This window comes from Rheinheimera sp. ATLC3 (assembly GCF_059429535.1).
Map to the genome: position 1 here is coordinate 2,076,012 of NZ_CM182103.1, position 57,671 is coordinate 2,133,682.

A 57,671-nucleotide genomic window follows, 5' to 3' on the forward strand; every position below is an offset into this window, starting at 1 on the left:
CTTCAGGTAAATATTGTTCTGTCGTTAATCCAACAGGTTTTACTGTGGTTAGCGCTACCTTAGGGGTGTATTGCCGCTTTTTCTCAATCTGCTGAGGTGTCATACCACTGGTCATGGCGGCAAAAGCATTTTTATCATACTGATTTATACTTTTTAAGCGCAGTAACAAGCTATTCGCAATCGCATCGGCCGTCTTATATTCCAACTCCACATTATGGGTAGTCAGGCCATTAAATATATCTTTTAACGCCAATCCTGTGGTTATTTTGTGGCGGATCACAACATCCCCCAGGTAACTGGCTTCGTGTAATGAAATTATTGGCGCAACCAATTTTGGTGCAGGGAAAGGTGTTTCGTCGCCAACAAAACGGCGCGAGTAGTCAACAAATATATCCAAATCAACTACATTCATATCTCTGTCAGATGCCAAAAGATTATTTTCTTTTAATAAACTTACAAACCTCGTTTGTACAATTCTTTCCAGTTGTTGTTGAGTAATATAGTTTCCGGTGAATTTTTCTACAGATTGCGTTACGTCGGCTTCAAAATGTCTAACTGAGTATTTTATATCAATATCACTATGCGGATAGGTCGGCATTTTTTCCGGCGCTTTGCTTTGCGCGCATGAGGCTAGCAACAACAGACTTAAACAAGCCGACAAAATCGGTTTTAAATAACGAACCATATCTCTCTCCCTTTCGCAGAACGTAATGCTTTAATCTCATATCTGGCTGATATAAATAAGAAGCTCCGGAATCCCAAGCTTGGTATTTTTACAATTTTAGTGTCGTATTAACGTGCCATCTATGCCGGTTACGCCATGCGATAGATGGAAAGAAAGGCTTATAAGTAGACATAACCAGATAACGGTGAGATTACCGCCATGCGAGACATTAAAGAAATGCGGCTAAGCTAATGCAACCACTGCCATCATTCACTTTGAGTAAAAGTTTTTAGACCAGCGGCTTTGCGTCCTGCCCTTTCGGAACAGTTTGCCCCTCTTAAAAACCAGCAATCACAATTAAAATAAATGCTGACTTAACAATTGAAAAGTTATACAAAATTTAACATTTTAACAAGCTTTTTATTCGTGAGCGTTTCTATCGAGCTATGTTAATCTCCAATGTCTTTTATGTTTTAACTTTATAGCCGGTATGGAAAATCCAGCAGATCACACCGATACACAGTGCCATAAACAATAAAATCATCGCCAGGCTCAGGCCTACGTTAACATCGGCCACGCCATAAAAGCTCCAGCGAAAACCGCTAATTAAATACACCACCGGGTTAAACAGCGTGATTTGCTGCCATAGTGGCGGCAGCATGCTGATCGAGTAAAAACTGCCGCCTAAAAATGTCAGCGGTGTAATCACCATCAGCGGTACTATCTGCAGTTGCTCAAAGCTGTTTGCCAGCACACCGATAATAAAGCCGAATAAACTAAAACTAATGGCAGTTAACACCAAAAATGCCAGCATCCATATCGGATGTTCAATACTGAAGTCGACGAAAAATCTTGCTGTCAGCAGAATAATTAATCCAAGCAAAATAGCTTTGCTGGCAGCTGCCCCGACATAACCAAGGATAATTTCGATGGCTGAAACCGGCGCCGACAAAATCTCATAGATAGTGCCAGAGAATTTTGGCATATAAATGCCAAAAGAAGCATTAGAGGTGCTTTCCGTCAGTACGGTCAACATGATAAGGCCGGGTACAATAAAGGCACCATAGCTGATACCGTCAATAGCGACCATTCTCGAACCAATCGCTGAGCCAAACACGATAAAGTACAACGATGTAGACAATACCGGCGAGGCAATGCTCTGCATCAGAGTACGCCAGGTACGCGCCAGCTCGAACAGGTAAATAGCTTTGATAGCGTAAAAGTTCATGCTGCATCTCCGATCAGGCCAATAAAGATATCTTCCAGTGAGCTTTCCCGGGTATTCAAATCGCTGAACTCTACACCTAAGCTATTGAGCTGACGCAATAAGGTAGTAATGGTGGCCTGCTCTTGCTGTGCGTCATAGGTGTAGATGAGTTGCCTGTTGTCGGCAGACAGTTGCAACTGGTACGCTGCCAGCGCAGGCGGAATTTCAGGTAGCGGTTCAACCAACTGTAGGAGCAGTTGTTTTTTACCCAGCTTTTGCATCAGGCTGCTTTTGTCATCGACCAGCACCAGCTTACCGGCCCGGATGACGCCGATGCGATCAGCCATGTCTTCTGCTTCTTCAATGTAATGCGTGGTCAGAATAATAGTCACGCCACTGTCACGCAGCCGGCGGATCATTTGCCACATATCCCGGCGCAATTCAACATCGACACCCGCAGTGGGTTCGTCCAGAAACAGGATCTGCGGCTGATGCGCCAACGCCTTGGCAATTAACACCCGCCGTTTCATGCCACCAGACAACGCCATAATTTTGCTGTCTTTTTTATCCCACAGCGACAAGTCCTTTAGCAGTTGCTGTAAATAGGCGGGGTCGGCCGGTTTACCAAATAAGCCCCGGCTGAAACTAACTGTATCCCAGACGGTTTCAAAAATACTGACCGACAACTCCTGCGGTACCAGCCCGATCCGCTGTCGGGCCTGCCGGTATTGTTTAACAATATCCAGACCATCAACCAACACAGTGCCAGTGCCCGGATTGACAATACCGCAGATGATGCTGATTAACGTGGTTTTACCGGCACCGTTTGGCCCTAAAAGCGCAAAAATTTCGCCGCGCCGGATCTCTAACTGCACATTCTGCAGCGCCTGAAAACCTGACGGATAGGTTTTGCTTAAATGATTAACCTGAATAACAGACTGCACTTGACCTCCTGCATCGCTGAATTTGCGTAACCAGTGTAGCGCAAACCGACGTAAAAGCCGGTTGCTATATGAACGCCGCACACCCTAATACCTCAGGTTAACCTGAGGTCAAGCAGCTAATTTTGATTGATTGCAGACTGAATTTACCGACTAACCTACAAAAAAAAAGCATGAACAACCATTTTGGTGCGACGAATTTTTTTCATGCCAGCCAGCACAATTTTGCGCCAGAAAGTACCTAATTTACGACCAAATGCAATTACTGTGGTAATAAAACAAGAAACTAGCTATAAAAATATAAAAAAGTTGATCTGTTTCAATAACTTACGATACTCTTTTCTGTAAATTTCAAACGAAAATCGTACTTGTGAATATTGAGCAAGATCTACGGTTTCGGGAACTATGTTGATTGGAGCAGGGAAGTACTATGCCACACAACAGATTTGCCGGTGAGAACAGCCAGAGCATGTTGGTTGAGGGGGTTTATTATGGCTTTATTGTGGCGCTGTTATGGGGTGGCTGGTTAGCGATGTCATTTCATGGTATCGCTGCGGGAATGTCCGCCTGGGATATCGCTTTTATCCGTTACAGTACTTCGGGCTTACTGCTCAGCCCGCTGCTGGTTATACACAAACCTGCCGTGCGTGTTGGCTGGCAAAAGCGCCTGGTTTTGTCTGTGCTGGCCGGGCCGCTGCTGTTATGGTTTGCACTGGGTGGTTACCATTATTCTCCTCTGGTACACGGCGCCTTTATTCAGTTAGTCACGCTGATTGTGTGCAGTATTATATTATCGGTACTTATTTTAAAAGAATGGTTTAGCTGGCAATGGGGGCTGGGCGTGGGCATTTTAATAGCTGGCCTGATGCTGGTGGTCGAACCCCGCTCTGACACTTTGGCGCACCAAGTAAACTCAGATCTGATGTTTGCTACGTCGGGCGCCATGCTGGCCGTATTTATTTTACTGCTGCGGCTGTGGCGTATCAGTGCGCTGACAGCACTTATTCTGGTGTCGGTATACTCCGCACTGTTTTATATACCGCTTTATTTATTCTTTAAAGGCCCATGGGCCTTAATGATGCTGGACTCTACCCTATTATGGCAACAAGTACTGGTACAAGGTGTGTTGTCTGGTGTAGTTGCCATCTTTGCTTTTTCTAAAGCAGCTCAGTACCTGGGCACCCGTCGTGCAGCGATGTTTCCGGCGCTGTCACCCGCCATAGCGCTAGGCGTCGGTCTGCCGTTTAACAGCCAGCTGCCAGGCCTGACGCAATACCTGGGTGTCGCGATATCACTGTTGGGGTTTACTGTCGCCTTGCTCAATACACACAAAGTAAAACGGCAGACCGTCGACACAAACCTGCTTTCGTATAAAAACAATGACAGATGAGGGATATATGATGATACGCCAGATAGGAATTCGTAACCGTTTGCTAAGTGGGTTTGCTCTGACAACCTTGCTGGTATTGATACTGGGGCTGTTTTCACTAAACAGTATGTCTTCAATGCGGCAGGTCGCCGGCGTGATTGAGGGCAATGTCATTCCCAGCCTGAATACCCTGTCGAACCTTAACCTGAACATGATGCGGATACGGGTATTTACCCTGCGTTTACTGGCAGCAGAGGATGCCCGGGCAGAAACGGACACGCTGGCCCGGTTAGAGCAGGTTAAACAAGACGTTAACCGCTACCAGCATGAATATGAGCAACTGATAAGCTCAGACCAGGAACAGCAGATATATAATGCATTTTTGCGAGCCAAAGCCAATTACGAAGGCGGCCAGCAGCAGGTAGTCAACTTCCTGCTACAGTCCGACAAACCCAGCGCTTTGCTGCAACTGGACAGCCTGAACAGCTTCTCCAACGAAATGACCCAAGAGCTGGTTAGTCTGGCCGAACTTAATCAGAAAATATCCGCCGATATCAGCGGGCGATCTTTTTCTACCTACCAAAGTGGTAAAGTGTGGGTGGTCGCTGTAATTGTTATTGTCGCTGCAACGAGTATCGGCATTGCTATGCTGCTTACAACCAGTATTACTGTGCCTATATCTGAGGCCGTTGCGCTGGCTGAAACGGTTGCCGGTGGCGATCTGACCCGCACTGTCAGCGTAACGGGTGCCGATGAAGCTGCGCGTTTATCCTCGGCTTTACTTAAGATGCAGCAAAGCCTGCGCGATGCGCTGAGTCATATCGCTAACTCTTCAACCCAGCTGGCGTCTGCCGCAGAAGAGTTAAACTCAGTAACAGAAGATGCGTCACGGGGCATTCAGCGACAGAATGATGAAATTCAGCAAGCCGCCACCGCAATAACAGAAATGAGCTCTGCAGTAGATGAAGTTGCTCATACGGCTTCATCAACCTCAGAGGCCTCTGCAGAATCAGCCAGAGTGACCCATGAAGGCAGACGCCAGGTTGAGAATACCGTAAGCTCTATTCACCGCATGAATGAACAGATAGCCACCACATCAGAGCTGGTGCAAAACCTGGCCAGCCAATCACAGCAAATTGGTACTGTACTGGATGTGATTCGCGCCATCGCTGAACAAACCAACCTGTTGGCATTAAATGCTGCTATTGAAGCTGCCAGAGCCGGCGAAGCCGGCAGAGGTTTTGCTGTCGTCGCCGACGAAGTAAGAGCGCTGGCACATCGCACTCAACTTTCCACCCGGGAAATTGAGCAAATCATTACACAGATACGCACCGAGACAGGGAATGCCGTTGATGCGATGCACCAAAGCACTATGACAGCAGAGGAAGCCCTAAAAGTCTCGACAGCGGCAGGCCAGGCACTGGCGACGATAAGCGATCAGATTAACCGCATCAGCGATAGTAATTTGGTTGTAGCCAGTGCGGCAGAGCAACAAGCAAAAGTAGCACGCGATATAGACCGCAACATAGTCAATATCAGCGATTTAGCAACGCAATCAGCTGCCGGTGCCAACCAAACCAGCGCCTCAGCACACGAACTGTCCAGACTGGCAGTTGATCTAAACGAGCTGTTGACCCGCTTTAAACTGTAACCTGCCAAAATAAACAAAAAGCCGGCATGCTGCCGGCTCTGCAAACTAAAACAGATATCTACTTCGTTTTTGGCTGTGCCACTTTTAAGATTTCCGTTAAACCGGCTACCGCACCGCCGATATTGGCCAGCTCTGCCGGCACTATCATGGTGTTATTGGTTTTTGCCAGGTTACCGAACTCTTTTACGTATTGCTCTGCAACCCGCAGGCTTACCGCCTCAGAGCCACCGGGTTGATTAATGGCCTCAGCAATTTTGCGTATGCCTTCTGCCGTGGCAATCGCGATAAGTTCAATCTCTCGGGCGCGGCCTTCGGCTTCGTTTATTTGACGCATCTTGTCACCTTCAGACAGGTTAATCACTTCCTGCTTCTGGCCTTCTGATACGTTAATCATCGACTGGCGCTCACCTTCTGATTTGGCGATAGCAGCCCGGCGTTCACGTTCGGCACGCATTTGCTGCTCTAAGGCATCTTTAATACTGATAGGCAGTTCAATGTCGGCAATCTCGTAGCGCAGTACTTTCACGCCCCAGGGGGCTGCGGCTTCATCCAATGCTTTTACCACTTCTTCATTAATTTTGGCGCGTTCTTCAAAGGTTTTATCCAGATCAGTCTGGCCGATAACAGACCGCATTGTCGTCTGGGCCAGCTGGGCAGAAGCGTAACGGTAGTCGTTAATGCCATAGCTGGCCTTGTGCGGATCTATTACCTGCAGATACAAAATGCCATCTATGCCTACCTGGATATTGTCCCGGGTAACACAGGTCTGGCGCTGCACATCGATCACTTCTTCTTTTAAGCTATGTACATAGGCTACTTTGTCGATAAAGGGGATCAGAATATGAAAACCCGAATCCAGCGTGCGCGAATATTTACCCAGCCGCTCTATTACATAATTACTTTTCTGCGGTACCACCCGGGCGGTTTTAACAATGGTAATGATGACCGCCAGCGCAAAGCCGGCCATTAAAATAGTATTAATATCAATTGGACCCATCAGATTTACTCCTTAAACAGATGGCAGGTTGGATAAAATTAGTCAGGCTTAACCGCTGATACCACCAGCTTAATGCCATGGTTGGCCACTACCCAGGCAACATCGCCGGCATGCAGATTATCAGCAGATTCAGCGTCCCATTGCACGCCGTTTAGTACGACGCGACCTGCGCCCTGGTTAAAATCGGTATGCACAGTGACACGGCGGCCGATGTCATCAGCAAAACGTGAGGGTTGCTCGTTGCTGTCGGCGGTGTAACCGACAAACCAGCGTTTAAAATGGCCGCGCACGGTAAACAGCAGCAGCAATGACAATACGCCAAACAATAAGAATTGCATGCTGTAGCTGTCGATCAGGCCAAAATTCAGCAATAACCCCACTGCTATCGCCGCAATACCAAAAAATACTGCCACAATACTGGTCGCCATTAACTCTGTCAGGATCAATACAATACCGGCAATGATCCACAGCGTCGCAATATTCACTTAATTTGCTCCTTAACAATTGTTATGCTGCACATTAACTTAAGGCATACAAAGTGGTCAATCTGAACCGGTAAATGGCTTTGTAACAAGCTATGTTAAGCAGCTGCTTGTCTATTGAGGTGTAAATGAAACTGTTATTGCGTGTGCTGTTTTATACCGCATTGGTGTACGCCAGTTATCAGCTGCTGGCGGGCCTGATGCAAAAGAAACCTCAGCTACCGAAGGTGCTGCAGGACTACGCCGACAATGCGATGCAGCAGTATCTGTGTAAAGCGCCGGTAAGCTGGCGTATAGGCCAGCTGGACCCGGCATTTGATTTAACGCTGGAGCAGGCAGAACAAGCCGCTCACAGTGCCGCTATGCAATGGAACCAGGCCTTTGGTATCGAACTGTTTCGTTACGACAGCCTTGATGGTTTTGCGATAAATTTTGCCTACGATGAACGTCAGCAGCAGGTGCTGCAGCACGCCTTACTGCAACGTAACCTTGACCGCTACGACACCAACATTAGCCAGCGCGTGGCCGGTTTGCAGCAGCAAAGTGCCCGGCTGCAACAGCAACAACAGCAATTTGAGGCACAAAACCAGCAATTTGCCGCCGATGTCGCCGCCTTTGAACGCAAAGTGCAGCAAGCCTCACCCGATCGCAGCGCCTTACAACGCGAGCAGCAGCAGCTGAACCAGCGTCAGCAACAATTGCAGCAGCAGGCCGACAATCTTAATGCCGAACAGCAAAGATTACTGCGTGAACAGCAATACATTAACGACACTGTGGCTGACCGCAATGCCCTGCTACCGCAGCAAACTACTGAAGTCGCCAAAACCGAAGTCGGCCTGATGGAAATACGCGGCAAGCAGCGTGTGATGACTATTTTCGCTTATAAAACGCTGACCGATTTACAACTGACTATAGCGCACGAATTTGGCCATGCGCTGGGTGTCGGCCATACCGACAACCCGGCGTCAGTAATGCATGCAGCACTGAATACCCAGCAAAGCCGGCTGACCGCTGACGATATTCAGGCACTTAAAGCACAATGCGGCCTTTAAACGCTGCTGAACAGTTTTTGCTCTAAGGTTTTACCTTTAGTCAGGTTGCGATAACGCCAGCCATTGGCAGCCAGACACTGCAATACCGCCAGATCGAAATCAGCGTTTTGCTGGGCCTGATAGCAGAGTAACAGTGTTTTCTGCTGCAGCGCCTCAATGCTGACAACGCCGGGCAATTCAGTCAACGCCTGTGTCACGGCAGCTGTGTCATCATGCTCCAGCTGCAGTGTCAGGTATTGTTGCTGACTGTCGGCATTACTGTTCGTTTCTGTCTTTAATCGACCCTGTTCCAGATACAGCACTTTGTTGCACAGTTGCTCCAACTCGAAAATATTGTGGGAGCTGATAACAAAACTGACTTCAGCACTTAAACGGCTGATAAGCTGGCGGATTTGCAACGCATTTACCGGGTCCAGCCCGGCAGTAGGTTCATCGAGTAAAATCAGCTGCGGTGCGCCAATAAATGCCTGTGCTATAGCGGCCCTTTTACGCATACCATGGCTCAGTGCACCGGCTTTATGCTGGCGCTGTTCACTCAGTCCAACCAGTGCCAGCACCCGCTCGGTTTCTGCCCTGGCAGCTTTGCTACTCAGCCCTTGCAAGCGGCCATAAAAGTCCAGCTGCTCGCCTATACTAAATGCCGGATCGAACTGGGCATCCTGTGGCAGCGCGGCAACCTTGCCAAACAGCGCGGCGCTGCCAGGCTTATGGCCGAACAACAGCACAGTGCCACTATCTGGCTTTAAGTAACCACACAGAATACTGAATAACGTGGTTTTGCCTGCACCATTGGGGCCTATCAGTGCTGCCACTTCACCTTGCTGCAGCGTAAAATCAAGTTGCTGCAATACCTTTTTACTACCAAAAGCCTGGCTGACACCCTGACACTGAATAATAGTGTTCATAACATTCTCCGTTTCAGCAGTAAGGTTGCAGCCGTTAGCAGTACGGCGGTTTGCGCCAGCGGTAACAGTGCATGTTGCAAGGTGATCCACCCCTGCAGCTGGATTAACTGCAGCACCTGGGTACCGGGCAGATAGCCCATGACAAACAGGTAGTCAGGGAAGTAAAAAATAAACCAGCTAAGCAGCGCAAAAACTAAACCCAGGCTAACAATAGCCAGACTGACTGCCAGCCTGGCTGAGCGCACCATGGCAGAAAAACAGCTCATCAGCGCAGTAAAGGGCAGTAACACCAGCAGCAGGTTTACCGCAATAACGATAGCAGCAGTAAGCATCGCCAGGCTGATACCACCTTCACGCCAGGCAGCCAGCGATAAGGTGGCCGCCAGGGTTAGCAAAATTAAGCTGCCCTGTACCAGCATCTGTCCGCAAAAACGCCCCAGCACGATACCGGCACGGCTGGAACGTAAAGCCAGAAAGCGCAAAGTGCCGCGCTCTAAATCACTACATAGCTGATTGGCAGTAAAGAATAAGCAAAATGTCGGCAGAATAAGCAAACTCAGCACCCAATACACCGCCAGCTCTGGTGCCGGCCAGGCAAATAACTGGGTCAGCCCACCGCTGCCAAACACATCACGGAAAAACTGCTGAAAACCGTCAGCGCTGATAAGATCGCTGGCAGGCGCTATGGCATAACGCAGCAGAAAAAACCAGATAACAGCAGTAGCGGCCAGGGTCATCAGGCCACGGCGGGTAAGCCATAAACGTTGTAGTTCAAAGCCAGCATATAACCGGCATTGTTGTATGGTAGAAAGCGGATTTGCCATCGCATCGTCCTGTGCAGTCGTTATTGTTGGTATAAGCAAGGCTCATAAAGCAGTATTAATGCCAACTTTATAATCGTTTAAAATCATAATGTTATTTTTACACTGCCTATTTTTCCATTAAGAAAACCGCATTAATAAGCGCTTTTCACTATTTATTGGTGTGCCCGCCACCGGTAGTTGGCTGCAGAGCCAGCGCCGGGCACCCGGCCAAATTAACTAAAAGCGTGTAACAGATGCTGCAACTGCGGATGCACCAGTTCCCGCTGAGTCGTAATAATATAAAAGTTTTCATGCACCTCAGGCAGCGTTAAATATTGTTGCAAGCGGCCGCTATTTAACTCGTCTTTTACCACTACCGCAGGCATAACGGTTAGGGCGCCGCTATCACGCGCCAGCAGACGTAACATCGCCATATCGTCTGCTTCAGCTATTACCTCCGGTTGCAACTGATACTGAGCCGCTAGCGCATCAAACGCCGTGCGAACCGGGCTTTGCACCGGCGGCAATACCCAGCGCTGCTGCTGATAGGCCGGCAATGCACTGCCGGCGGCTTTATTTGGCGGCCCTATTACCGCTACAGGCTGCCGCGCCAGCAGCCGACACTGCCAAAGCTGGCTATCATTGCCCTGCACAGCAATATTACTCAACACCAGATCCAGTTGGTGCGCAGCCAACGCATTTAACAGTGCAGTCTGTGTCATCGAAAATAAACTGTACCGGCTGGCCGGGTTAACCAAAAGCGGGGCGATAAAACTTTCAATAAAGTTACGTGACATCGTCGCCAGGGTACCAATGCGCAGCGGGCTGTGCTGCGATTGCATGCCATTTAGCAGTAATTGCTCCAGCTCCTGGCCGCGGCTGAAAATGTCTTCAGCGTATTTCAGTGTCTGATAGCCGCTGTCGGTCAGCACTAAACGCCGCCCCTGCCGCTGAAACAGCTGCACCTGCATACTCTGCTCCAGCTGTTTGATTTGTGCAGATAACGCCGACTGGGAAACATGCAGCCGTTGCGCTGTTTCAGTCAGGTTTGCGCCCCGGGCGACCTGCCAGAAATAATACAGATGATGATAGTTTAACCGGCTCATAGTTCTCTTTTAGTGAACGATATCTGATTTATTATGTATTTTACTTATATTAAGTCACTACGCACAATAGCACCACTTCAATCTGGCGGGGTGGCAAATGCAGGCTTTAGTTCATATTTCAGCTGTTAAAGTGATATTACTGGCGCTGGTAACGCTGTTGGCAGTGGTGATTTGGCGCTACAGCGCCGTTGCACTGGCAGGTGAAACTGACAAACCACGTTTTATGCGCGCGTTAGCCGCCACTATTGCCGCAGTAGTCGTTACGTTGCTGGCTAATCATTTGGTGTTGTTCTGGCTGGGCTGGATAGCAATAAGCTTAAGCTTACAGCAGTTATTGCTGTTTTATCCCGACCGGCCAAGGGCTCAGCTGGCGGCACATAAAAAGGCGCTCAGCGCCCGCTTGGGTGAAGCACTGCTGGCAGTCGCTTTTACACTGCTGTACCTGCAATTTGATAGCGCCAATATTCAGCACATCATCCTGCAACTTGCTGGCACCACCACAGCATCACCCTTAGTGCATGGTGCGGCGGTCTTACTGGCCTTAGTGGCACTGCTCAAATGCGCTCAGCTGCCTCTGCATGGCTGGCTGATCCAGGTGGTCGAGGCACCGACGCCGGTTTCAGCGTTGCTGCACGCCGGTATTATTAATCTTGGAGGCATACTGCTGTTGCTTTTTGCCCCGTTAATGGCAATAAGCGGCATTGCCAGTGCATTGCTGTTAGTTGCAGCGCTGTTCAGCACAGTACTGGCCGCACTGATAATGACAACCCGTGTCAGCATCAAAGTCCGGCTGGCATGGTCAACGGTTGCACAAATGGGCTTGATGCTGGTTGAAATTGCGCTTGGCCTGTATACGCTGGCTCTGCTGCACCTGCTGGCACACTCGTGCTACAAAGCATATGCCTTCCTGCACAGCGGCAACGCTGTTAACCATTATCTGGCTGCGAAACTGGCCGAACCGACCGAGCCTGACGCTATGCACTGGCTAAGCGCAATGCTGCTGGCCACTTTTTTCGTCAGCCTGACCAACCTGATAATGCCATTTGGCAACCTGTCAGGCAGTATTTTGCTGATGTTGGCCATTACAGTCATTCTGCTACCCGCCATCAGTCGTGCCGACACTCAACGCTGGTTACGTGTGCTGCTAGCGTCGTTGTATAGCTGCGGCCTGGTGGTGCTTTATCTCACCGGCAAAACACTGCTTGGCACTATAGTGCCGAATAAAGCACAGCTGTCTGTAACCTCAGATTTGTTCGCCAGCAGCCTGTTTATTGCGCTGTTTATCGTTGCAGTGCTGCTGCGTTATCACGCCAGTAAGCCTGGCTTAAACCGGGTGTTTATCTGGCTGAATGCCGGTGGCTACCTGGATGAGTGGGCCACACGTATCACGTTAAAAATCTGGCCATATCATGCCAAAGCTGCTGAGACCCCAACCAAATTAACCCATCAGGAGAGGCAAGCATGAGCGCACTAAGTATTGAGCAAGGTTTGTCGTTGTTGGATACCGGGCAGTTACTGAATGCCGCAGCCAGTCAGATTGCACCGCAATGGCCACTGGATCAGTTGATCGCGGTAAACCCCTGGTGGCCCAAGCGCAACCGGGCATTTGCTGAGGTCGCTGCTGAGCAACAATTACTCAGTGCTACAGACTGCCTGATGAGTGCCAGCTGGTATTTGTCACAGTGGCAACAGCAGATTTCAGCATCACAGCTTGAACAAGCACTGCAGGAAGCACAATTGCCTCTTAGCGCTGAGCAGGCGGTGGCTGGCCTTACTCAGCATATCGAACTGCGCAGCTGGCAGAGCCTGACTCAACTGCTGGCTGAGCACAGCAGCCAGCAGGATACTCTGCCATGGCCACAACTGGTGCTGCAGCAACTGAGTCAGTTTTTAGCGCTGTATTATCAGTATCCGGAGCGTTTTAGTGCTGACGCTGACAGTGCAGATCATGCTTACCACAGTTGGTTGAGCGTAGTACGCCACGATAAAGGTTTACAGGTACTGACCAGCACCAGATTACATAGCTACTTCAGAAACTTACCAGATGAGCCGCAGGCATTGCTGCAACAAATGCTGCCCTGGCTGGATAGCTGGTGCCCAAAACCGGAGCAGCGCCGGGCCTATTTCGAAAATCTGCTGCAAAGTATTTCCGGTTGGGCCGGCTGGCAAGCCTGGCTTGACTGGCAGCGCGCACTAAAGGGCACCGCTGGCCACGATGCGGTATGCCAGCTGTTGTATATGTTGTTGGGCTGGGATTGGGTGCTGTGGCAACATGCCAAGTGTTCCAATAGCCAACACACCCAGGTGCTGGCAGCGCTGCAGCAACAAGCCGGCCAGTATAACGCCATGCTGGTTCATACTCAGGCCGCATTGAGCCTGCGACAGGTATGGCAACGTGCGTTAGAGCTGAGCGTGCAACAACCGTTGCTCAGCCAGCTGCAGCAGTGCCAGTTGCAGCAGCTTAAGCAAAGCACAACGTCGTCAGTAACACGTCCGGCTTTGCAGGCCGCATTTTGTATTGATGTACGCTCTGAACCTATGCGCCGCGCTCTGGAACAACAACATGATTCTATACAAACATTGGGTTTTGCCGGCTTTTTTGGTCTGCCAGTCGCTTATCAGGCGCCGCACAGTACCGTCAGCCGTCCACAGCTGCCCGGCTTACTTGCTCCAACGTTAACAGTGCAACAAATCCGGCCGCAGCAGGGCACCCTGAGCCGCCAACCGGCTCTGGGTTGGAAGCAGAGTTTTGACCTGGCTTCATCAAGCTTAGGCATGGTGGAAGCTGCCGGTACAACCAAGTTAATCAGTTTGCTAAAACGGGCCTTTTTACGCCCAGCGGCCAGTCATGCGCTGAATAAACACCTGGATGATCAACCCTGGCAGCTAACCAGGGATAACCAACCGCTGACACATGCTGAACAGGCGCAGTTGGCAGCAGCTATCCTGTCAGCTATGGGCCTCAATTCCGGCTTAGCGCCGGTCGTGTTGTTATTCGGCCATGGCAGCAAAAGCTGCAATAACCCGCATGCGGCCGGCTTAGACTGCGGCGCTTGTGGCGGCCAGACCGGCGAAGTGAATGTGAAGGTGCTGACGCAAATGTTAAACGATTTGGCTGTGCGCCAGCATCTGGCCGCAGACCATCAGATAACTATCCCGGCCGATACGCAATTTTTTGCTGCTATGCACCACACCACAACCGACGAGCTGGAAGTATATCAGGCGCCTCAGCAGGCTGAATGGCGAAGCTGGTTAACCGGTGCCAGCGAACAAGCAAGGCAGAAGCGCGCTATACACTTTTCACAAGATGGTGCGTCCGATAAAGCGCTGGCACGCTTTTTCCGCCTGCGCAGTACAGATTGGGCCCAGGTACGGCCGGAGTGGGGTTTGGCCAATAACGCGGCCTTTGTTATTGCACCAAGACAACTTACCAAAGCGCTGGATTTACAGGGGCGTTGTTTTCTGCACGATTATGACACGCAAAATGACGATGATTTCAGCCAGCTATACAGCATTATGACTGCGCCGATGATCGTCACAAACTGGATTAACCTGCAGTATTACGCATCGGTTGTGGCACCGCAGAAGTACGGCAGTGGCAACAAACTATTGCATAACGTAGTCGCGGGCCATGTTGGCGTATTTGAAGGTAATGGTGGTGATTTACGCACCGGACTGGCCTGGCAGTCAGTACACGATGGTAAAAAGTTAATGCATCAGCCGGTGCGTTTAACTGTGGTTATTGCCGCACCGCGCCAGGCCATTGCCAACATTATTAATCAGGCACCGGATGTTGCTGCACTGGTCAATAATAATTGGTTATGGCTATACCAACTGGACGACGATGGCACTATACACAGCTGGCAAGATCGTCACTGGCAACAGGTAAAGTTATGACGGCAAAGGCTGCACTGCTTACCCTGCATGGCAAAGCCCGGCTGATAGAGCCAGCACTGCAGCAGTTAGGCTGGCAACTAACTGCGCTGGACAGTTTTGATACCGACAGCCTGGGTAGCTTTGCCGGTGAGCGGTCGCGTTTTATGTCACCGCACGAATGTGCACTTCGTAAGGCTGCCATAGCGGCCGACTTAAGCGGATGCGATATCGGCATTGGCAGCGAAGGCAGCTTTGCGCCCGGCCCTTATGGTATTGGCACTTTTAATCTTGAACTCATCAGCTGTGTAAATATCAGCGCTGGCTGGGTTGTTACCGGCCGGTTTTATGGTCCGTCGATGGTGCAACAGTGGCAAATCAGTGACAACGTGGCATTAGCGCAAGCGCTTGCCGGTATACCCGATGGCCAGAAACTGCTATTGCAGCAACAGGACAACATCAGCAAAGGCCTGAGTGTTGCAGAAGCAGGAATACAAGCAGCTGCATTGCTTACTCAGGGCAGCATTACGCTGAGTTTTGATCTGCGTGCTCACTGCTGCCCCGAGCGTCAGCAGCATATTCGCCAGGCGGCAGCCGATTTAGTACAGCGCATAAAACGCACATGCCCGGATTGCAGTACGCCGGGGTTTTGGCCGGACAAAATAATTCGGGGGCTCCCCTGCGGCGAATGCGGTGCACCCGGTAGCTTACCCAAAGCCCGTCAGGCCTATTGCCAACGTTGTGGCTACAGTGAAACCTTTGCTGCAGAGCAGCATTACGCCGCTGCGCAATACTGTCAGGTATGTAACCCATGAACACCTTGATACTCGATGCACATAACAGCGGCGATATTGCGCTGGCGGGGCATTTTCTGCTTCAGGGTAAACTGGTCGCAGTGCCTACTGAAACCGTGTACGGCCTGGCAGCAGATGCTAGCAACCCCGACGCTGTTAGCGCTATTTTTGCTGCCAAAGGCCGGCCGGCAGATCACCCGCTTATTGTACATCTGCATTGTATTGCAGCTATTTCTGACTGGGCCTGCGATATTCCGCAAAGCGCCTGGCAATTAGCCCACGCATTCTGGCCTGGCCCACTGACATTGTTGCTGAAAAAAGCACCGCATGTCAGTAATACAGTCACCGGCGGTTTAGATAGTATCGGCCTGCGCATGCCGGCACATCCGGCCTTGCTCGGTTTGCTCAAACAGCACCGGTTAGCTGTGGCCGCACCTTCAGCTAACCGGTATAAAAAGCTTAGCCCAACCAGTTGTGAGCAGGTGCTGGCAGGATTAACCGGGCGCATCGACGCGGTACTGGACGGTGGTTTTTGTCAGCATGGTGTCGAATCAACTATTGTCGATCTCACCGGCGATGAGATACAAATTGTCCGCGCCGGACCGGTTACAGCATCGCAGCTGACAGCCATACTGCAAAAGGATGTTGCCCAACCAACACAACATCAGGTAAAAGTGGCCGGGAATGTAGAGGCACATTATCAGCCGGAAGCGCCGCTTATTGTGCTGGATAGCCAGCAATTGGCAAAGCGCATAAATACCATCAATGCAGATATTGCCGTACTGCATTACAGTCCGTTGCCACCGGGTACCCAAGTACACAGCATACCAATGCCGCAAAGCGCCGCCGACTATGGCAGTGCGCTATATCGCAGCTTATATCTGGCTGATAAAGCTAAGGTAGGGGAAATTTGGTGTGAACGACCGCCACAAAGCGAAGACTGGTTAGCCGTGCACGACAGGTTGCGCCGCGCCGGCTTTAACGGCAAAAGTTAGTTATTGCGCCGCGACAATTTTAATTTCGACTTTCCATTTCGGGTCAGCCAATTTTGCTTCAACGGTAGCACGTGCCGGGGCGCAGCCCGGCGCCACCCAGTTATCCCAGGCCAGGTTCATTGCCGCGTAGTCGGCCATGTCAGCCAGATAAATAGTTGCATCGACCAGCCGGGTTTTGTCACTACCACATTGCGCCAGCAAAGCATCAATCTGCTTTAAAACATCTTCTGTTTGCAGCGTGGCGTCGGCGCTACTGTTCTCCGGCACCATGCCGGCACAAAAAATCAGTCCGTTAACAATAACCGCTTCAGAGTAGCGGGCAGCAGGTAAAATACGTTGCATGGTCATACATCATGTCCTGAATAGCTAAAAAGCCACAGGCTACCCTGAACCACTGCAGATAACCAGCCAGCCGGGCAACAACTCATGTCAGAAAACGCATAAAAAAGACGCGCTGTCAGGATGAGATCAGCGCGCCAAAGTCGTGGTTGGGATAGTACACGAATAGGGTTAAAGCTTAGTTGTACAGATAAAACGCCGTAGTGTTGTCACTGCTGACTTCAATCAGGTCATACTTTTGCATTTGCGGAATGGCCTGCTGGATTTGCGACTCCAGTACATCCAGTTGCTGCAGGTTAGCGCACATACTTTCGCCACGTTGCTCCAAAGCCTGGCTTTGAACATCCATACGTGCTTCCAGATCTTCACCGAAACGCTCCATACGTTCGCCAAAGGCTTCCATGCGCTGTTCAAAATTACCTTCGCCACTGCTGATGGCCTGACCGACCAGCATCAGAATGCTGCCCATAGAACTGGTAACAGCCTCTTCAATCGCCTGTTCAAATTCTTCACCAAACGCATCATCCATGCTGTTGAAGCGGCTGCCGTATAACTCTATAGTGTCGCCACTGCGCACAACAACACGCTCAGAACCGGTTTTGATTTTATCCATAGCGTTTTGCAGTGCCGGATGACTGTCCAGCGAGTCGCCGGTCAACTCCGTCAGCACAGAATTTACCGCATCAGCAGCCAGCACCAGCGCATCTTCTACCAGCGCTACCGTTTCCAGTGTTTGGGTACGGACACCGGCCTGATAGTCGCGCAGCAAAGCGCGGGTATTGCTGTCAGTACTGATAACTTTACCGTCCAGCCACAGCTGCCCGTCATTATTGATGCGCCACAGCTCAGTACCGGCATCTTTCATGCTGACTAACTCGCTGTTGATCACTAAATCTTTATCGAAGTTTATATTGCAGCTTTGACCTTCGTGCGCCATTACTGCGCTGCTGATGCTGGTTAATGCAAAACCGGTCGCGATAAGTAGAGTTTTCATTTTGCTATCCTTTGGGCAATGGCCTGTGTTCATGACATCAGTAGCATTACAAACTTAATGCCAATATTTAAGTTGCTGTTATTTATTAAAAAGTTTGAACAACAAGAAAATATAATTTTGTCCAGTTAGCGTTTTTGACCACTTTTTAGCTTTTTCATTATATTTTTGAGTACAGCCGGGCTGATACCAAACGGGGTTTTTAATTACTTATTGGAATAAAGAAGAGAGATCCATTCTTTTACCGATATACATATAGATGGCTAAAATGGCTGAAATCTTAGTGTGCAGGATCTTTTATGCTTTTATCGTCATTAGTTGCGCAGGCCAGCCCGCTGTCCGAGCAGCAAGTTAGCCAGTTACAGGGGCTGATCAGCCAGTTAAACCCTATTCAGCAAGCCTGGGTGAGTGGCTATCTGGCAGCAAGTGCGCAGCTGGCAGCACAAGGTAGCGTGGTTCCTGCACAGGCAGCCGCTGCAGCCAGCCTGACTATTTTGTTCGGTTCACAAACCGGCAATGCCCGTCATGTCGCAGAAGCCCTGGCTAAGCAGGCTCAGGGGAAAGGTATTACAGCCAAAGTGGTTGATATGGCGGAGTACAAAACCAGCCAACTGAAAAACGAGCAATATCTGGTGATTGTTACCTCAACCTACGGTGAAGGTGAACCGCCGGAAAATGCCATTGGCCTGCATAACTTTTTATTCAGTAAAAAAGCACCAAAACTGACGGGCTTAAAATATGCGGTGCTGGGGCTGGGAGACACCAGCTATGAGTTTTTCTGTAAAACTGCACAGGATTTTGATAGCCGCCTTACCGAGCTTGGCGCCGTATCAGTACAAGCACGCGCCGATTTAGACGTTGATTATCAGGCCCAGGCTGACAACTGGAGTAACGAGGTTATTACCAAGCTGGAGCCCGAGCTAAAAGCATCCGCCACCCCTTCGGCCCAGGTTATTGCCTGGCCCGGCGTGGATTCGCCGGGCAGTGATACTACGGCAGGCAGTGTCAGCCAGTACAATAAGCAAAACCCCTTTGCGGCAGAGCTGTACACCAATCAAAAAATTACCGGCCGTGATTCCAGCAAAGATGTGCGCCATATCGAAATTTCACTGGCGGGTTCAGGCTTAAGCTATCAGCCGGGCGATGCATTGGGTGTCTACTTTACTAACGACGAAGCGCTGGTACGCGAGTTGCTGTTACTCACCGCTATTGCCCGTGACACCCCTGTCACGCTGGGTGCTGAAACGCTAACCATTGAGCAGGCACTGACTGAACAGCTGGAGCTGACACAGTCTTACCCGGCCTTTGCCGAGAAATATGCCGCCGCTACCGGCAATGCCGCCTTAGCTGAACTGGCCGCTGACAAAGCCGCACTACGGACTTACCTGAGTGAGCGCCAGATTATCGATATAGTGCGCGATCACCCTGGCCTGCTAAGTGCCCAGCAACTGGCGGATGCACTGCGCAAACAGCAACCACGGCTGTATTCTATAGCGTCATCACAGGCTGAAGTAGAAGACGAAGTGCACTTAACAGTGGCGGTGGTACGTTACGACGCCTATGACCAGCCGCATCTGGGCGGCGCGTCTGGCTTTTTGGCCGAGCGTTTAGCCGAAGGTGATAAGGTTAAAGTCTTTGTTGAGCACAACAATAACTTCCGCCTGCCACAGAGTGATGACACGCCAGTGATTATGATTGGCCCGGGTACCGGCATAGCGCCGTTCCGTGCCTTTTTACAAGAGCGTGATGCCCGCGGTGCCAGCGGTAAAAACTGGTTATTCTTCGGCAACCCGCATTTTACCCAGGACTTTTTGTACCAGCTGGAACTGCAAAACTACTTAAAACGTGGTGTGCTAAGCAAGCTGGATGTTGCCTTTAGCCGCGATCAGGCGGCAAAGGTATATGTGCAGGACAAACTGCGTAAACACGGTGCCGAGGTATGGCAGTGGTTACAGGATGGTGCACACCTGTATATCTGTGGTGATGCCAACCGTATGGCCAAAGATGTACAGCAGACACTGATTGATATCGTACAACAGTACGGTGGCAAAACGGCTGATGAAGCACAACACTATTTAGATGAATTACGCGTCGCAAAACGTTATCAGAAGGATGTCTATTAATGAGTCAGTATCCCATTAACCCGGATTTAGTGGCAGCGGGTGCCCTGTCTGACAACGAGCGCTTAAAAGCAGAAAGTGAGCATCTGCGCGGCACTATTGCCAGCGACCTTAAAGATGAAATTACCGGCGGCTTTAACGGCGATAACTTTATGTTGATCCGCTTTCACGGCATGTACCAGCAGGATGACCGCGATATCCGCGCCGAGCGCACCGCGCAAAAACTGGAGCCGCTGCACAACGTGATGCTGCGCGCGCGGATGCCGGGTGGCATTATTACGCCGCAGCAGTGGCTGGCAATTGATAAGTTTGCCGCCGACAGTACCTTGTATGGCAGTATCCGCTTAACCACGCGCCAGACTTTTCAGTTTCATGGTGTGTTAAAACCAAACATTAAGCCAATGCACCAGTTTTTAAACCAGATTGGTATCGATTCTATCGCCACCGCTGGTGATGTTAACCGTAACGTGTTGTGTACCTCTAACCCGGTAGAGTCTGAGCTGCACCAGCAGGCCTATCAGTGGGCAGCAAAGATCAGTGAGCATTTACTGCCGAAAACCCGCGCTTATGCTGAAATCTGGCTGGATGAAGAAAAAATTGAAACCACCGAAACCGAGCCGGTATTAGGCGACAGCTACCTACCGCGTAAATTTAAAACGGCAGTGGTAATACCGCCGCATAACGATATTGATGTACACGCTAATGATTTAAGCTTTGTCGCCGTGGCTGAAAACGGTCAGTTAGTCGGTTTTAACGTATTGGTAGGTGCCGGCCTGGCAATGACCTGGGGCGACACCGCTACTTATCCGCGCATGGCCGATGACTTAGGTTATATTCCGTTAGAGCACACGTTAAAAGTTGCCGAACATGTGGTGACGGTGCAGCGTGATTACGGCAACCGCTCAAACCGCAAAAATGCCAAGACTAAATACACCATCGACCGTATCGGTACTGATGCCTTTCGCGCCGAAGTGGAAGCACGCACCGGCGTGGCTTTTGAACCGGTAAAACCTTACAGCTTCACCAGCCGTGGCGACCGTATTGGCTGGGTTGATGGCATCGACGGCAAACAGCACTTAACACTGTTTATTGAAAATGGCCGGGTTCTCGACTTCCCCGGTAAGCCGCTGAAAACCGGCCTGGCCAAAATCGCCGCCATACATCAGGGCGACTTGCGTATGACAGCAAACCAGAACCTGATCATCGCCGGAGTACCGGCCGAGCAAAAAGCGGAAATAGACGCTATCGCCCGCGCCCATGGCCTGATTGATGACAGCCACAGCGAACAGCGCAAAAACTCCATGGCCTGCGTGTCGTTTCCTACCTGCCCGTTGGCGATGGCCGAAGCCGAACGTTACCTGCCTGAGCTGGTCACTAAAGTAGAGGGCTTACTTGGCAAGCATGCAATTGCCGATGAGCATATAGTGCTGCGCGTTACCGGCTGCCCTAACGGCTGCGGTCGCGCTATGCTGGCCGAAGTGGGCTTAGTTGGCCGCGGGCCTGGCAAGTATAACCTGTACCTGGGTGGCAACCGCGAAGGTACCCGTATTCCGCGCCTGCTGCTGGATAACGTTGGTGAAAGCGAGATCCTCACCACATTGGATGGCTTAATTAGCCGCTGGGCCAGTGAGCGTAGCGACAGCAGCGAGGGCTTTGGTGATTTCGTGATAAGGGCCGGTGTTGTTGCACCGGTAGTGGTACCAAAAGATGACTTCCACAGCTAAGCAAACCCTTAACCCGGGCGCAGACAGTAAGTATCAGACGATTCTGCAGCAGGACAATGCCACGCAACAGGCGTGGCTGGCTGAAGCCAATGTGTTGCTGGCGCCGCTGTCAGCAAGTGAGCGTGTGCGCTGGGCGCTGCAGCATCTGCCGTTAAACCCAATGCTAAGTTCCAGCTTTGGCATTCAGGCGGCGGTGATGCTGCATCTGGTGACACAACAACAGCCGGATATCCCGGTGGTATTAACGGATACCGGCTATTTATTTCCGGAAACCTATCAGTTTATTGATACGCTGACAGAACAGCTGAAGCTGAATCTGAAAGTGTACAGCTCACCGCTAAGCCCGGCCTGGCAGGAAGCACGTTTCGGTAAGTTGTGGCAAACGGCTGACGGTATTAAGCAGTATAACCAGCTGAATAAAGTTGAGCCGATGCAACGCGCACTCAAAGAGCTGAATGTGGGCAGTTGGTTTACCGGCTTGCGCCGCAGCCAAAGCAGCACCCGAGCCGACAAAGCCATTGTCGAAATCAGCCGCGGTGTAGTGAAAATCCAGCCGATTATCGACTGGAGCAACAAAGACGTGTTTTATTACTTAAAAGAGCATGGCTTAAGCTATCATCCGCTGTGGGAACAAGGCTATGTCTCTGTCGGCGATACCCATTCCACCCGCAAACTGGAACTGGGCATGACTGAAGAAGACACCCGCTTTAACGGCTTCGGCCGCGAATGCGGCCTACATATGGACGGTGACGGCATTTAACCGCCCGACGACAGAATAAACACGGGTTTATTCTGTCTTAACCAATTTCTGCTCTACCACCATATCAAGGATCCAGCGTTTTGCCGGCGCATCGGCTGGCGGGTTGACCACAGGCAACTCTTTAATCCGCAGCCGGTATTCAATACCCGGCTCTGGGCTGAAGCCTTCAATTTCGCCATAATGCAGCTGCCAATCGTCGCTAGCGCTGTCGCGCACCTGCAGACACTGCATTTTACCAACACCGGTGCAAGCCTTGCGTTCGGGCGCGACATAAATCAACCGGGTGCTGGCATTACTCAGATCCGGTTGCAGGCTAAACTGATACACGGTGTCATCTTTACTTAATGTCAGTATTTTACCGTCGACACTGACCCGGGGGCGCTGCTGTAGTAGCTGACTGAACTGCTGCTCGCGCTGCATAATTTCAGGCGAACACGCCATCATCGTGCTGGCCAGTTGAGAAACCACCAGCTCGCCCCTATCTAGGCTGTAGTTGCCCATGGCATTATTACAGCCGGTAAAGCCAGACAGGCGGCCGTCTTCCAGTTTTAGCCGCAGTGGTTTTTGTGCGGTTGCAGTAGTGAGCTGTGTGTATTCACCCTGCACAGACACCGGCTGCTGACAGGCAACCAGCAAAGGCAATAAACATAAGGGTATAAGGGATTTAGTCGGCATTTCAGCACTCCAAAGCGGTAACAATGCCCGGCAGCGTGACACAGAGCACCCTAATGCCCGCTGAATAACAGTTAAACAACGCAATAATCAATTAAAGCGATTAAACCGATTTGTTTTATTCGTTTTGACAATTGAAGTGAGCGCGGTAACATAGCCGCAGTTGAAACATGACGTGTGAACTAACCTAAAGGAGTAAGACTATGTCTTCTATTATCAATACCAAAATCAAGCCGTTCAAAGCTACTGCATTTCATCAGGGTAAATTCGTACCAGTTTCTGACCAGGATTTAGCAGGTAAATGGTCTGTTGTTGTGTTCTACCCAGCTGACTTCACTTTCGTATGTCCAACTGAGCTGGGCGACCTGGCTGATTTCTATGCTAAGTTCCAGGAAATCGGTGTAGAAGTGTATTCAGTATCAACTGACACACACTTCACGCACAAAGCGTGGCACGATGCGTCTGAAACCATCAAGAAAATCAACTACCCAATGATCGGTGACCCAACAGGCACTATCACCCGTAACTTCGGTGTGATGATTGAAGAAGAAGGTCTGGCGCTGCGTGGTACTTTCGTAATCAACCCTGAAGGCGAAATCAAAGTTGCTGAAATTCACGACTTAGGCATCGGCCGCAGTGCAGCTGAACTGTTCCGTAAAGTACAGGCAGCTCAGTACGTTGCTAACCACGACGGCGAAGTATGCCCAGCTAAATGGACTCCGGGTGAAGCGACTTTGGCGCCTTCACTGGACCTGGTTGGTAAAATCTAAGCAGTGACTTGCTCTGCAGTTCACTGCAGGGGAACCTGACTACAGCCCGCATCACGAAGCTGTAGTTCAGCTTCCCTCTGCCAAACAACACTGTTTGGTTCCCGGGCAGGCACTGCCTGCCCGGACTACCCAACGTTAGCTTTAAGCAGTCTGAACTCGCAGGCTGAGGCTTTTTGACGCCCGGATTTTGCATCCGCAGTATTATCGTCACCGACATTTTGGAGTGAATTATGTTAGATACTAACCTGAAGCAAACACTTAAAACCTATTTGCAGAACCTGAAAACCCAAGTTGAGCTGGTGGTATCTTTAGACGATAGCGCCAAAGCCAATGAAGTGAATACGCTGGCAACCGAAATTGCCGAATTATCTGATTTAGTGTCATTGCGCCGCGATGACAATGCCATGGCACGTAAACCGGCTATGCTGGTGCACTCTGTTGCCAACGGCACCAATATTACCTTCGCCGGTGTACCGCTGGGCCACGAATTCACCTCTCTGGTTTTAGCCCTGCTGCACTCTGGTGGCCACCCAATAAAGGTTGAGGCCGACACCATTGAGCAAATCCGCCAGTTGCCAGGCACGTTTGAATTTGAAACCTATGTTTCATTAAGCTGCCAAACCTGCCCTGAAGTGGTACAGGCGCTGAATATTATGTCTGCGATTAACCCGAACATTACCAACGTGATGATCGATGGCGCTATGTTTCAGGATGAAGTGGCAGCGAAAAACATTATGGCGGTACCAAGTGTGTACCTGAATGGCGAGCTGTTCTCGCAAGGTGCCATTACGCTTGAGAAAATTATCCAGAAAATTGACGTTAACGCCGAAAAACGCCAGGCCGAAGCGCTGAAAAACAAAGCTGACTTCGATGTGTTAGTCGTAGGTGGCGGCCCGGCCGGTGCAGCAGCATCAATCTATGCAGCCCGTAAAGGTTTGAACACCGGTATAGTCGCTGAGCGCTTTGGCGGCCAGGTGGCAGATACCGTGGGCATTGAGAACTTTATTTCCGTGCAGTACACCGAAGGGCCAAAACTGGTAAACAGCCTAGAGGCACATGTACGCGAATATAACGTTGATATTATGAATAACCAGCGCGCGGTGAAGTTGAGCAAAGCGGATAAAATCCAGCTTGAATTGCAAAACGGTGCTGTGCTGAAAAGTAAAACCCTGATCTTAAGCCCGGGTGCCCGCTGGCGTGAAATGAATGTACCCGGCGAGCAAGAATACCGTGGTAAAGGCGTAGCATACTGCCCGCACTGTGACGGCCCACTGTTTAAAGGCAAAAAAGTTGCCGTTATCGGCGGTGGTAACTCAGGTATTGAGGCCGCAATCGATCTGGCCGGTATTGTCGAACACGTTACCGTACTGGAGTTCGCAGCCGAGCTGCGCGCCGATGCAGTACTGGTGAAAAAAGCCAACTCTATGGCCAATATCACCATTATTACTGAAGCACAAAGCACTGAAGTAACAGGCGATGGTACCCGTGTAACCGGTATTAACTATACCGACCGTAAAACAGGCGACGCGCACCATATTGAACTGGCGGGTATCTTTGTTCAAATAGGTCTGGTACCGAATACCGAGTGGTTACGTGGCGCAGTAGAATTATCGCCACGCGGTGAAATCATCGTTGACGAACGCGGTCAAACCTCAGTGCCGGGTGTATTTGCTGCTGGTGATGCGACTACCGCACCGTATAAGCAAATCATTATTGCCATGGGCTCTGGTGCCAACGCTGCGTTGGGTGCCTTTGACTATATGATCCGCCATTAACAGCCTGGCTGTTCAATTTTAGTTTTCATTCTCCTCTCTGAGCTTTTACGGCAACTTCGGTTGCCGTTTTTTTTGCGGCGACAGTAGCCGGACTACACTGCCTTATTCCAATCTAACCATTAATTCCTTTTAGTTATATCTGAGCGTAATTAACTATTTTATAAAAGCCATACAGACGGCTATTCTGCGCACTGAACAACAAGTGTAATTGCGACAGCAGGAGCCAGCGTGCAGTATTTACCTCTTTTCGTGAAGTTAACCGATAAACCGGTGCTGATAGTCGGCGGCGGTTCGGTAGCGCTGCGTAAAGCGGGCACCTTGCTAAGTGCCGGTGCCAGACTAACCGTTGTCGCTAAAGAGTTCGCCGATGACTTTGTACAGTGGCAACAGCAAGGCAAAGCTACACTGATCCACGGCAGTTTTGACCCGGTGCAGCTGGATGGTAAGTTACTGGTGATTGCCGCAACTGATGATGACCAGCTAAATGATACCGTGTACCAGGCCGCAACGGCGCGCAATATGCTGGTAAATACGGTTGATGACCAACCCAAGTGCGGCTTTATTTTCCCATCGATTATCGACCGTAGCCCTATTCTTATCGCGATTTCCAGCTTTGGTACCGCCCCCGTGCTGGCAAGGCGTTTACGCGAGAAACTGGAAGCATTGCTGCCGCAGCATTTAGGCCCGCTGGCACAGCTGGTTGGCCGCTTTCGCAGCAAGGTAAAAGCCAAAATCAGTGGTTTTGCCGCCCGCCGCCAGTTCTGGGAACAAGTGTTCGACTCAGACGTAGTGCGTGACGTACAGGCAAACCAGTTGCCGCAAGCAGAACAGCGGCTGGAACAACTGTTAGCCCAGCCGCAAAAACAAGCCGGTGAGGTGTATGTTGTCGGCGCAGGCCCCGGCGACCCGGAATTGCTAACGCTAAAAGCACTGCAGCTGATGCAACAAGCCGATGTGGTGGTGTATGACTACCTTGTATCAGATGAGATTATGCAGCTGGTGCGCCGCGACGCGGAGCGGATTTGCGTGGGTAAACGTGCTGGCGACCATTCCGTGCCACAGCAGGATACGAATCAGCTATTAATTGCGCTGGCATTGGCAGGTAAAAAAGTTTGCCGTTTAAAAGGTGGCGACCCTTTCATCTTCGGCCGCGGCGGCGAAGAGATCCAAGCGCTGCTGCCACATAATATTGCGTTTCAGGTAGTGCCTGGCGTTACAGCGGCCGCAGGTTGTGCCGCCTATGCCGGTATACCTTTGACACACCGTGATTATGCGCAAAGCGTGCAGTTTGTTACCGGCCATTGCCGGCCTGATGGCACAGAACCAGACTGGCACAGCATGAGCAAAAGCAATCAGACCCTGGTGATCTATATGGGCTTGATGAAAGCCGCACATATTCAGCAGCAGCTTACTGCTGCCGGGCGCAGTGGTAAAACACCGGTCGCGATTATTGAAAACGGCACCCGGCGTGAACAGCGTATTGTCAGCGGCGAGCTGGATAACCTGGCCGCACTGGTGCAACAGCATCAGGTAAGCTCGCCAGCGCTGTTGGTGATAGGTGAAGTAGTAAGTTTACAGCAAGATTTACATTGGTTTGGCCAGAAGCCGCAGAGTGCGGTATTCGGCCAGGCTCTGACCCGGATGGAGTGAGGATTAACAGATGTCTGAATTAGCCAGTGCGTTATCGCACTTACAGCAACTGGAAGCAGAAAGTATTCATATCTTTCGCGAAGTAGCGGCCGAGTTTAAAAAGCCGGTGATGCTGTATTCCATCGGTAAAGACTCGTCGGTATTGCTACATCTGGCACGTAAGGCCTTTGCACCGGGTAAGATCCCGTTTCCGCTGCTGCATGTGGACACCAACTGGAAGTTTCGCGAGATGATTGAATTTCGTGACCGCCTGGCCAAAGAATACAACTTTGAGCTGCTGGTACATAAAAACCCGGAAGGCCTGGCGATGAATATCAACCCTTTCGTGCATGGCAGCGCCAAACATACCGACATTATGAAAACCCAGGGCTTAAAGCAGGCGCTTAACAAGTATGGTTTTGATGCCGCCTTTGGTGGTGCACGGCGGGATGAAGAAAAATCACGCGCCAAAGAGCGGGTGTATTCATTCCGTGATAAGCACCACCGCTGGGATCCGAAAAACCAGCGGCCAGAGTTGTGGAACCTGTACAACGGCGCGATCAATGAAGGCGAAAGTATCCGCGTGTTCCCGCTATCCAACTGGACTGAGCTGGATATCTGGCTGTACATCCTGCAGGAAAATATCGACATAGTGCCGCTGTATTTGGCCAAACCGCGGCCGGTGGTAGAGCGCAGCGGCACCCTGATCATGGTAGATGACGAGCGTATGCCACTGGAAAGCGGTGAAGTGCCGCAAATGAAGTCGGTACGCTTCAGAACACTGGGTTGCTACCCGCTGACCGGGGCGATTGAATCAACAGCCGATACCTTAGAGGGTATTGTTGAAGAAATGCTGCGCGCCCGCACATCGGAGCGCCAGGGCCGGGTGATCGATCAGGATCAATCCGGTATGGAACTGAAAAAACGCGAGGGCTATTTCTAATGTCGTCTGTAAACGTTACCTCGTTGAACGAGCAATTAAATACACTGGGCATCCGCGGCTACCTGCAGCAGCATCAGGACAAGGGCCTGCTGCGCGTGCTAACCTGTGGCAGTGTTGATGATGGTAAAAGCACCTTAATCGGCCGCTTACTGCACGACAGCCAGCAACTGTATGATGACCAGCTTGATGCACTAAAACGCGACCACAAAGGCCGTAACAGTGAAGGCGAGCTGGAACTGGCCATGCTGGTTGACGGTTTGCAGGCAGAACGCGAGCAAGGCATTACTATTGATGTCGCTTACCGTTATTTCTCTACTACAGAGCGCAAATTTATTCTGGCCGATACGCCGGGGCATGAACAATACACCCGCAATATGGCTACCGGCGCATCTACCTCTGATGTAGCCATACTGCTGATTGACGCGCGTTATGGTGTACAAACCCAAACCCGCCGCCACAGCTTTATCTGCTCGCTGTTGGGCATCAAGCATTTAATCGTAGCGGTCAATAAAATGGATATCGTCGGCTACAGCGAACACACCTACCAGGCGATCAAGCAGGATGTGCAGGCGCTGATGGCACAGCTGCAGGTACCGACTGTTGATGTGGTGCCAATCAGTGCACTGAAAGGCGAAAATATTCTGACGTTATCGGCCAATATGCCGTGGTACAGCGGTACCGCACTTTTGCCTCTGCTGGAAACCTTACCCATCCCGCAACGCGGCGGCGCGGCTACCCGTTTTCCGGTGCAATATGTAAACCGGCCGGATCTGAACTTCCGTGGTTTTGCCGGTACCCTGGTCAGCGGCCGCTTAGCCGTCGGCCAGGCGGTTACGGCTTACCCCTCTGGTAAAAAAAGTACCATTAAGCAACTGGTGAGCTTTGAAGGCGAGCATGCTTCAGCCGCAGCCGGCCAGGCGATTACCGTGACGCTGAATGACGAGATTGATATCAGCCGTGGTGACTGGCTGGTGCCGTCTGATGAAAATGTGACACTGACTAACCGCGCGCTGGCGTATGTGGTCTGGTTTAACGATCAGCCGTTACAGGCTGGCCGCTTGTACGATTTAAAGCTGGCGACACGTAAAACCAGTGTCAGTATTAACCGGCTGAACCATAAGGTGAATATAAACACGCTTGCACAGGAAGCTGCCGAGCAGGTTGCAATGAACGACATTGCGCTGGTCGAGTTAGAACTGACCGAAACACTGCCACTGGATACCTTTAAAAATCAGCCCGGCACCGGCAACTTTATTCTGATTGACCGCCTGAGCAACGCCACAGTGGCGGCTGGCTTAATTCAGAACGTCCTGGCCGAGGAAAAAGCGACAACAAACATCAGCGCCTTTGAGCTGGAGCTAAATGCACTTATCCGTAAGCATTTCCCGCACTGGGGTGCCCGCGATGTGCGTGAACTGTTCAATGCAGAACAGCCGAAGGCAGAGCAGTAATGGCCTATCAGCAGTATGGCGTAATAGCGTTGCTGCTGGCGCTGGTAGCGGCGCTGATCTTCAGTAAACGCTCGCCAGCGCTGTGGTTCGGTGGCGCCCTGCTGCTAAGTTATCTGGTAGGCTGGTTGCCGCTGGAAAAAGCGCTGCAGAACTTCGCCAACCCATCGCTGGTGACGCTGCTGCTGTTATTGCTGGTGTCTATTGCTATTGAAAAATCGCAGCTGGTCAGTTGGTTAAGCCGAGGTTTTGCCGGTAAGCGCTTAGGTAGTGTTATTGCCCGTTTAAGCTTATCTACTGCTTTTATGTCGGCCTTTATCAATAATACTGCTGTGGTATCTACGCTGATGTCATCGCTTAGGCACCATAACCATTTTGCGCCGTCCAAGCTGCTGTTGCCGCTGTCTTACAGTGCCATTCTCGGTGGCATGCTGACGTTGATCGGCACCTCAACCAACCTTATCGTCAACGGCTTTGTTGAGCAAACCGGTGAGCCAGTACTGGGCTTTTTCGACTTTACCTTGTTAGGCGCGCTGGTGCTGACGGCCGGCATTATTGTGCTGGTGATTGGCAGCCGCTGGCTACCGGATAACCGCGAGCAAGATACCGATGCCACGCCGTATTACCTAACTGCCCATGTGCGCGATGACAGCCAGTTAATTGGCAAAAGCGTCGAACAAAACCAGCTGCGTGAACTGCAGGCATTGTTTCTGGCTGAAATTCAGCGCGGCCCGGAACGTATTTGCCCGGTAACGCCGGAAACGGTGATCGAAGCAGGCGATGAACTGCGCTTTGTTGGCGATATCGCTGCCGTATCACGCTTACAGCAGTTCCCCGGCCTGGAATTACTGCGCCAGGACCAGCAACAAGGTGAATTGCTGGAAGCGGTGATCAGCTACAGCTCGCGCCTGGTCGGCAAGAGCCTGAAACAACTGCGTTTCCGGCACGAGTACGATGCTGTGGTTATCGCAGTGCGTCGTGGCCACGAGCGCCTGCAGGGTGGCCTCGGCGATTTAATTTTGCATGCCGGCGATGTACTGATTTTGTCGGTCGGCAGACACTTTCCCGGCCAGCACCAACTGAGCCAGGAATTTATTTATGTGAATGGTCTGTCTATCGCCACGCCCCTGGCGAAACAAGCCAGCAACTGGGTATTACTGGGCTTTGTTGCCGCATTGGCGTTATCGGTGTTTAACCTGGTGCCTCTGGTGAAAAGCCTGCCGGTGCTGTTGCTGGCTTATGTTGCTATGGGTGCGGTGACGATAAAAGAGCTGAAAAACCGCTTTCCGCTGGAGCTCTGGTTAATAGTCGGCTCAGCCATTGGCCTGGCGCAACTGATGATCCAGACCGGCGTTGCCGCTACCGTAGCCGATGCTTTAATTGCGCTGGTTGACGGCTCGGGTGCTTATGGTGCACTTGTCGCCGTGTTTGTCGCCACCTGGCTGTTCACTGAACTGGTGACCAACAATGCCGCTGCTGCACTGACATTTCCTATCGCCTATGCCATTGCGCAAAACCTTGGGGCTGACCCGGTACCGTTTTTTATGGCGGTGGCCTTTGGCGCCTCAGCCAGTTTTATCTCACCCTTTGGTTATCAGACTAATTTGATGGTGTATTCGGCCGGTAATTATCAGTTGCGCGACTATATAAGGCTTGGCGTACCTATGGCGCTGACGTACAGTGCCGTAGTGTTGATTTTTCTGCCGCTGATTTACCCGTTTTAACCGGCACCTGTTAGTGAAGAAGATTGCAATGAATAAAACTGGATTAAAAAACAACGATATCAAATGGCAGCAACACACAACTGATGCTGTCCAGCGTGAAGCCTTATTCGGCCATAAGAGCGCGGTGATTTGGTTTACCGGCCTGTCTGGCTCCGGCAAATCAACTGTGGCCAATGCCCTGGAGCAGGCGCTGGTAGAGCAGGGTAAACATACCTACCTGCTCGATGGCGACAATGTGCGCCATGGCTTATGTGCAGACCTGGGCTTTAGTGCGCAGGACAGAACCGAAAACCTGCGTCGCGTAGGCGCGGTGGCAGGCCTGATGGTCGACGCCGGCCTGCTGGTATTAAGTGCCTTTATTTCGCCGTATCGTAATCAACGCGAGCTGGTAAAGAGCTTTATCCCGACTGAGCGCTTTATTGAAGTCCATATCTCGACACCACTGGAAATCTGCGAGCAGCGCGACGTTAAAGGCCTGTACAAAAAAGCCCGTGCCGGTGAAATCAGCCATTTTACCGGCATTTCTGATCCTTACGAAGCACCGGAGCACGCCGATTTAGTACTGGACACCTCTGTCACATCGCTGGAAGATAGCGTGAAACAGCTATTACAACTGCTGACGTTAAAAGGGATTATCAGTTAAATGACTTTGCTGAACGCCGTAATTAGCATTGCCGAACAGGCCGGCGCTGCCATTTTGGATATTTATCAAAAAGATAGCGCAGCATTTAATATCACCGGTAAAGCGGACAATTCACCACTGACCGCAGCCGATCTGGCCTCACATCAACTGATTGTCAACGCATTGCAGGCGCTCACGCCAAAGCTGCCGATCCTGTCAGAGGAAGCCGCTGATATCAGCTGGGATATCCGTAAAACCTGGCAACGCTACTGGCTGGTTGATCCGTTAGATGGCACCAAAGAGTTTATTAAGCGTAATGGCGAATTCACCGTTAATATCGCGCTTATCGAAGATGGTGAACCGGTGCTGGGCGTAATATACGCCCCCGTGCTGAACAAAACCTATTTCGCCGCTAAGGGTGAAGGCGCCTTTGTAAAAACCGCTGATACCACTAAGCCGATACAGGTTGCTAAGCCCGGCTCTAGTGTGCGGGTAGTTGGCAGCCGCAGCCACCCCAGCCCCGAGTTAGCCGGTTATCTGGCGCAATTTGCTAAGCATGATATGGTACCGGTCGGCAGTTCATTAAAGTTCTGTTTAGTGGCAGAAGGCAGTGCCGATGTCTACCCGCGCTTTGGCCCGACCATGCAATGGGACACAGGTGCAGGCCATATTATTGCACTGGAAGCCGGCGCCACTGTCAGCTTTGACGGTATTAGCCGCCAGGTGTATCAGCGCGAAAACCTGCTTAACCCTAACTTTATCGTTTCTGCCCTGCCAGATTGAGCTAGCGACTAAACCGGCAAAATTCGTTACACTAAAGCGCATAACTACAGGTGATGTAAGACTTATGCGTTTAGACAAATTTATATGCGACTGCACCGGCCTGACCCGCAGCCAGGCTGGTAAAGTTATCCGCCAGGGCCTGGTGACGTTAAACGGCGATAAAGTAAAACAGGCCGCGCTACAGGTAAAGGACAGCGATACAGTCTGCCTTGACGATGAGCAGCTGCAACTGATTGGCCTGCGTTATTTCATCATGCATAAACCTGATGGCTACGTCTGTTCAACCGATGACCCTGATCACCCCACGGTATTTATGCTAATGGACGAGCCGCTAATTGAGCGCTTGCATACCGTCGGCCGGCTAGATTTAGACACCACAGGTCTGGTATTGATCACCGACGACGGTCAATGGTCGCATCGCATCAGCAGCCCGAAACATCATGTTGCGAAAACCTATCGCGTCTGGACTGCCGACCCTATCCCGGCATCAGCAATAGCTCAGTTCGCCGAAGGCGTGATGCTGCGCAACGAAAAAACCGCCACCCTGCCAGCAGAGCTGGAAATCGTTGCCGAGAACGAAGCCTTACTGACTATCCACGAAGGCCGCTACCATCAGGTAAAACGTATGTTTGCTGCTATCGGCAATAAAGTGGTGCAGCTGCACCGAGAGAAGATAGGCGAACTGCAACTGCCTGAAGATTTGGCTGAAGGTGAGTACCGAGAATTAAACGAAGAAGAGCGTCGCTTTTTGGTTAATTCCACAAGCTAAATTAGATAAGTAGTTATATTCAATTTTGCGCGTTTTATGTTTGACTACAAAGTTAATTTATCCTTAAATATCATTTTAACTAAAGAAACCAACTGTAAATTTGTTAAAAATCATAAATTTTACATGGAGGTAATTATGTGGTCAACACTATCAAAACCTATAAACTTTGTTGCATTCCTAGCTACGCTATTAATATCGTCTTTAGTCTCTTTGGCAAACGCATCTTCAGATGATGATGATTTAGCGAAGGCGCAGGCGCAGATGAATGCAGAAGTAATGTCGAAACCTTTTCTTGCAGAAAAGCCGGAAGAAGTCGATAAGTACATAGAAAGCATGCTCAAGCAAAACATAAAACCCGAAGAATACAAAGGGAATTATTGGAGGACAGGTTATACTTGCCGAGACCTCTTACGATACAGCTGGGTAGAGTATAGAAACTGTAAATACTACTACCGCTATCATGGCCGCTATTACTATTAATCAATAAAATCGATATTTAGGAAAAATAAAAGGAACTTGAAATGATACAAGCACTTCAAAAAGCAACGCTAATACTTGTTGCGTTCTCGATGTTAATTTTATCAGGCTGTGCAGCTGTGCATACATCCATTAGCAAGCGCGAATTAGATGTACAGACAAAACTAAGTACCGCAATTTTTGTTGCTCCCGTGCCTAAAGAACAACGAAAAATTTATCTTGAAGTCCGTAGCGCAGTTATGGAGTTTGATCGTAATTCGTTCCGTACAGCTCTAAACCAACAAATAGGTCAAAGTGGGAATGGATATACATTTACTGACAATCCTGACGAAGCTCAGTACACAATGAGCGTATATGTTCGCCAGTTAGAAAAAGCGTCTCCATCAGCTGCCGAGAGCGCACTGCAAAGCGGTTTTTCTGGTGCAGGTATTGGTGCAACAGCGGCTGTAGCCACTGGTTCAAGCTATAGAGGCGCCGCAGGCGGAGCTTTAGTGGGTGGTTTAATTTCTACTGCCGCAGACGCCTTCGTTAAAGATGTTACATACCTTTTGGTTGCCGACATTCAAATTCAAGAACGCGCGAAAAAGGGCGTTCTTGTTCGTAAAGACTCCAAGGTTAACGCAAAAATTTCTGACGATGGTGCGACAACTACAACGTACTCTGAAGCATCAAATCAAAAAGAATATAGAACCCGCGTGGTGACAACGGCAAATAAAGCAAATTTAGAATTAGCAGAAGCACAGCCATTAATGTTTGAGAAAACAGCTTATGCAATGGCTTCATTTTTCTAAAAAGAGTTTATTTTAGTTGTTTAGTTCACGCAAAAGCTGGCCAAAAACCAGCTTTTTTATATTTTTCAATATGATGTTGCGACTTCATGGTTTTGCCTGACAAGGAGTTGCAATGAACTTTATATTTAATTATCGGGGCTATTGCTGGCTGGCCGGTAAAATAATGAAAGGCCGCAGCTTTGGCTTTTTGGGTAATATGGTCGTGGGTATTGTCGGCACCCTCTGTTGGCGGTATGTTATTTCGGGCTGTTAGCTTAGCCGTCATACGGCTTTATCGGTTCACTGGTTATCGCAACCCACTGCACGGGTGGTATTGCTGTTTTTAATCGGACTAATTAAAAAAGTGGCTAAGCCCGGCCACAGCAGAAATATTTTTGCCAAAACATCTGTCATGTACTGCAATGCGCAGAATCACTACGCTTTCAATACAGGATTTTTTTATGTTACGCATTCTCCTTAGCAGCCTGACGGTTGCCATCATCGCTAGTTTTACAGCTCAGGCACAAACCGCGCCGGCACAACCCAATGACTTTATCGAAGTATTCGCCAAGTTATTTGGCGAGCATAAAGGTATCCGTAAAGGCCATGCCAAAGGCGTGTGCGCTGTAGGTGATTTTACCGCCAGCGCTGAAGCAACAGCACGCTTTGATGCGGCGCTTTTTTCCGGCGCTACGCTACCCGTTACTTACCGGTTTTCGATGGCCGGCGGTAACCCGAACGTGCCAGACTATGTCCGCGCTCCCCGAGGTTTAGCCGCCCAGTTTAATTTACCAGATGGCGCTAAACACAACATCGCCACCTTAACCACTCCGGTCTTCGGTGCCAAAGACCCGGAGAACTTTTTAGGCCTGCTTCAAGCCTCTGTACCGGGCGCAGATGGCAAGCCGGATATGGCGAAAGTACAGGCGTTTCGTACTGCCCACCCTGACACCCAACCACAGGCGCAGTGGCTGGCCGCTAACCCACCACCATGGAGCTATACTACGGCGGAATACTTTGGCATTCACACCTTTTATCTGGCAGATAAAAGTGGCGAAAATATAAAAATACGCTGGCACTTGCAGCCAAAAGACGGCATCAAAGGATTAACAAACGCTGAAATAGCCCAGCAGAATGCAAACTTCCTCAACGACAGACTGAACCAACGTTTAAAAGACGGAATGGTCGAGTTTGACTGGATAATCAGCTTGGGCGAGGCCAGCGATAGCGAAAATGACCCATCGGTACAATGGCCGGCAAGGCCAACGTTAAATGCCGGCACTTTGCGTATTAAGGCCAGTGGCGATGCCAGCTGCAACAATATCAACTTTGACCCTAATGTACTAAGCCGTGGCTTTACTGCCAGTGATGATCCGGTGCTGCGGATGCGCTCACCAGCTTATGCTATTTCGTTTGGTAAAAGGCTAAGTGGGCAGTGAACGTCTTAATGGCAGGGCGCTGATCGTTACAACGCCCGCTCTGGCTCGCCACAGCAACTCGCCCTATAGCCTTCGGCAGGGCTCAGACACTCTGTGGCGACCAGCTCGGGGTTCTAACGCGCGCTGATAGATTGTGTTAAAACAAATCCAGTGACTCGCCACTTTGTGGTGCGTCATGGTCTTTTTTGGTTTTAGCATTAAGCCGTGCCCGGCGCTGCGCCAGCAGCTTCAGAATACGGGCGCGCTCTTCTACCGGCTTTTGGTGCCAGTTAAAACGTTCATCCCGCGAACGCAAACACCCCATGCAGTAGCCACGGCTATTGCTTTGGCAAATACCAATGCAGGGATTGGGTAAGTCGAACAGCTCTAACTGATCCACAAGCCACCACGCAAGTTAACGAATAACCTAAGTGTACGTTGTGACAAACGTTAGGTGCAAATAGCAGTATACTTAAGAACCGCCTCACACACGCTGACACGCCGTAAATACGTCCTTGTAGGCTCGTTTCCGCCCATCCAGGGCTCCAACGGTCAGCTTAGTGTGAGCCGGTTCTCTGCGAATCATCTTGCTCGCCAAACTGATTATTTTTTAACTAAGCCAAAAAACCTGTTGACTTCGGACTGATAGACGGCTATTTCTAATAGCAATTCGATCTGCCTGGCAGATCAACATAACTAAAATGAATTTTAACCAAGTAAATAAGTAAGACACACATTATGCGTTTAGCTGCTGTTCTGAACATTATTGTCCTCGTGGTCGTGGTGATTATTAATCTCCGCGGGGGCGGTGTTTTGGAAAAAAAGTAGCCTAGCAAGCGAATTCCAACAAAACCCCCGCTCCGAAAGGACCGGGGGTTTTGTCGTTTCCGGGCCTTGAAAAAAGCGGCATAGCATACAGAGGATAGAAAATGAAAGGCGCAGAATTGGTACTTAAAGTGCTGCAAAAACACGGGGTAGACACCGTTTTCGGTTACCCTGGCGGTGCTATTATGCCGATTTACGATGCGTTGTATCAAAGCAGCATCAAGCACTACCTGTGCCGGCATGAACAAGGTGGCGCCTTCTCCGCCATCGGCTATGCCCGTGCCTCTGGTAAAGTGGGTGTCTGTATGGCCACCTCTGGCCCGGGTGCAACCAATTTAATCACCTCACTGGCCGATGCGATGCTTGATTCAGTGCCGGTGGTAGCCATTACCGGTCAGGTGTCGCAAGCCGTGATGGGCAGCGATGCGTTTCAGGAAGTCGACGTATTAGGCTTAAGCCTGGCGGTAACCAAACACAGCTTTATGGTTCGCAGTGTGGATGAACTGGCTGCAACGCTAAACGAAGCTTTTACTATTGCACAGGCTGACCGCCCAGGGCCGGTGCTGGTCGATATTCCCAAAGATGTGCAACTGGCTGACATTGATGCCGAGCTGCAAGCTATCAGCAAAAGTAACAGCAATATTCAAACCTCTTTAGCCAATGCAGCTGCGGCACGCAAGTTAATTGCCGCAGCGAAAAAACCTGTCGCCTATATCGGTGGCGGCGTGCATATGGCGGATGCTATGAACCAGCTGCAACAGTTCTTAGCCAGTAATCCCATGCCGTCGGTAACCACGCTGAAGGGCATGGGCTCGGTGGCGAAAGATAACGCCCATTATCTGGGCATGTTGGGTATGCATGGCACTCAGGCCGCGAATTTTGCCGTGCAGCAATGCGATTTACTGATCTGTTTAGGTGCCCGCTTTGATGACAGGGTTACCGGCAATCTGCAAAAATTCGCCCCATTGGCCAAAGTGATACATGTTGATATCGACCCGGCCGAAATCAATAAAGTGCGCTTTGCCCAGGTTGCACTGCTGGGTGATATGAAACAAATTTTACCCGCTATTACAACAACAAATGATTGTGCCGACTGGCTGGCACACTGCGCGCAGCTAAAACAACAGTACGGCTGGCGTTACGATCACCCGGGCGAGCGCATTTACGCGCCATTACTGTTAAAGCAGTTAAGCGAACGCATGCCGGATAACAGTGTGGTGGCCTGCGACGTAGGACAGCACCAGATGTGGGTAGCGCAGCATATGCGCTTTAGCAGTCCGCGCAATCATTTATCCAGCGGCGGTTTGGGCACTATGGGCTTTGGTTTGCCTGCAGCCATCGGTGCCAAATTAGCCCGTCCGCAGGATACTGTTATCACGGTAACCGGTGACGGCTCTTTTATGATGAACGTGCAGGAGCTGGCCACGATAAAACGTTTTCGCCTGCCGGTAAAAATTGTCGTGATCGACAATCAGCGTCTGGGCATGGTGAAACAGTGGCAACAACTGTTTTTTAACGAGCGTTATAGCGAAACCGATTTATCCGACAACCCGGACTTTGTTGCACTGGCCGCCGCCTTTGCTATTCCGGGCCACTGCATAACCCGCAAAGATGAAGTAACAGATGCGCTGGAAGCCATGTTCACCTGGCCTGGCCCCTATTTGCTGCATGTTTGCATTGATGATAAAGACAACGTCTGGCCGTTAGTACCGCCGGGTGCTGCCAATGAAGAGATGATCACGGAGGCTAAAGCATGAACCATGTACTGAATATCACGGCAAATAATACCCCGGCCGTTGTTGAACGTTTATTACAGGTAACCCGCTATCGCGGTTATCAGCTAACCGGTTTAGAGATGAAGCCACGCTCAGACGCACGCAGTGTGGCCATTACACTGACGGTGAGCGGCGATAAGCCTATTCATTTGCTGACCAGCCAGCTGCATAAATTGTATGACGTCGTGCAACTGGAACTGGCTGGCAGTGAGCTGGCGGTATTAAGCGCCTGATTTAACCCTATACTTTTTATTTACCAAACACACGGAGTAGTACCATGCCAAAGTTAAGATCCGCCACAGTTACCGAAGGCCGCAATATGGCGGGCGCACGCGCACTGTGGCGAGCCACCGGTGTTAAAGATACCGATTTTGGTAAGCCGATAGTGGCGGTGGTGAACTCTTTCGTTGAGTTTGTGCCCGGCCATGTACACCTGCGCGATCTGGGTAAGCTGGTGGCGAACAGCATCAACGAGGCAGGCGGTATTGCAAAAGAATTCAATACTATAGCGGTTGATGATGGTATTGCGATGGGTCACGGCGGTATGTTGTACAGTCTGCCGTCGCGCGAGCTGATTGCCGACTCTGTCGAATATATGGTTAACGCCCACTGTGCCGATGCGATGGTGTGCATCTCCAACTGCGACAAAATTACCCCCGGCATGTTGATGGCAGCAATGCGGCTGAATATACCGGTCATTTTTGTTTCCGGCGGCCCGATGGAAGCCGGTAAAACCAAATTGTCTGAGCAAATTATCAAGCTGGACCTGGTCGATGCCATGGTATCAGCAGCCGACCCCAAAGTGACTGATGCGCAAAGTGAACAAATCGAGCGCAGTGCCTGCCCCACCTGTGGCAGCTGCTCCGGCATGTTTACGGCAAATTCAATGAACTGTTTGGTTGAAGCGTTGGGCTTAGGCCAACCAGGCAATGGCTCTTTGCTGGCTACGCATGCCGACAGGAAAGAGCTGTTTGTGCAGGCCGGCTTCAGAATAATGCAGTTGTGTAACCGCTGGTATCAGCAAAACGACGAAAGCGCACTGCCGCGCAATATCGCCAATAAAACCGCTTTTGAAAATGCCATGATGCTGGATATCGCCATGGGCGGCTCCACCAACACCGTATTGCACTTGCTGGCAGCAGCGCAGGAAGCCGAAATTGATTTTGGTATGGCCGATATTGACCGCCTGTCGCGCATCGTGCCGCATCTTTGTAAAGTTGCGCCATCAACACAAAAGTACCATATGGAAGATGTACACCGCGCCGGTGGCGTTATCGGTATTTTAGCCGAGCTAAACCGCGCCGGTTTATTAAACCCGAATGTGCCGCATGTGGCCGGTTCAAGCCTGGCAGCGGTGCTGGAACAATGGGATATCAAAACTACCGGCAATGAAGATGCCAAGCAAATGTACCTGGCCGGCCCGGCTGGCATTCGCACTACCCAGGCGTTTTCGCAGAATTGTCGTTACCCGACACTGGATGATGACCGCGAGCAAGGCTGTATCCGCAGTAAAGCGCATGCTTACTCGCAGGACGGCGGCTTAGCGGTTCTGTTTGGCAACCTGGCGCCAAATGGCTGCATCGTAAAAACCGCCGGCGTTGATGACGAATGCCTGGTGTTTAACGGTCGGGCGCGTATTTTCGAAAGCCAGGATGATGCCGTCGATGCCATCCTAAAAGGCAAAGTTGTGGCGGGCGATGCGGTCATTATCCGCTACGAAGGCCCTAAAGGCGGGCCCGGCATGCAGGAAATGCTGTACCCAACCAGTTATTTAAAATCGATGGGCTTAGGTAAAAGCTGCGCGCTGATCACCGATGGCCGTTTCTCTGGTGGTACCTCAGGTTTGTCTATTGGCCACGTGTCGCCGGAAGCAGCCAGTGGCGGCGCTATTGCGCTGGTTGAAGAAGGCGATCGCATCGAGATTGATATTCCGAATCGCAAAATTGGCATTGCCGTTAGCGATGACGAGTTAGCAGCAAGGCGCGCAGCGATGGATGCCAAAGGTAAGCAAGGCTGGAAACCATTGAGCCGCCAGCGCGTGGTAAGTGCGGCGCTGAAAGCCTACGCCTTATTGGCGAGTAGTGCCGATAAGGGCGCGGTGCGTGACTTATCTAAGTTGGAGCAGTGATAATTACTTTGCAGGCTTCATCAGATAACAACACGCAGGGACGCCGTAAATATGTCCCTATAGGCTCCTCTCCAGCATCCATGCTGGAGACGCCCCACTTAGTTGATACCTGTCTTCTCATGAACGTAAGCAGCATCAAAATGGAGTAGCAATGAATAACCTGGCAACAGTAACCACAGCGCAAACAGATACCGATGTGATGCAGCAGTATCTGCGCGATATTTTGCTGTCGCCGGTATACCAGGCTGCGGTCGAAACCCCGCTGGATGCGATGCCAAAACTCAGCCAGCGACTGGGGCATAATGTACTGTTAAAGCGCGAAGACAAGCAGCCGGTGTATTCGTTTAAATTGCGCGGCGCTTTTAACAAACTGCATAAAGTACAGCAGCAAAACCCCACTGCCAGTGTGGTGTGTGCTTCCGCCGGTAATCATGCCCAGGGGGTGGCACTTTCAGCCAGTAAACTGGGGCTGAAAGCCACTATCGTGATGCCGATAACCACGCCGGAAATTAAAGTCGCGGCGGTAAAAGCGCTGGGCGGTAATGTCGTGCTGCATGGCACTGCCTTTGATGAAGCTAACAGCTACGCTATAAATCTGGCCAATACCGAAGGTGCTATTTATATTCCACCGTTTGACGACAGTGATGTTATCGCCGGCCAGGGTACAGTCGCCAAAGAGCTGCTCAGTCAGCATAACCAGCTCAACACGGTGTTTATTCCGGTCGGTGGCGGTGGCTTGCTGGCGGGCATGGCGGTGTATATCAAAGCCATACAGCCAAACGTCAAAGTAATAGGTGTAGAACCCGAAGACGCGGCCTGTTTAAAAGCGGCTCTCGATGCCGGACAGCCGGTAACACTGGAACGCGTTGGCTTATTCGCCGATGGCGTGGCGGTTAAGCGCATCGGCACTGAAACCTTCAATCTGGCCAGACGCTTTTGCGATGAGGTGATAACGGTTTCCAGTGATGAAATCTGTGCGGCAATTAAAGATATCTTTGACGATTTACGCGCCGTGGCTGAACCGGCCGGCGCACTGGCACTGGCTGGTTTAAAAAAATACAGTCAGCAGCTGAAAAACAGCACCCTGAGTAAACCACAGCAACTGGCAGCAGTGCTAAGCGGCGCGAACTTAAACTTCGATACACTGCGTTATGTGTCAGAACGTTGTGAGCTTGGTGAGAAAAAAGAAGCCGTGTTTGCCGTTACCATTCCGGAAGAGAAAGGCAGCTTTCGCCGCTTTTGCCAGACATTGGGCGGGCGGGCTATTACCGAGTTTAATTACCGCTATGCCAGTGACAACAAGGCGCATATCTTTGTTGGTATTAAACTGCGTCACGGCCAGCAGGAACTAAACACCGTAACCGAACTGCTGAGCAAAGCCGGATATCAATTTCAGGACTTATCCGATGACGAACTGGCCAAACTACACGTACGGCATATGGTGGGCGGTATGCCGCCGCGTCAGCTGCAAGAGCAGGTGTACCAGTTTAACTTTCCGGAATACCCGGGCGCATTGATGAATTTTCTCAACACGCTTGGCGAGCACTGGAATATTACGCTGTTTCACTACCGCAACCACGGTGCTGCGACCGGCGATGTGCTGGCCGGGTTCGAGGCAGCCAGCCATGATGATATAGCTGGCCATCTTGATAAACTGGGTTATCAGTATCAACAGGTTAGTAGTAACAGCGCCTATAAAACCTTTCTGACTGCGCAATAATTGCCAGTTACTTTATCAGCGCGGGTATCAGCGCCTGATGAAAACGCTCAGGCGCCTGAATATGTGGCGAGTGCCCCAAATCCTCAAAACGGATTAACGTTGCGTGCGGTATCGCCGCAGCGGTGGCCGGCCCTAGTTTGGCATAATTACCCAGCTTGGCTTTAAGCTCAGCCGGTGCCGCATCTTTGCCGATAGCAGTATTATCCTGTTCACCTATCAACAATAGTACCGGCATAGTCAGCTGACCAAACTCATATACCACAGGCTGGGTAAAAATCATGTCGGCGGTTAGTGCCGAATTCCAGGCAACCTGTTCCCGGCCTTCACCGCGGTACATACCGGCCTGCATTTGCACCCAGGGCTCGAAATCATCACGCCACTGCCCGGCATAATAGGTATTACGCTGATAGTTGCGGATACCGTCAGCCGAGGTTTTAAGCTCGCGCTGATACCACTCGTCCACCGTGCGAAACGGCACGCCGAGCGCTTTCCAGTCTTCCAGACCTATGGGGTTTACCAGCACAACCTGCTCGGTTGCGTCGGGATACTGTAACGCAAAGCGGCTGGCTAACATGCCACCCATTGAGTGCCCCATCACAGTTACCGTGCTGATGTTCAGTTTGTCCAGCAAGGCTCTGGTATTGGCAACCAGTTGCTGAAAGCTAAACTGATATTGCTTTGGCTTGCTCGACTTACAAAAGCCGATCTGGTCCGGCGCAATCACCCGATAGCCAGCCACGGTCAGCGCTTTGATGCTACCTTCCCAGGTAGCGGCACAGAAGTTTTTGCCATGCATTAGCACTATGGTTTTGCCATTGGCAGTGCTTTCTTGCGCTGGCACATCCAGATATGCCATCTCCAGGCTTTGCTGCTGGCTATGCAGGCCGAAATACTGCACCGGATAGGAGTAATCAAAGCCTTCCAGCCTTGGCCCGTAACTGACGTCAGCGCTGCTGGCCATAGCAGAACACAACAATACGAAGAAAGTGAACAAAATAACTGGCAGTTTCACAGCACACTCCCAAAAGTTGTCTGAGGATACAACCTACCGTACCGATGTTTATAGCTCGGTACAAGAATAAACGAAGACTGAAATAGCTGAACTCCTATCAATCATTAAGATGAGTCACATAAACTATACGAAATAGCAATTCAAACTTGATGAGTAAAAAGCGCTGCTTTCAGGCAGCGCTTTTCGAATTTAGATATCAGTATGGCAGGTTGGGCATGGTAGGTGGTTACCAGTCCCTCCAGTAACTTTACCTAAATACTTAACCGTAGTGTATGTTCCATCATCAATTGTGGCGTACACTCTGAAATCGGTACCGAAATAATCTGAGCCAAAGTTTACAGTAATGTTGCCAGTTTGCTGATCGAAGGAATAAGGGTAATGCTCTATCTCACTTCCTTCTAACGCCATACCATGAAACTTGATCTTTGCCCTTGTGTTAGGGTCTTTAGCAGCTTTTGAATACTGGTCAATATTAACGTTGATTACAGCTTGCCCGTAAGTTAGTGAGACCAAACTGAAATCGGGTTTTTTCTGCACCCACACACCTTGCGCCGAACACATTCCACCTCGAGTAACCCAAGTAAGACCATAGCCGTAGGTTGTATCAAACTGGGTGTTGTAGTAAGCATTTGCTTCTATACTGGATTTATCTTGTCCGACATAACCTTTTTCGGAGCTATGAAAATTTACGTAAGCAAAAGTGTCGAACAGGTTTCCTTTTACCCTAAACGGCACGCCTTGTAGAACATGGCTAGGGGCTTCAATTCTAAGATAATCAAAGCTGTTCAAAAGTGACCCCAAACTATAAGCAAACTCAGCCCAGCTTGATGGACTATAGGGAGTACCATACAACGCTAATCCGCTTTGCACTGCAGATACTACATTAGAAGCAGAAACATCATATTGTTTAACACGGCCATACTCACAATTTGCTGGCAATGAATTCTCTACCGCATAGCACGCCGTGCTTCCGAAAAGAATAGCGACGGATAATAACAACTTAGTTTTCATATTTATCTCCTTGTTTTAATCAAACAAGATGTTTCCACATAAGGAAATAAAATTAAATTATTTGAGATAAATATCAATTTTTTATCAAAAATATAGAATTAATGTTTGACATTAAATGCAAGACTCGACAAACGTCGCTCTTTAGATGAGTTCAATTTTTGAGCAGATTTATTAGCGCGCTAACATCCAGATGCCGGCGGCCAGCATAATCAGGTTTTCACTCAATGAAACAAAGCCCAGCGGCACCTTGCTGTCGCCGCCGACACAGGCGCAGGTCAATTCACGCTTATCGATATACACCGCTTTAAATACCGATACCGCGCCGACTGTACCAATGAAAATAGCGACCGGAGCCACCAGCGCGGCCGGTAAACCGGCGATCATGCCGGCACCGGCATAGGCTTCGAGAAACGGGTACACGTAGGCATAAGGAATAACCTTCATTGCCAGCAAATCATAGGTAATAAAGGAGTTTGAAAAGGTATACAGATCACGCAGTTTTTGTATCGCCAGCATGATCATTGTAAAGGCGACAAATAACTCTGCCAGCTGAATAATACCGCCGCTTTGGTCGCTACCGTACACCAGTGCCAACGCACTGACAAAAGCCATCGCAAAGATAGTGATCACAGGCGTATAGCTGGTGCCATGTTGCCCGGCAGGCGGTTTGTCGAAGTAACGGCGCAGGTCGTCGTAACCGCCAACGCGTTTACCCTTGATAAAGGTTTGCGGTGTGGTTTTTACCTCATGTTGCTGCTTGAATTCATCGGTTTGTGCTCGTGATGTCAGCAGATGATCTGACACCTCAAACCCCTGCTGCTTTAGCAGATGTTTTGATTTCAGCCCGAACGGGCAGATATGTTCAGCTGTTTTCATCCGGTACAGCGTGGCTTGCTTCGTCATTTGCTCCTCCGTCAGTAAGATTAAAAGACTGTTGCTATCACGACAGTATAGACAGTCACTTTTCGTAACCATTCAGATAAGCCAGCCGGAACTGATTGCCGTTGCTCAGGTCAAAGCGGGGCGTTACACTGTGCACGTTTTTTAACTGGGAGTAATAAAGATGAGTAAAACAGCGGCAACTGAGCATGGCCGCGGTGAAATCCGCGATAATGCTGTAAAAGCCTTAGTTACCAGTAAACTGTTTCAGACCAGAGTGGTAAAGGCGAAGAAGGGCAAAGGCTCATATAACCGAAAAGGGCGTAATTCCAAAGATTACGCCCTTCTTGTTTTGGTATACCACTAACCTTTTAAGCGCTCATTTTGTGGAAACATCGCTTTGCGGGCGTCATCATCCATCTCGGTTTTAAACTGATGCTGTGTTTTTAGTGCTTCAGCGCGCTGTGCTGCCGGGCGGGCATTAATGGTATCCAGCAACCGTTTTACATTCGGCAATTTAGTAAAAGCGTTTTCACCCAGCGCAAACGGCAATACCCGTGCCCAGCCCCATACAGCCATATCGACCAGGCTATAATGCTCACCCATCATATACGGCTGCTTGGCCAACTGCTGCTCAATAATATTCCAGTGCCGCCAGGCTTCAAATTCATAGCGGTTAACCGCGTAAGCTTTGGGTTCAGGAGCAAAATGATTAAAGTGCACATATTGGCCGGTGTAAGGGCCAATACCGGTTGCGATAAACATTAACCACGACAGCATTTCCCCCCGGCGCTGTGGCGTATTATCTGCCAGAAACTGGCCGCTTTTCTCTGCCAGATATAACAAGATGGCATTGCTATCAAACACAGTCGTGTCGCCATCAACAATCGCGGGCGTCTTGCCATTAGGGTTAACGGCCAGAAAATCTGCCGTGTGCTGCTCACCTTTACGCGTATCTACCGGCACCATCTTATAGGCCAGGCCGGTTTCTTCCAGTAGTAGCGCCACTTTTGCCGGGTTAGGTGACGGGTGGTAGTAGAATGTGATCATCGCTGCTCCTTAATGTTGGCTTTTAGCCGGTTATTGCATCATTCGTTAGGTTAAACACAAGACCGCACAGACAACTTATTCCTTACAGCTTAGTTGTAGTTTATTGCTTGACCTTACCCTAATAGCAAGCTTTAAGCTTGTACCAGCCGGCTAACAGTAAACAGGAATTTGAGTATGAGCCAAAAGCACCAGCAACAATACGATGTAACAGGTATGAGCTGCGCATCTTGCGCTGGCCGGGTAGAAAACGCACTGGCAGCGGTACCGGGTGTGCTAAGCGCTGATGTTAACCTGGCGACAGAACAAGTCAGCCTGCAGCTGCTGACAGATATCGACTTTCACATTTTGCAACAGGCATTAACCAATTCCCACTACCGCCTGGTTGAGCCTAAACCTGAAACCACAAACGAAGCTGGCGCAACGAGCGCTAAACCTTTTTACCAGCAGGATTGGTGGCCGGTGCTGGGCTCAGCCTTACTGACATTACCACTGGTGCTACCGATGTTGGGTATGCTGTTTTCTGCTGACTGGATGCTACCGGCATTCTGGCAATGGCTGTTAGCCACCCCGGTGCAGTTTTACTTTGGCGCCCGCTTTTACAAAGCCGGCTGGGGTGCTGTTAAGGCCGGCACCGGCAACATGGACTTACTGGTCGCGCTTGGCACCAGCGCCGCTTATGGCTTGTCACTGTATCTGTGGCTTAGTGCAAATGCCCACCACGGCACGCTACATTTGTATTTTGAGAGCAGTGCCGCTGTACTGACGCTGGTATTGCTGGGTAAATGGCTGGAGCAACGCGCCAAAAGACGTACCACCGATGCACTGCGGGCACTGGAAAACCTGAAACCAAGCAAAGCCAGAGTGCAAAAGAACAATAACTGGCAATGGGTTAGTGCCGCGCAGGTAAAAACCGGCGACATTGTGCAGATAAAACCCGGTGAGCGCATCGCTGTTGATGGTGAGGTAACGCAAGGCGCCAGCCATGTCGATGAAGCGTTAATAAGCGGCGAAAGCACGCCTTTACATAAAAGTGCAGGTGACAAAGTGATTGGCGGCGCAGTCAACCTTGATGGCGTGCTAGAGGTGCGGGCAACCAATGTGGGTGCCCAGTCGGTACTGGCGAATATTATCCAGCTGGTTGAGCAGGCGCAGGGCGCTAAAGCACCGGTGCAGGCACTGGTTGATAAAGTCAGCGCTGTATTTGTACCGGTAGTGCTGGTTATAGCGTTAATTACGTTAATAGGCTGGGGGCTGACAAGCGGTAACTGGCAGCAGGCTATTTTAAACGCTGTGGCGGTATTGGTAATAGCCTGCCCTTGTGCACTTGGCCTGGCAACACCAGCAGCGATTATGGCAGGCACCGGCACCGCTGCCCGCCACGGCATTCTGATAAAAGATGCCATCGCGCTGGAGCAGGCAACAAAAATTGACTACGTGATCTTTGATAAAACCGGTACCTTAACCGAAGGCAAACCCCAGCTGGTGCAAATCAGCGCCGTCAGTGGCAGCGAGCAACACCTGCTGCAGCTGGCCGCTGCGCTGCAGCAACATAGCGAACATCCGCTGGCAAAAGCAGTAATGAGCAAAGCAACGCAGCAAAACATCAGCCTGCCCGAGGTCAGCAATTTTGCGGTTGTTGCCGGTAAAGGTGTGCAGGCACAATTTGGCGATACCCGCCTGCTGCTGGGCAGCAGCCATTGGATGCAGGAGCTGGGGCTGAGATTACCGACAGAGTTAATCCGGGTTGAAGGCGCTTCGGTATCCTGGCTGGCAAAACAGCAGGGCGGGCATAGCGAATTGCTGGGCTTACTGTGCTTTAGCGACAGAATTAAAGCCAGTGCTCAGGCAGCTGTATCAACACTGCAGCAGCAAGGCATTAAGGTGGCGCTGTTAACCGGTGACAGCCAGGCCAGTGCTAAAGCCGTCGCCGCTGTACTGAAACCCGATCAGCTGCAGGCAGAAGTGCTGCCGGCCGATAAAGCCAGCTTTGTACAACAGTGCCAGCAGCAAGGCTATAAAGTGGCCATGGTGGGCGATGGTATCAACGATGCACCCGCGCTGGCACAGGCTGACCTGGGCATAGCGATGGCCAGCGGCACCGATGTCGCTGTTAGCGCCGCTGCTATAACACTGATGCGCAGCGAGCCAGCGCTGGTTAACACTGCATTAAGGCTGGCCAGTGATACTTACAGCAAAATTCGTCAGAACCTGTTCTGGGCCTTTATTTTTAACGTTACCGGTATTCCGCTGGCGGCATTCGGTTTTCTTAACCCGGTCATCGCCGGTGCCGCTATGGCCTGCAGCAGCTTAGTTGTTGTCAACAACGCCTTGTTGCTGCAACGCAGGCACTACCTAACCGATAATAAGGAGGCAGCATGAGCACACTGTTAACCATTGGCGAAGCAGCCAAACACAGTGGTTTGTCGGCCAAAATGATCCGTCATTACGAGCAAAATGGTTTACTGAGTAAGGCCCCGCGTACCGACGCCGGTTACCGGCTGTATAACAGCCAGCAATTACAGCAACTGGGCTTTATTGCCCGCGCCCGTAAGCTGGGGTTTTCGCTGGCAGAAATTCAGTCACTACTGCAATTATGGCAAGACCCGGCGCGGGAAAGCCGCAGCGTTAAGCAGCTGGCAGAGCAACATCTGGCCGACATTGATGCCAAAATCAGCGAGCTGAAGCAAATGCGCGAGACTTTGGCAGCTCTGGCTGGCAGTTGCGCTGGCGACAGCAAACCGTACTGCAGTATATTACAGCGGCTAGCGCCCTAAGCAGCGTCTGCCGGTACTATCTGTTTCGCCGCCAGCTTATAACGCAATTTACTGATCAACACATACACCGCGGGTGTGGTGTAAAGCGTCAGCAACTGGCTTACCAGCAAGCCACCGACGATGGTAATACCCAATGGCTGGCGCAGCTCTGAACCTTCGCCTACGCCCAGTAATAGTGGCAAAGCGCCAAGCAAAGCGGCAAAGTTAGTCATCAGAATTGGCCTTAAGCGCTGCTGAGCGGCCAGTGCAACAGCCTCGCGGGCTGATAGCCCCTGTTGCCGCTCGGCGGCCAGCGCGAAGTCGACCAGCAAAATAGCATTTTTCATCACTATACCGATTAACAGGAACAGCCCCAGCAAAGCGATCAGGTTAAAATCGCCGCCGGTAAGATACAGTGCCAGCAAAGCACCCAGGGCCGCGCAAGGCAGTGTCGATAAGATGGTCAGCGGTTGCAGCAGGCTTTCATACAGCACACCCAGCAGTAAATACACCGCCACTATCACGCCAATAATCAACCAGGTTTGATCGCCTGTGCTGAACATGGCATTACGCTGATTTTCACCGCTTATCGCATGAATAGCGCCTGGCACCATCAGCTCTGCCAACGCCTGATCAATCGCCGCCGAAGCTTGCTGCACCGTGACACCCTCGGCCAGCGCATAGCCGATATTTACCGAGGCAAACTGGCCATCGTGCTGTACCCGGTCAGTCGCCAGGCCATATTGATAGCTAGCAATCGCCGACAGCGGTATCTGCTGGCCGTCTGCGGTAACAATCTGCAGTTGCTGCAGCACTTCAGGCTGGGCGGTGTAACCAGGCAATAATTCCATCACGACGCGGTACTGGTTTTGCTGGTCGTATAATGTCGCCACCTGACGCTGAGAAAAGGCGTTGTTGAGTAAGGTAGCGACAGTACGCATATCAACACCCAGGCGCTGCGCAGCTTCACGGTCGATATGCAGTTCAATTTGCTGCGCATCTTCGCCGCCCGGCGTGTTTACATCAACCAGCTCCGGCACTTCCTGCAGTTTTTCACCGACTTTTTTGCCCCACTGCCGTAGCAGCGGCAAATCATCAGACAACAGCTGTACTTCATAGTCACTGCGGCTAAACGGCGATGACAGGCGGATATCCTGATCGACGTTCATAAATAAAATGCCGCCCGGCACTTTAGGTGCATTGTTACGCAGCCGGTCCACCACTTCACGGGCAGAGATTTGCCGTTCGGCCAGGGGTTTTAACCGCACCCGCATCCAGGAGTTACTGACACCGGTATTGCCGCCAGCAGAGCCGGTAAGGTCAGCTACAGCCGGGTCTTGCAGCACATACTGGCGAAAGGCTTCTATCTTCGGCTGCATCATCTGGTATGACGCGCCATCATCGCCGCGGACAAAACCATTTAATTGGCCGGTATCCTGCTCGGGCAGTAACCCTGCCGGCACCTTGCTGAACAGCCAACCGGTGGCGGCAAAAAGCAGCACCAGCAATACCAACAGTGCGCGGTAATGCAGCAAAGCCCAGTCAATACTGCGCCGGTAGCCGGCACTAATGCGACTGAATATGCCGTTACTTTGCTGCGCCGGGCCGCTTTTTAGCAGCAGCGCTGACAAACTGGGTGTCAGTGTCAGTGAGATCAGCAGTGAAATCACCATCGCCGCTACCAGCGTAATGGAGAACTCGCGGAACAGCCGTTCGACCAGCCCGCCCATAAACAGAATGGACAGGAAGATCACTATCAATGCCAGGTTCATCGCCAGCAAGGTAAAGCCCACTTCGGCCACGCCTTGTCTTGCTGCCTGCAATACCGGCAAGCCGCGCTCCAGGTGGCGGCGGATATTTTCAACCACCACTATGGCATCATCCACTACCAGACCCGCTGCGACGATTAGCGCCATTACCGATAAATTATTCAGTGAAAAGTCGCATAGGTACATCACGGTAAAAGCACCGACCAACGACACCGGTATGGCCAGGCTGGGAATAAGTGCACTGCGCAAATTGCCTAAAAATGCCCACACCACCAACACCACCAGCGCCACAGCGATCAGTAGGCTAAGCTGAGCTTCGGCCAGCGTTGCACGGATCACCGGGCTGCGATCCATCACTACGGTTAAATCGGCACCGGCCGGGCTTAATGCCTGCAGCAGCGGTAATTGCTGATAAATGGCGTCGATGGTTTCAACAATATTGGCACCGCTGCGGCGGCTAACCAGCAGAATAACGGCGTCTTTGTCGTTGTGAAAACCCGAGCTGTAGCGGTTTTCGGTAGAATCTGTCACCAGTGCCACATCAGATAAACGTATGGCTGCACCATCAACATACTTCACCACCAGATCCTGATAGTCTGTCGCCCGGCGCAGCGTTTCGCTGGTGGCCAGCTGCCAGCGCAGGTTATCGTTTTCCAGTACACCCAAAGGCACAGAGGCATTGACGGCACTGATGGCACTACGCACCTCATCCAGCGCCACGCCATAGTGTGTCAGCATGCCGGGGTTTAGCTGCACCCGCACGGCCGGCAGCGACGAGCCGGATACCTCTACCTCGCCCACACCGCTGATCCGGGACAGCTTCTGTGCCAGCACGGTAGAGGCGTTGTCGTAAAGCACACTGCCGGCAAGATGCGAAGAACTGAGCGCCAGTGCCATAATCGGCGCCTGCGACGGGTTAAACTTACGGTACACCGGATTGCCCGGCATGCCCGATGGTAACTGACCGCGGGCGGCGTTAATGGCTGCTTGCACTTCGCGCGCCGCATCGTCTACATTGCGGTCCAGCTCAAATTCCAGCCGTACCTGAGTAGCCCCCTGATTACTGGACGAGCTGATACGGCGGATACCGGAAATACTACCCAGTGCCCGCTCAAGCGGGGTAGCAACAGTGGCGGCCATGCTTTCCGGGCTGGCACCGGGTAAGCTGGCGGTAACCACTATCATTGGAAAATCAATTGCCGGCAGCGGAGATACCGGCAGCAAACGCCAGCTCAGTAACCCCAGCAGCATTATAGCGGTGGCAATTAAGCCACTGGCTACCGGCCGCTGAATAAAAGGTTGCGCCAGGTTCATGCTGTTACAGCCTGGGTATCGCGCTGGCGTACCAGACGGTCAAACCATAAATACACCACCGGCGTGGTAAACAGTGTCAGTACCTGACTAACCAGCAAACCACCCACCATGACCAGGCCCAGCGGCTGGCGCAGTTCAGCCCCCGAGCCGGACGCCAGCATCAGCGGTATAGCGCCAAATAAAGCGGCCAGAGTGGTCATCAGAATAGGCCGGAACCGCATCAGCGCCGCCTGATAGATTGCGTCACGCGGCGCCATGCCCTGATTACGCTGCGCATCCAGTGCAAAGTCGACCATCATAATGCCGTTTTTCTTCACCAGGCCAATCAGCAGTACTATGCCGATAACAGCAATCAAATCCAGCGGCTGCCCGGTCAGCAGTAAGGCTGCCAGCGCACCGACAGTGGCAGATGGCAGGGTGGATAAAATCGTCACCGGATGAATCAGGCTTTCGTACAAAATGCCCAGCACAATATACATGGTAATAATCGCCGCCAGCACCAGCCACAACGTATTGCTGAGCGAGGCGCGGAATGCTTCAGCGGCGCCCTGAAAACTCAGCTCTACTTCAGCAGGCAATTGCAGTTGCTGCTGCACCTGCTCAATGGCCGCCACTGCCTCACCCAGTGAATAACCGCTGGCCAGGTTAAATGACAGTGTTACCGCCGGGAACTGGCCCTGCTGGTTAATCAACAGCCGTGCCGGACGCTGGCTAACGGTGGCGACAGACGATAAAGGCACAGTGGCGCCACTGCTACTGGTTAAATACAGTTTATCCAGCGCATCCAGCCCCTGTACCTGTGCCGGGTCAACCTCCAGCACTACCCGATACTGATTCGACTGGGTAAACAAGGTTGAGATCTGCCGTTGGCTGTAAGCACTTTGCAGCGCCGAACTGATTTGCGACACATTCAACCCCAGCCTTGCCGCTGCAGTGCGGTCAATATCAATGTACGCCTGCAAACCTTCATATTGCAGGTCATGCGCTACCTCAGACAACTCAGGCCTTTGCTGCAGTGCACTGAGCAACTCAGGTAGCCACTGGCTTAATACCTCGTGCTCGGGCGTACTTAACGTAAATTGGTACTGAGTGCGGCTAACTCGGTCTTCAATGCTCAGCTCCTGTACCGCCTGGAACCAACCTTTAATACCCGTAATAGCCTGCCCCTGCTGCTCCAGTTCGCTGATGATTTCGGTCGCCGATTGCGAACGTTCACCATGCGGTTTGAGGTTAAGCAGGATACGGCCACTGTTTATGCTGCTGTTACTGCCATCCACCCCGATAAAAGAGGATAAACTGCTGACCGCCGGATGGGTCAGCATATTGGCGGCCAGCTCTTGCTGACGCTCAGCCATAGCTGCAAACGAAATATCTTGCGGTGCTTCAGTAATGACCTGAATAACGCCGCTGTCCTGCACCGGAAAAAAGCCTTTTGGTACCGCCACGTAAAGCGCTGCCGTTAAGGCTACGGTGCCCAGCATCGCGGCCATCGCCAGTGTTTGATGGCGCAGTACCCACTGCAACGCCCGGCCATAGCTGGTAATAATCCGCGCCATCAGGCCTTCTTGTGTCTCATGCGCAGGCAGGGTGGTAAGTAAGCGCGCACACAGCATCGGCGTTAATGTCAGCGAGACTACCAGCGAGATCAAAATAGCCACCGCCAGCGTTACGGCAAATTCAAAGAACAGGCGGCCAACCACGTCGGCCATAAACAGCAGCGGAATGAGTACTGCAATCAGCGAAAATGTGAGTGAAATCAGTGTGAAACCAATCTCTTTGGCACCTTTAAATGCGGCCTCTAACGGCGATGCCCCTTGTTCACGGTGGCGGGCAATGTTTTCCAGCATCACGATGGCATCATCTACCACGAAACCGGTGGCAATGGTCAGCGCCATTAAGGTTAAGTTATTCACTGAAAAGTCCAGCAGCAGCATCACGGCAAAGGTGCCAACCAGCGACAGCGGTACCGCCAGACTGGGAATAATAGTGGCCGGAATAGTGCGTAAAAAGGCGAACGTCACCAAAATAACCAGGCCAATTGCGAATACCAGCTCTTTTTGTACGTCGCGCACCGAGGCGCGGATACTGTGGGTGCGGTCAGTCAGTACTGCAACATCCACTGCTGCCGGCATAGTAGCGGTTAACTGCGGCAAGAGTGCCTGCACCCGGTCGGCCACTTCAATCACATTTGCGCCGGGCTGACGCTGAATGTTTAGTAGTACCGCAGGTTGGCTATCGGCCCAGGCCGCCAGAAAACGGTCTTCAGCGCCTTGCTCAACACTGGCGACATCACGCAGTCGCACCGGGGCATTGTCGCGCCAGGCAATAATCAGGTTTTGGTACTCGGCAACATCACGGATTTGATCATTGGCATCGAGCATCGTCGAGCGAAACGGGCCGTCAAAACTGCCTTTAGGCTGGTTAGTGTTAGCCGACGCTATGGCCGAGCGCAGGTTTTCCAGGCTGAGGTTCATATTGGCCAGCGCGGCCGGGTTGGCTTTCACCCGTATCGCCGGGCGCTGCCCGCCCGCCAGGCTAACCATACCCACACCCGGTAGCTGCGCCAGCTTTTGCGCCATGCGGGTGTCAACCAGGTCATATACTTTGGGCAAGGCCAGTGTATCCGATGTTATTGCCAACGTCAGGATAGGCGCATCGGCCGGGTTAACTTTACGGTACACCGGCGGCGCCGGTAAGTCTGATGGCAGTAGCGATGATGCGGTATTAATGGCGGCCTGTACTTCCTGCTCGGCCACGCCCATATCGACTTCCAGTGCAAACTGCAGTGTAATCACCGACGCGCCGGCCGAGCTGGCTGACGACATCTGCTTTAAACCGGGAATTTGCCCCAGCCGCCGTTCCAGCGGTGCGGTAACGGTACGCGCCATGATGTCCGGGCTGGCACCGGGGTTAAAACTGAACACCTGAATAATAGGGTAATCTACCTGTGGCAGCGCCGCGACAGGCAGTAACCGCCAGCTGAGAATTCCGGCAATCAGAATGGCGAACATCAGTAACGATGTCGCCACCGGGCGCAGAATAAACGGGCGCGACAGGTTCATTATTCAGACCTCTTTGGCCGGCGGGCCGGTCTTTCCTTCGCGACATCTGGCGTTGCAGCCGCTGTTGAGCCGGCTTGTTCGGTAATGACTTCTACTGCCCGGCCAGGCCGCAGCCGGTCAAGGCCTTCCAGCACTACCTGGGTTCCCTGCTCCAGCCCTTTGATGACAGCGATATTGCCATTATCAGCTGCACCGAGCTCTACCTGACGGATCTGCGCTTTATTCTGTTCAATCACATAAACATAGGTGCCGGCAGAGCCATACTGCACCGCATCCTGAGGTATAGCGATAACCCCCTCGCGCACAGCAATGTTCAGCCGCACATTCACAAACTGGTTTGGGAACAGTTCTTCCTGCTGGTTGGCAAATTCGGCTTTAATTTTTAAGGTGCCGGTCGCGGTATCAATCTGATTATCCAGCGTGGTCAGCACGCCGGTACTGAGCAGCTGTTGCTCATTTCTGTCCCAGGCCTCTACCGTCAGCTTTTCGCCGCGGTTAACGGCATTACGCACTGCAGTCAGCTGGCTTTCCGGGATAGCAAACACCACATTAATTGGCGAGCTTTGGGTAATGGTCACCAGGCCTGCACTATCATTAGCCTGAATAAGGTTACCGGCATCAACGCGGCGTAAGCCTAACCGGCCACTTATCGGCGCCTGAATACGGGTGTAAGACAGCTGCAGCCTGGCTGCATCAATCTGCGCTTCATTGCTTTTAATCGTACCCTCAAGCTGGCCCACTAATGCCTGCTGCTGATTGTACTGCTGCGCGGAAATGGAGCTTTGCTCACGCAGCTTGGCATACAAGGCTAAATCCTGCCTGGCGTTTTTCAGCTGCGCCTGATTCTGTTCCAGCTGGCCCTGAGCCTGGGCCAGCTGTACCTGATAATCGGCAGGGTCAATCTGCGCCAACAGCTGACCCTGTTCCACTTTATCGCCCTCTTTAAACAGCAATTGCTGCAAAGGCCCGGATACCCGGCTTTGCACCACTACGGTATTTAACGGCGTAACGGTACCAATGGTTTTTACCTGCACACGTAAGTCTGCAGGTTGCGCCGAAACAACCCTTACCGGAACCGGCATAGCCCAGGGGTTCATTGGTCTGCCAGCAGGCGTAGCAGCCTGCTCGGCTGAAGGCCAGAACCAATAAGTCGCTATCGCCGCAGCGATAACCAGCCCTGCTATCAGTAAAGGTTTATTTAACGACGCCATCTGTATTCCCTGTAGCCCAAACATAAGTCGCCCACACTATAAAGGCGGCTTGGTAAGGGCTCAACACGGCAAACGTCAAGATTAAGTAAAGATTACGCCACTCGCGGCAGATGGCTGCATATCAGCGGCGAATGCCTGCTGTCAGTCATGAATCAGCTCTGCCGCAATCCGGTAGCTATGTTGCCTTGAAGCAGGGTTATGCATCATGCTGGTTAGCATCAGTTCGTCCGGCTGATAGCGGGCAATAAAGTCAGTAATGCCTTTTTTCACGGCTTGCGCCTCACCGACTACAGAGCAGGCCAATGCGTTTTGCACATAGGCTTTTTCATGCGGCTGCCAGATGCTGTCAATGCTATCGACCGGTGCCGGCAGCAAGCCCGGCGTACCGCGCGCCAGATTAACAAACTGCTGCTGCAGCGAGCTGAACAGGCGTTTTGCTTCTGCAGTAGTGTCAGCCGCAAACACATTCAGCGCCAGCATTAAATAGGGTTTATCCAGCTGAGCCGAAGGTTTAAATTCACGCCGGTACAGTTCTGCCGCTTGCTGCATCATGCCGGGAGCAAAATGTGAGGCAAATGCATAGGGCAGG

50 protein-coding genes and 1 riboswitch (2 of these 51 cut by a window edge) are annotated in these 57,671 nt (G+C 51.2%); of the genes, 30 read left to right on the forward strand and 20 right to left on the reverse strand.

Annotated elements, in window-relative coordinates:
• The 3 genes from AC5SV9_RS09600 to AC5SV9_RS09610 form a co-directional block, all read right to left on the reverse strand.
• Nucleotides 1-685 carry the 5' portion of a hypothetical protein gene (locus AC5SV9_RS09600; protein WP_475151954.1) on the reverse strand. It extends 668 nt beyond the left edge of the window, so the window shows 685 of its 1,353 coding nt (coding positions 1-685); the start codon lies at nt 683-685; its stop codon lies beyond the left edge, outside the window.
• Between the two features lie 228 nt (nt 686-913).
• A riboswitch (cyclic di-GMP riboswitch) is annotated at nt 914-1,007 on the reverse strand.
• 123 nt (nt 1,008-1,130) lie between these two features.
• A complete protein-coding gene (locus AC5SV9_RS09605; RefSeq protein ID WP_475151955.1) occupies nt 1,131-1,892 on the reverse strand; it encodes an ABC transporter permease in 762 nt (253 codons plus the stop codon).
• Nucleotides 1,889-2,815, reverse strand: a complete 927-nt coding sequence (locus AC5SV9_RS09610; RefSeq protein WP_134053129.1) for an ABC transporter ATP-binding protein — start codon at nt 2,813-2,815, stop codon at nt 1,889-1,891. Before AC5SV9_RS09610 ends, AC5SV9_RS09605 begins: the two co-directional genes overlap by 4 nt.
• A gap of 427 nt (nt 2,816-3,242) precedes the next feature.
• On the opposite strand from AC5SV9_RS09610, the gene AC5SV9_RS09615 reads away from it, so the two are divergent.
• Both AC5SV9_RS09615 and AC5SV9_RS09620 read left to right on the forward strand, forming a co-directional pair.
• The gene (locus AC5SV9_RS09615) at nt 3,243-4,202 is read left to right on the forward strand and encodes a DMT family transporter (protein ID WP_475151957.1); all 960 of its coding nucleotides are present in this window, start codon (nt 3,243-3,245) and stop codon (nt 4,200-4,202) included.
• A gap of 7 nt (nt 4,203-4,209) precedes the next feature.
• Nucleotides 4,210-5,832, forward strand: coding sequence for a methyl-accepting chemotaxis protein (locus AC5SV9_RS09620; RefSeq protein WP_475151960.1), 1,623 nt, complete (start codon nt 4,210-4,212; stop codon nt 5,830-5,832).
• 58 nt (nt 5,833-5,890) lie between these two features.
• Here AC5SV9_RS09620 and AC5SV9_RS09625 read toward each other — a convergent pair whose 3' ends face one another.
• The gene (locus tag AC5SV9_RS09625) at nt 5,891-6,829 is read right to left on the reverse strand and encodes an SPFH domain-containing protein (RefSeq protein WP_475151962.1); all 939 of its coding nucleotides are present in this window, start codon (nt 6,827-6,829) and stop codon (nt 5,891-5,893) included.
• A 38-nt stretch (nt 6,830-6,867) separates the two neighbouring features.
• Nucleotides 6,868-7,314, reverse strand: a complete 447-nt coding sequence (locus AC5SV9_RS09630; protein ID WP_134053135.1) for an NfeD family protein — start codon at nt 7,312-7,314, stop codon at nt 6,868-6,870.
• A 125-nt stretch (nt 7,315-7,439) separates the two neighbouring features.
• Here AC5SV9_RS09630 and AC5SV9_RS09635 point away from each other — a divergent pair, with 125 nt between their 5' ends.
• The gene (locus AC5SV9_RS09635; protein WP_475151966.1) at nt 7,440-8,363 is read left to right on the forward strand and encodes a matrixin family metalloprotease; all 924 of its coding nucleotides are present in this window, start codon (nt 7,440-7,442) and stop codon (nt 8,361-8,363) included.
• Here AC5SV9_RS09635 and AC5SV9_RS09640 read toward each other — a convergent pair.
• From AC5SV9_RS09640 to AC5SV9_RS09650, 3 genes are all read right to left on the reverse strand, one after another.
• Nucleotides 8,360-9,268: an ABC transporter ATP-binding protein gene (locus tag AC5SV9_RS09640; protein WP_475151968.1), complete on the reverse strand. Its 909-nt coding sequence runs from the start codon at nt 9,266-9,268 to the stop codon at nt 8,360-8,362. The genes AC5SV9_RS09635 and AC5SV9_RS09640 overlap by 4 nt on opposite strands.
• A complete protein-coding gene (locus AC5SV9_RS09645) occupies nt 9,265-10,092 on the reverse strand; it encodes an ABC transporter permease subunit (protein ID WP_397471645.1) in 828 nt (275 codons plus the stop codon). Before AC5SV9_RS09645 ends, AC5SV9_RS09640 begins: the two co-directional genes overlap by 4 nt.
• A 212-nt stretch (nt 10,093-10,304) precedes the next feature.
• Entirely contained in the window at nt 10,305-11,177 is an 873-nt protein-coding gene (locus AC5SV9_RS09650; protein WP_475151971.1) for a LysR family transcriptional regulator, read from the reverse strand.
• 97 nt (nt 11,178-11,274) lie between these two features.
• Between AC5SV9_RS09650 and AC5SV9_RS09655 the strand changes: the two genes are divergently transcribed.
• From AC5SV9_RS09655 to AC5SV9_RS09670, 4 genes are read left to right on the forward strand one after another with little or no spacing between them, the layout of a single operon-like run.
• Nucleotides 11,275-12,642, forward strand: a complete 1,368-nt coding sequence (locus AC5SV9_RS09655; RefSeq protein WP_475151973.1) for an NADH-quinone oxidoreductase subunit L — start codon at nt 11,275-11,277, stop codon at nt 12,640-12,642.
• Entirely contained in the window at nt 12,639-15,074 is a 2,436-nt protein-coding gene (locus tag AC5SV9_RS09660) for a putative inorganic carbon transporter subunit DabA (RefSeq protein ID WP_475151975.1), read from the forward strand. Before AC5SV9_RS09655 ends, AC5SV9_RS09660 begins: the two co-directional genes overlap by 4 nt.
• Entirely contained in the window at nt 15,071-15,865 is a 795-nt protein-coding gene (locus AC5SV9_RS09665; RefSeq protein ID WP_475151978.1) for a DUF6671 family protein, read from the forward strand. The genes AC5SV9_RS09660 and AC5SV9_RS09665 overlap by 4 nt, the downstream gene beginning before the upstream one ends.
• Entirely contained in the window at nt 15,862-16,839 is a 978-nt protein-coding gene (locus AC5SV9_RS09670; protein ID WP_475151979.1) for an L-threonylcarbamoyladenylate synthase, read from the forward strand. The genes AC5SV9_RS09665 and AC5SV9_RS09670 overlap by 4 nt, the downstream gene beginning before the upstream one ends.
• On the opposite strand, the gene AC5SV9_RS09675 is transcribed toward AC5SV9_RS09670, so the two are convergent.
• Entirely contained in the window at nt 16,840-17,187 is a 348-nt protein-coding gene (locus AC5SV9_RS09675) for a RidA family protein (RefSeq protein ID WP_475151980.1), read from the reverse strand.
• A gap of 169 nt (nt 17,188-17,356) precedes the next feature.
• Entirely contained in the window at nt 17,357-18,172 is an 816-nt protein-coding gene (locus AC5SV9_RS09680; protein WP_475151981.1) for a YggN family protein, read from the reverse strand.
• A 296-nt stretch (nt 18,173-18,468) separates the two neighbouring features.
• On the opposite strand from AC5SV9_RS09680, the gene AC5SV9_RS09685 reads away from it, so the two are divergent.
• Genes AC5SV9_RS09685 through AC5SV9_RS09695 form a run of 3 tightly spaced genes read left to right on the forward strand, consistent with a single transcriptional unit; the run spans nt 18,469 to nt 22,773 of the window.
• Entirely contained in the window at nt 18,469-20,292 is a 1,824-nt protein-coding gene (locus AC5SV9_RS09685; protein ID WP_475151983.1) for an assimilatory sulfite reductase (NADPH) flavoprotein subunit, read from the forward strand.
• A complete protein-coding gene (gene cysI / locus AC5SV9_RS09690) occupies nt 20,292-22,013 on the forward strand; it encodes an assimilatory sulfite reductase (NADPH) hemoprotein subunit (RefSeq protein ID WP_475151984.1) in 1,722 nt (573 codons plus the stop codon). Before AC5SV9_RS09685 ends, cysI begins: the two co-directional genes overlap by 1 nt.
• A complete protein-coding gene (locus AC5SV9_RS09695) occupies nt 21,997-22,773 on the forward strand; it encodes a phosphoadenylyl-sulfate reductase (RefSeq protein WP_475151985.1) in 777 nt (258 codons plus the stop codon). Before cysI ends, AC5SV9_RS09695 begins: the two co-directional genes overlap by 17 nt.
• A 27-nt stretch (nt 22,774-22,800) precedes the next feature.
• Here the strand turns inward: AC5SV9_RS09695 and AC5SV9_RS09700 are convergent, their stop codons facing one another.
• Nucleotides 22,801-23,448, reverse strand: a complete 648-nt coding sequence (locus AC5SV9_RS09700) for a DUF4377 domain-containing protein (protein ID WP_475151987.1) — start codon at nt 23,446-23,448, stop codon at nt 22,801-22,803.
• A 200-nt stretch (nt 23,449-23,648) separates the two neighbouring features.
• Between AC5SV9_RS09700 and ahpC the strand changes: the two genes are divergently transcribed.
• From ahpC to AC5SV9_RS09765, 13 genes are all read left to right on the forward strand, one after another.
• Nucleotides 23,649-24,215 carry an alkyl hydroperoxide reductase subunit C gene (ahpC, locus tag AC5SV9_RS09705; RefSeq protein ID WP_134053160.1) on the forward strand — a complete coding sequence of 189 codons (567 nt, stop codon included), beginning with the start codon at nt 23,649-23,651 and terminating at the stop codon, nt 24,213-24,215.
• A 230-nt stretch (nt 24,216-24,445) separates the two neighbouring features.
• Entirely contained in the window at nt 24,446-25,990 is a 1,545-nt protein-coding gene (ahpF, locus tag AC5SV9_RS09710; protein WP_475151989.1) for an alkyl hydroperoxide reductase subunit F, read from the forward strand.
• Between the two features lie 228 nt (nt 25,991-26,218).
• Nucleotides 26,219-27,640 carry a siroheme synthase CysG gene (cysG, locus tag AC5SV9_RS09715; protein ID WP_475151990.1) on the forward strand — a complete coding sequence of 474 codons (1,422 nt, stop codon included), beginning with the start codon at nt 26,219-26,221 and terminating at the stop codon, nt 27,638-27,640.
• A 10-nt stretch (nt 27,641-27,650) separates the two neighbouring features.
• Nucleotides 27,651-28,562 (forward strand): sulfate adenylyltransferase subunit CysD, encoded by a 912-nt coding sequence (gene cysD, locus AC5SV9_RS09720; protein WP_331923905.1) that lies wholly within the window; start codon nt 27,651-27,653, stop codon nt 28,560-28,562.
• Nucleotides 28,562-30,013, forward strand: coding sequence for a sulfate adenylyltransferase subunit CysN (gene cysN, locus AC5SV9_RS09725; protein ID WP_475151993.1), 1,452 nt, complete (start codon nt 28,562-28,564; stop codon nt 30,011-30,013). Before cysD ends, cysN begins: the two co-directional genes overlap by 1 nt.
• On the forward strand, nt 30,013-31,734 hold the full coding sequence (locus AC5SV9_RS09730) for an SLC13 family permease (protein WP_475151996.1): 1,722 nt from the start codon (nt 30,013-30,015) through the stop codon (nt 31,732-31,734). The genes cysN and AC5SV9_RS09730 overlap by 1 nt, the downstream gene beginning before the upstream one ends.
• A 28-nt stretch (nt 31,735-31,762) precedes the next feature.
• Nucleotides 31,763-32,377, forward strand: a complete 615-nt coding sequence (gene cysC / locus AC5SV9_RS09735) for an adenylyl-sulfate kinase (RefSeq protein ID WP_475151997.1) — start codon at nt 31,763-31,765, stop codon at nt 32,375-32,377.
• Nucleotides 32,378-33,139, forward strand: coding sequence for a 3'(2'),5'-bisphosphate nucleotidase CysQ (gene cysQ / locus AC5SV9_RS09740; RefSeq protein ID WP_475151999.1), 762 nt, complete (start codon nt 32,378-32,380; stop codon nt 33,137-33,139).
• 64 nt (nt 33,140-33,203) lie between these two features.
• Nucleotides 33,204-33,908, forward strand: coding sequence for a 16S rRNA pseudouridine(516) synthase RsuA (gene rsuA, locus AC5SV9_RS09745; RefSeq protein WP_475152002.1), 705 nt, complete (start codon nt 33,204-33,206; stop codon nt 33,906-33,908).
• Nucleotides 33,909-34,043: 135 nt separating this feature from the next.
• A complete protein-coding gene (locus AC5SV9_RS09750) occupies nt 34,044-34,388 on the forward strand; it encodes a hypothetical protein (RefSeq protein WP_475152004.1) in 345 nt (114 codons plus the stop codon).
• A 41-nt stretch (nt 34,389-34,429) separates the two neighbouring features.
• A complete protein-coding gene (locus AC5SV9_RS09755) occupies nt 34,430-35,176 on the forward strand; it encodes a complement resistance protein TraT (RefSeq protein WP_475152006.1) in 747 nt (248 codons plus the stop codon).
• 112 nt (nt 35,177-35,288) lie between these two features.
• The gene (locus tag AC5SV9_RS09760) at nt 35,289-35,429 is read left to right on the forward strand and encodes a GlsB/YeaQ/YmgE family stress response membrane protein (protein ID WP_475152008.1); all 141 of its coding nucleotides are present in this window, start codon (nt 35,289-35,291) and stop codon (nt 35,427-35,429) included.
• Between the two features lie 187 nt (nt 35,430-35,616).
• Nucleotides 35,617-36,594, forward strand: coding sequence for a catalase family peroxidase (locus AC5SV9_RS09765; RefSeq protein ID WP_475152010.1), 978 nt, complete (start codon nt 35,617-35,619; stop codon nt 36,592-36,594).
• A gap of 136 nt (nt 36,595-36,730) precedes the next feature.
• Here AC5SV9_RS09765 and AC5SV9_RS09770 read toward each other — a convergent pair whose 3' ends face one another.
• On the reverse strand, nt 36,731-36,973 hold the full coding sequence (locus AC5SV9_RS09770; RefSeq protein WP_230818157.1) for a DUF1289 domain-containing protein: 243 nt from the start codon (nt 36,971-36,973) through the stop codon (nt 36,731-36,733).
• 529 nt (nt 36,974-37,502) lie between these two features.
• Here AC5SV9_RS09770 and ilvG point away from each other — a divergent pair.
• From ilvG to ilvA, 4 genes are all read left to right on the forward strand, one after another.
• Nucleotides 37,503-39,155, forward strand: a complete 1,653-nt coding sequence (gene ilvG / locus AC5SV9_RS09775) for an acetolactate synthase 2 catalytic subunit (RefSeq protein ID WP_475152013.1) — start codon at nt 37,503-37,505, stop codon at nt 39,153-39,155.
• The gene (gene ilvM, locus AC5SV9_RS09780; protein ID WP_331924388.1) at nt 39,152-39,406 is read left to right on the forward strand and encodes an acetolactate synthase 2 small subunit; all 255 of its coding nucleotides are present in this window, start codon (nt 39,152-39,154) and stop codon (nt 39,404-39,406) included. Before ilvG ends, ilvM begins: the two co-directional genes overlap by 4 nt.
• 44 nt (nt 39,407-39,450) lie before the next feature.
• Nucleotides 39,451-41,301, forward strand: a complete 1,851-nt coding sequence (ilvD, locus tag AC5SV9_RS09785; protein WP_475152014.1) for a dihydroxy-acid dehydratase — start codon at nt 39,451-39,453, stop codon at nt 41,299-41,301.
• Nucleotides 41,302-41,452: 151 nt separating this feature from the next.
• Nucleotides 41,453-43,021: a threonine ammonia-lyase, biosynthetic gene (gene ilvA / locus AC5SV9_RS09790; RefSeq protein ID WP_475152017.1), complete on the forward strand. Its 1,569-nt coding sequence runs from the start codon at nt 41,453-41,455 to the stop codon at nt 43,019-43,021.
• Between the two features lie 7 nt (nt 43,022-43,028).
• Here ilvA and AC5SV9_RS09795 read toward each other — a convergent pair whose 3' ends face one another.
• The 3 genes from AC5SV9_RS09795 to AC5SV9_RS09805 form a co-directional block, all read right to left on the reverse strand.
• Nucleotides 43,029-44,033: an alpha/beta fold hydrolase gene (locus AC5SV9_RS09795; RefSeq protein WP_475152020.1), complete on the reverse strand. Its 1,005-nt coding sequence runs from the start codon at nt 44,031-44,033 to the stop codon at nt 43,029-43,031.
• Between the two features lie 189 nt (nt 44,034-44,222).
• Nucleotides 44,223-45,044, reverse strand: coding sequence for a hypothetical protein (locus tag AC5SV9_RS09800; protein ID WP_475152022.1), 822 nt, complete (start codon nt 45,042-45,044; stop codon nt 44,223-44,225).
• A gap of 171 nt (nt 45,045-45,215) precedes the next feature.
• Nucleotides 45,216-45,947, reverse strand: coding sequence for a MauE/DoxX family redox-associated membrane protein (locus AC5SV9_RS09805; RefSeq protein WP_475152024.1), 732 nt, complete (start codon nt 45,945-45,947; stop codon nt 45,216-45,218).
• A gap of 160 nt (nt 45,948-46,107) precedes the next feature.
• On the opposite strand from AC5SV9_RS09805, the gene AC5SV9_RS09810 reads away from it, so the two are divergent.
• On the forward strand, nt 46,108-46,290 hold the full coding sequence (locus AC5SV9_RS09810; protein WP_134053202.1) for a ribosome alternative rescue factor ArfA: 183 nt from the start codon (nt 46,108-46,110) through the stop codon (nt 46,288-46,290).
• Here the strand turns inward: AC5SV9_RS09810 and AC5SV9_RS09815 are convergent.
• Nucleotides 46,287-46,973 carry a glutathione S-transferase family protein gene (locus tag AC5SV9_RS09815; protein ID WP_475152025.1) on the reverse strand — a complete coding sequence of 229 codons (687 nt, stop codon included), beginning with the start codon at nt 46,971-46,973 and terminating at the stop codon, nt 46,287-46,289. The genes AC5SV9_RS09810 and AC5SV9_RS09815 overlap by 4 nt on opposite strands.
• A gap of 174 nt (nt 46,974-47,147) precedes the next feature.
• Between AC5SV9_RS09815 and AC5SV9_RS09820 the strand changes: the two genes are divergently transcribed.
• Nucleotides 47,148-49,352: a heavy metal translocating P-type ATPase gene (locus AC5SV9_RS09820; RefSeq protein WP_475152027.1), complete on the forward strand. Its 2,205-nt coding sequence runs from the start codon at nt 47,148-47,150 to the stop codon at nt 49,350-49,352.
• Nucleotides 49,349-49,747 carry a Cu(I)-responsive transcriptional regulator gene (gene cueR / locus AC5SV9_RS09825; RefSeq protein ID WP_475152029.1) on the forward strand — a complete coding sequence of 133 codons (399 nt, stop codon included), beginning with the start codon at nt 49,349-49,351 and terminating at the stop codon, nt 49,745-49,747. Before AC5SV9_RS09820 ends, cueR begins: the two co-directional genes overlap by 4 nt.
• Here the strand turns inward: cueR and AC5SV9_RS09830 are convergent.
• The 4 genes from AC5SV9_RS09830 to AC5SV9_RS09845 all read right to left on the reverse strand — a co-directional run.
• Nucleotides 49,744-52,809 carry an efflux RND transporter permease subunit gene (locus tag AC5SV9_RS09830; protein ID WP_475152030.1) on the reverse strand — a complete coding sequence of 1,022 codons (3,066 nt, stop codon included), beginning with the start codon at nt 52,807-52,809 and terminating at the stop codon, nt 49,744-49,746. The genes cueR and AC5SV9_RS09830 overlap by 4 nt on opposite strands.
• Complete coding sequence (locus AC5SV9_RS09835; protein ID WP_475152033.1) at nt 52,806-55,871, reverse strand: multidrug efflux RND transporter permease subunit; 3,066 nt, start codon at nt 55,869-55,871, stop codon at nt 52,806-52,808. Before AC5SV9_RS09835 ends, AC5SV9_RS09830 begins: the two co-directional genes overlap by 4 nt.
• Nucleotides 55,871-57,082 carry an efflux RND transporter periplasmic adaptor subunit gene (locus tag AC5SV9_RS09840; protein WP_475152034.1) on the reverse strand — a complete coding sequence of 404 codons (1,212 nt, stop codon included), beginning with the start codon at nt 57,080-57,082 and terminating at the stop codon, nt 55,871-55,873. The genes AC5SV9_RS09835 and AC5SV9_RS09840 overlap by 1 nt, the downstream gene beginning before the upstream one ends.
• Before the next feature lie 141 nt (nt 57,083-57,223).
• Nucleotides 57,224-57,671, reverse strand: partial view of an LLM class flavin-dependent oxidoreductase gene (locus AC5SV9_RS09845; RefSeq protein ID WP_475152036.1) — the final stretch only. The gene runs 539 nt beyond the window's last position; the window shows 448 of its 987 coding nt (coding positions 540-987); the start codon falls outside the window, past its right edge; the stop codon is at nt 57,224-57,226.

Coding starts and splice junctions, on each gene's coding strand:
- AC5SV9_RS09680 (WP_475151981.1), bottom strand. CDS start 18,172: ATGAAAACTCTACTTATCGCGACCGGTTTTGCATTAACCAGCATCAGC.
- AC5SV9_RS09805 (WP_475152024.1), bottom strand. CDS start 45,947: ATGACGAAGCAAGCCACGCTGTACCGGATGAAAACAGCTGAACATATC.
- ilvM (WP_331924388.1), top strand. CDS start 39,152: ATGAACCATGTACTGAATATCACGGCAAATAATACCCCGGCCGTTGTT.
- AC5SV9_RS09750 (WP_475152004.1), top strand. CDS start 34,044: ATGTGGTCAACACTATCAAAACCTATAAACTTTGTTGCATTCCTAGCT.
- ilvG (WP_475152013.1), top strand. CDS start 37,503: ATGAAAGGCGCAGAATTGGTACTTAAAGTGCTGCAAAAACACGGGGTA.
- AC5SV9_RS09815 (WP_475152025.1), bottom strand. CDS start 46,973: ATGATCACATTCTACTACCACCCGTCACCTAACCCGGCAAAAGTGGCG.
- AC5SV9_RS09760 (WP_475152008.1), top strand. CDS start 35,289: ATGAACTTTATATTTAATTATCGGGGCTATTGCTGGCTGGCCGGTAAA.
- AC5SV9_RS09755 (WP_475152006.1), top strand. CDS start 34,430: ATGATACAAGCACTTCAAAAAGCAACGCTAATACTTGTTGCGTTCTCG.
- AC5SV9_RS09615 (WP_475151957.1), top strand. CDS start 3,243: ATGCCACACAACAGATTTGCCGGTGAGAACAGCCAGAGCATGTTGGTT.
- AC5SV9_RS09660 (WP_475151975.1), top strand. CDS start 12,639: ATGAGCGCACTAAGTATTGAGCAAGGTTTGTCGTTGTTGGATACCGGG.
- AC5SV9_RS09620 (WP_475151960.1), top strand. CDS start 4,210: ATGATGATACGCCAGATAGGAATTCGTAACCGTTTGCTAAGTGGGTTT.
- ahpF (WP_475151989.1), top strand. CDS start 24,446: ATGTTAGATACTAACCTGAAGCAAACACTTAAAACCTATTTGCAGAAC.
- AC5SV9_RS09730 (WP_475151996.1), top strand. CDS start 30,013: ATGGCCTATCAGCAGTATGGCGTAATAGCGTTGCTGCTGGCGCTGGTA.
- AC5SV9_RS09820 (WP_475152027.1), top strand. CDS start 47,148: ATGAGCCAAAAGCACCAGCAACAATACGATGTAACAGGTATGAGCTGC.
- ahpC (WP_134053160.1), top strand. CDS start 23,649: ATGTCTTCTATTATCAATACCAAAATCAAGCCGTTCAAAGCTACTGCA.
- cysN (WP_475151993.1), top strand. CDS start 28,562: ATGTCGTCTGTAAACGTTACCTCGTTGAACGAGCAATTAAATACACTG.
- AC5SV9_RS09645 (WP_397471645.1), bottom strand. CDS start 10,092: ATGGCAAATCCGCTTTCTACCATACAACAATGCCGGTTATATGCTGGC.
- AC5SV9_RS09830 (WP_475152030.1), bottom strand. CDS start 52,809: ATGAACCTGGCGCAACCTTTTATTCAGCGGCCGGTAGCCAGTGGCTTA.
- AC5SV9_RS09840 (WP_475152034.1), bottom strand. CDS start 57,082: ATGGCGTCGTTAAATAAACCTTTACTGATAGCAGGGCTGGTTATCGCT.
- AC5SV9_RS09695 (WP_475151985.1), top strand. CDS start 21,997: ATGACTTCCACAGCTAAGCAAACCCTTAACCCGGGCGCAGACAGTAAG.
- AC5SV9_RS09625 (WP_475151962.1), bottom strand. CDS start 6,829: ATGGGTCCAATTGATATTAATACTATTTTAATGGCCGGCTTTGCGCTG.
- ilvD (WP_475152014.1), top strand. CDS start 39,451: ATGCCAAAGTTAAGATCCGCCACAGTTACCGAAGGCCGCAATATGGCG.
- AC5SV9_RS09655 (WP_475151973.1), top strand. CDS start 11,275: ATGCAGGCTTTAGTTCATATTTCAGCTGTTAAAGTGATATTACTGGCG.
- AC5SV9_RS09665 (WP_475151978.1), top strand. CDS start 15,071: ATGACGGCAAAGGCTGCACTGCTTACCCTGCATGGCAAAGCCCGGCTG.
- AC5SV9_RS09800 (WP_475152022.1), bottom strand. CDS start 45,044: ATGAAAACTAAGTTGTTATTATCCGTCGCTATTCTTTTCGGAAGCACG.
- AC5SV9_RS09835 (WP_475152033.1), bottom strand. CDS start 55,871: ATGAACCTGTCGCGCCCGTTTATTCTGCGCCCGGTGGCGACATCGTTA.
- AC5SV9_RS09635 (WP_475151966.1), top strand. CDS start 7,440: ATGAAACTGTTATTGCGTGTGCTGTTTTATACCGCATTGGTGTACGCC.
- cysC (WP_475151997.1), top strand. CDS start 31,763: ATGAATAAAACTGGATTAAAAAACAACGATATCAAATGGCAGCAACAC.
- AC5SV9_RS09765 (WP_475152010.1), top strand. CDS start 35,617: ATGTTACGCATTCTCCTTAGCAGCCTGACGGTTGCCATCATCGCTAGT.
- ilvA (WP_475152017.1), top strand. CDS start 41,453: ATGAATAACCTGGCAACAGTAACCACAGCGCAAACAGATACCGATGTG.
- cueR (WP_475152029.1), top strand. CDS start 49,349: ATGAGCACACTGTTAACCATTGGCGAAGCAGCCAAACACAGTGGTTTG.
- AC5SV9_RS09670 (WP_475151979.1), top strand. CDS start 15,862: ATGAACACCTTGATACTCGATGCACATAACAGCGGCGATATTGCGCTG.
- AC5SV9_RS09640 (WP_475151968.1), bottom strand. CDS start 9,268: ATGAACACTATTATTCAGTGTCAGGGTGTCAGCCAGGCTTTTGGTAGT.
- cysD (WP_331923905.1), top strand. CDS start 27,651: ATGTCTGAATTAGCCAGTGCGTTATCGCACTTACAGCAACTGGAAGCA.
- cysQ (WP_475151999.1), top strand. CDS start 32,378: ATGACTTTGCTGAACGCCGTAATTAGCATTGCCGAACAGGCCGGCGCT.
- AC5SV9_RS09650 (WP_475151971.1), bottom strand. CDS start 11,177: ATGAGCCGGTTAAACTATCATCATCTGTATTATTTCTGGCAGGTCGCC.
- AC5SV9_RS09810 (WP_134053202.1), top strand. CDS start 46,108: ATGAGTAAAACAGCGGCAACTGAGCATGGCCGCGGTGAAATCCGCGAT.
- cysI (WP_475151984.1), top strand. CDS start 20,292: ATGAGTCAGTATCCCATTAACCCGGATTTAGTGGCAGCGGGTGCCCTG.
- AC5SV9_RS09605 (WP_475151955.1), bottom strand. CDS start 1,892: ATGAACTTTTACGCTATCAAAGCTATTTACCTGTTCGAGCTGGCGCGT.
- rsuA (WP_475152002.1), top strand. CDS start 33,204: ATGCGTTTAGACAAATTTATATGCGACTGCACCGGCCTGACCCGCAGC.
- AC5SV9_RS09700 (WP_475151987.1), bottom strand. CDS start 23,448: ATGCCGACTAAATCCCTTATACCCTTATGTTTATTGCCTTTGCTGGTT.
- AC5SV9_RS09675 (WP_475151980.1), bottom strand. CDS start 17,187: ATGACCATGCAACGTATTTTACCTGCTGCCCGCTACTCTGAAGCGGTT.
- AC5SV9_RS09685 (WP_475151983.1), top strand. CDS start 18,469: ATGCTTTTATCGTCATTAGTTGCGCAGGCCAGCCCGCTGTCCGAGCAG.